The 47,841-nt window shown below is 59.4% G+C and carries 49 protein-coding genes and 2 pseudogenes; 15 read left to right on the top strand and 36 right to left on the bottom strand.

Annotated features, from left to right (window positions below; genetic code table 11):
* The 11 genes from VKR55_RS04055 to VKR55_RS04005 all read right to left on the bottom strand — a co-directional run.
* A partial coding sequence (locus tag VKR55_RS04055; protein ID WP_324399899.1) for a DUF3363 domain-containing protein occupies positions 1 to 785 on the bottom strand: 785 nt, incomplete at its 3' end.
* A 1,021-nt stretch (positions 786 to 1,806) separates the two neighbouring features.
* A complete protein-coding gene (locus VKR55_RS04050) occupies positions 1,807 to 2,391 on the bottom strand; it encodes a hypothetical protein (protein ID WP_324399897.1) in 585 nt (194 codons plus the stop codon).
* Complete coding sequence (locus VKR55_RS04045; RefSeq protein ID WP_324399895.1) at positions 2,346 to 2,552, bottom strand: hypothetical protein; 207 nt, start codon at positions 2,550 to 2,552, stop codon at positions 2,346 to 2,348. The genes VKR55_RS04050 and VKR55_RS04045 overlap by 46 nt, the downstream gene beginning before the upstream one ends.
* Positions 2,553 to 3,513: 961 nt before the next feature.
* On the bottom strand, positions 3,514 to 3,729 hold the full coding sequence (locus tag VKR55_RS04040) for a hypothetical protein (protein WP_324399893.1): 216 nt from the start codon (positions 3,727 to 3,729) through the stop codon (positions 3,514 to 3,516).
* Between the two features lie 12 nt (positions 3,730 to 3,741).
* The gene (locus VKR55_RS04035; RefSeq protein WP_324399891.1) at positions 3,742 to 4,779 is read right to left on the bottom strand and encodes a fatty acid desaturase; all 1,038 of its coding nucleotides are present in this window, start codon (positions 4,777 to 4,779) and stop codon (positions 3,742 to 3,744) included.
* Positions 4,780 to 5,043: a hypothetical protein gene (locus VKR55_RS04030; RefSeq protein ID WP_324399889.1), complete on the bottom strand. Its 264-nt coding sequence runs from the start codon at positions 5,041 to 5,043 to the stop codon at positions 4,780 to 4,782. It lies immediately after the preceding gene.
* Between the two features lie 651 nt (positions 5,044 to 5,694).
* Positions 5,695 to 5,949 (bottom strand): hypothetical protein, encoded by a 255-nt coding sequence (locus VKR55_RS04025; RefSeq protein ID WP_324399888.1) that lies wholly within the window; start codon positions 5,947 to 5,949, stop codon positions 5,695 to 5,697.
* 1,614 nt (positions 5,950 to 7,563) lie between these two features.
* Entirely contained in the window at positions 7,564 to 7,938 is a 375-nt protein-coding gene (locus VKR55_RS04020; protein WP_324399886.1) for a hypothetical protein, read from the bottom strand.
* 111 nt (positions 7,939 to 8,049) lie between these two features.
* Positions 8,050 to 8,313, bottom strand: a complete 264-nt coding sequence (locus tag VKR55_RS04015; protein WP_324399884.1) for a DUF1488 family protein — start codon at positions 8,311 to 8,313, stop codon at positions 8,050 to 8,052.
* Positions 8,314 to 8,387: 74 nt separating this feature from the next.
* Complete coding sequence (locus tag VKR55_RS04010) at positions 8,388 to 8,696, bottom strand: hypothetical protein (protein ID WP_324399882.1); 309 nt, start codon at positions 8,694 to 8,696, stop codon at positions 8,388 to 8,390.
* 242 nt (positions 8,697 to 8,938) lie between these two features.
* A complete protein-coding gene (locus VKR55_RS04005) occupies positions 8,939 to 9,178 on the bottom strand; it encodes a DUF6894 family protein (protein WP_324399880.1) in 240 nt (79 codons plus the stop codon).
* Positions 9,179 to 10,445: 1,267 nt separating this feature from the next.
* Between VKR55_RS04005 and VKR55_RS04000 the strand changes: the two genes are divergently transcribed.
* On the top strand, positions 10,446 to 10,655 hold the full coding sequence (locus tag VKR55_RS04000) for a cold-shock protein (protein ID WP_324399878.1): 210 nt from the start codon (positions 10,446 to 10,448) through the stop codon (positions 10,653 to 10,655).
* A gap of 932 nt (positions 10,656 to 11,587) precedes the next feature.
* Here VKR55_RS04000 and VKR55_RS03995 read toward each other — a convergent pair.
* The gene (locus VKR55_RS03995; RefSeq protein ID WP_324399876.1) at positions 11,588 to 11,962 is read right to left on the bottom strand and encodes a hypothetical protein; all 375 of its coding nucleotides are present in this window, start codon (positions 11,960 to 11,962) and stop codon (positions 11,588 to 11,590) included.
* Complete coding sequence (locus VKR55_RS03990) at positions 11,931 to 12,197, bottom strand: hypothetical protein (RefSeq protein ID WP_324399874.1); 267 nt, start codon at positions 12,195 to 12,197, stop codon at positions 11,931 to 11,933. Before VKR55_RS03990 ends, VKR55_RS03995 begins: the two co-directional genes overlap by 32 nt.
* Before the next feature lie 473 nt (positions 12,198 to 12,670).
* Here VKR55_RS03990 and VKR55_RS03985 point away from each other — a divergent pair, with 473 nt between their 5' ends.
* Positions 12,671 to 12,967, top strand: coding sequence for a hypothetical protein (locus tag VKR55_RS03985; protein ID WP_324399872.1), 297 nt, complete (start codon positions 12,671 to 12,673; stop codon positions 12,965 to 12,967).
* A 78-nt stretch (positions 12,968 to 13,045) separates the two neighbouring features.
* The gene (locus VKR55_RS03980) at positions 13,046 to 13,288 is read left to right on the top strand and encodes a hypothetical protein (protein ID WP_324399870.1); all 243 of its coding nucleotides are present in this window, start codon (positions 13,046 to 13,048) and stop codon (positions 13,286 to 13,288) included.
* Positions 13,289 to 13,435: 147 nt separating this feature from the next.
* Here the strand turns inward: VKR55_RS03980 and VKR55_RS03975 are convergent, their stop codons facing one another.
* The 5 genes from VKR55_RS03975 to VKR55_RS03960 form a co-directional block, all read right to left on the bottom strand.
* Positions 13,436 to 13,660, bottom strand: a complete 225-nt coding sequence (locus VKR55_RS03975) for a DUF3606 domain-containing protein (protein WP_324399868.1) — start codon at positions 13,658 to 13,660, stop codon at positions 13,436 to 13,438.
* 353 nt (positions 13,661 to 14,013) lie between these two features.
* Positions 14,014 to 14,310, bottom strand: a complete 297-nt coding sequence (gene rpsU, locus VKR55_RS03970) for a 30S ribosomal protein S21 (protein ID WP_324399866.1) — start codon at positions 14,308 to 14,310, stop codon at positions 14,014 to 14,016.
* A gap of 102 nt (positions 14,311 to 14,412) precedes the next feature.
* Positions 14,413 to 14,595, bottom strand: a complete 183-nt coding sequence (locus VKR55_RS33000; RefSeq protein ID WP_414642295.1) for a hypothetical protein — start codon at positions 14,593 to 14,595, stop codon at positions 14,413 to 14,415.
* Positions 14,596 to 14,660: 65 nt separating this feature from the next.
* Positions 14,661 to 14,969, bottom strand: a complete 309-nt coding sequence (locus VKR55_RS03965) for a hypothetical protein (RefSeq protein ID WP_324399864.1) — start codon at positions 14,967 to 14,969, stop codon at positions 14,661 to 14,663.
* Positions 14,962 to 15,231 (bottom strand): hypothetical protein, encoded by a 270-nt coding sequence (locus VKR55_RS03960; protein ID WP_324399941.1) that lies wholly within the window; start codon positions 15,229 to 15,231, stop codon positions 14,962 to 14,964. Before VKR55_RS03960 ends, VKR55_RS03965 begins: the two co-directional genes overlap by 8 nt.
* Positions 15,232 to 15,749: 518 nt before the next feature.
* Between VKR55_RS03960 and VKR55_RS03955 the strand changes: the two genes are divergently transcribed.
* From VKR55_RS03955 to VKR55_RS03945, 3 genes are all read left to right on the top strand, one after another.
* A complete protein-coding gene (locus tag VKR55_RS03955; RefSeq protein WP_324399862.1) occupies positions 15,750 to 16,097 on the top strand; it encodes a response regulator in 348 nt (115 codons plus the stop codon).
* Positions 16,098 to 16,184: 87 nt separating this feature from the next.
* Positions 16,185 to 16,973 (top strand): alpha/beta fold hydrolase, encoded by a 789-nt coding sequence (locus VKR55_RS03950; RefSeq protein ID WP_324399860.1) that lies wholly within the window; start codon positions 16,185 to 16,187, stop codon positions 16,971 to 16,973.
* Positions 16,974 to 17,013: 40 nt separating this feature from the next.
* Positions 17,014 to 18,084 (top strand): PAS domain-containing sensor histidine kinase, encoded by a 1,071-nt coding sequence (locus VKR55_RS03945; RefSeq protein ID WP_324399939.1) that lies wholly within the window; start codon positions 17,014 to 17,016, stop codon positions 18,082 to 18,084.
* 755 nt (positions 18,085 to 18,839) lie between these two features.
* Here the strand turns inward: VKR55_RS03945 and VKR55_RS03940 are convergent.
* Positions 18,840 to 20,030: an HWE histidine kinase domain-containing protein gene (locus tag VKR55_RS03940; protein WP_324399858.1), complete on the bottom strand. Its 1,191-nt coding sequence runs from the start codon at positions 20,028 to 20,030 to the stop codon at positions 18,840 to 18,842.
* A gap of 1,068 nt (positions 20,031 to 21,098) precedes the next feature.
* Between VKR55_RS03940 and VKR55_RS03930 the strand changes: the two genes are divergently transcribed.
* Positions 21,099 to 21,416, top strand: a complete 318-nt coding sequence (locus tag VKR55_RS03930) for a co-chaperone GroES (RefSeq protein WP_324399854.1) — start codon at positions 21,099 to 21,101, stop codon at positions 21,414 to 21,416.
* A gap of 141 nt (positions 21,417 to 21,557) precedes the next feature.
* Positions 21,558 to 23,204, top strand: a complete 1,647-nt coding sequence (gene groL, locus VKR55_RS03925) for a chaperonin GroEL (RefSeq protein ID WP_324399852.1) — start codon at positions 21,558 to 21,560, stop codon at positions 23,202 to 23,204.
* Positions 23,205 to 23,430: 226 nt separating this feature from the next.
* Here the strand turns inward: groL and VKR55_RS03920 are convergent, their stop codons facing one another.
* Genes VKR55_RS03920 through VKR55_RS03910 form a run of 3 tightly spaced genes read right to left on the bottom strand, consistent with a single transcriptional unit; the run spans position 23,431 to position 24,570 of the window.
* Complete coding sequence (locus tag VKR55_RS03920; protein WP_324399850.1) at positions 23,431 to 23,658, bottom strand: hypothetical protein; 228 nt, start codon at positions 23,656 to 23,658, stop codon at positions 23,431 to 23,433.
* A 20-nt stretch (positions 23,659 to 23,678) separates the two neighbouring features.
* Complete coding sequence (locus tag VKR55_RS03915; RefSeq protein WP_324399848.1) at positions 23,679 to 24,047, bottom strand: signal transduction histidine kinase; 369 nt, start codon at positions 24,045 to 24,047, stop codon at positions 23,679 to 23,681.
* Positions 24,048 to 24,075: 28 nt separating this feature from the next.
* Positions 24,076 to 24,570, bottom strand: coding sequence for a hypothetical protein (locus VKR55_RS03910; protein ID WP_324399846.1), 495 nt, complete (start codon positions 24,568 to 24,570; stop codon positions 24,076 to 24,078).
* Between the two features lie 651 nt (positions 24,571 to 25,221).
* On the opposite strand from VKR55_RS03910, the gene VKR55_RS03905 reads away from it, so the two are divergent.
* The gene (locus VKR55_RS03905) at positions 25,222 to 25,563 is read left to right on the top strand and encodes a DUF1488 family protein (RefSeq protein WP_324399844.1); all 342 of its coding nucleotides are present in this window, start codon (positions 25,222 to 25,224) and stop codon (positions 25,561 to 25,563) included.
* Here the strand turns inward: VKR55_RS03905 and VKR55_RS03900 are convergent.
* Positions 25,536 to 26,604 (bottom strand): annotated as a pseudogene (locus tag VKR55_RS03900) (fatty acid desaturase). The gene VKR55_RS03905 and the pseudogene VKR55_RS03900 sit on opposite strands and share 28 nt — an antisense overlap.
* Positions 26,605 to 27,796: 1,192 nt before the next feature.
* Here VKR55_RS03900 and VKR55_RS03895 point away from each other — a divergent pair.
* Together VKR55_RS03895 and VKR55_RS03890 are read left to right on the top strand one after the other, a co-directional pair.
* Positions 27,797 to 28,474 (top strand): Crp/Fnr family transcriptional regulator, encoded by a 678-nt coding sequence (locus VKR55_RS03895; RefSeq protein WP_324399842.1) that lies wholly within the window; start codon positions 27,797 to 27,799, stop codon positions 28,472 to 28,474.
* A 612-nt stretch (positions 28,475 to 29,086) separates the two neighbouring features.
* On the top strand, positions 29,087 to 29,326 hold the full coding sequence (locus VKR55_RS03890; RefSeq protein ID WP_324399840.1) for a DUF6894 family protein: 240 nt from the start codon (positions 29,087 to 29,089) through the stop codon (positions 29,324 to 29,326).
* A 1,075-nt stretch (positions 29,327 to 30,401) separates the two neighbouring features.
* Here VKR55_RS03890 and VKR55_RS03885 read toward each other — a convergent pair.
* The 6 genes and pseudogenes from VKR55_RS03885 to VKR55_RS03860 form a co-directional block, all read right to left on the bottom strand.
* Positions 30,402 to 30,675: pseudogene (locus VKR55_RS03885) on the bottom strand (fatty acid desaturase); the annotation flags it as partial.
* A 17-nt stretch (positions 30,676 to 30,692) separates the two neighbouring features.
* The gene (locus VKR55_RS03880) at positions 30,693 to 30,935 is read right to left on the bottom strand and encodes a hypothetical protein (protein ID WP_324399838.1); all 243 of its coding nucleotides are present in this window, start codon (positions 30,933 to 30,935) and stop codon (positions 30,693 to 30,695) included.
* 66 nt (positions 30,936 to 31,001) lie between these two features.
* Positions 31,002 to 32,297: a glycoside hydrolase family 130 protein gene (locus tag VKR55_RS03875; RefSeq protein ID WP_324399836.1), complete on the bottom strand. Its 1,296-nt coding sequence runs from the start codon at positions 32,295 to 32,297 to the stop codon at positions 31,002 to 31,004.
* 35 nt (positions 32,298 to 32,332) lie between these two features.
* Positions 32,333 to 34,618, bottom strand: coding sequence for a glycosyltransferase family 4 protein (locus VKR55_RS03870; RefSeq protein WP_324399834.1), 2,286 nt, complete (start codon positions 34,616 to 34,618; stop codon positions 32,333 to 32,335).
* A complete protein-coding gene (locus VKR55_RS03865) occupies positions 34,615 to 35,601 on the bottom strand; it encodes a class I mannose-6-phosphate isomerase (RefSeq protein WP_324399937.1) in 987 nt (328 codons plus the stop codon). The genes VKR55_RS03870 and VKR55_RS03865 overlap by 4 nt, the downstream gene beginning before the upstream one ends.
* Before the next feature lie 752 nt (positions 35,602 to 36,353).
* Complete coding sequence (locus VKR55_RS03860; RefSeq protein ID WP_324399832.1) at positions 36,354 to 37,709, bottom strand: DUF3363 domain-containing protein; 1,356 nt, start codon at positions 37,707 to 37,709, stop codon at positions 36,354 to 36,356.
* 27 nt (positions 37,710 to 37,736) lie between these two features.
* Here VKR55_RS03860 and VKR55_RS03855 point away from each other — a divergent pair, with 27 nt between their 5' ends.
* Positions 37,737 to 37,886, top strand: a complete 150-nt coding sequence (locus tag VKR55_RS03855; protein ID WP_324399830.1) for a hypothetical protein — start codon at positions 37,737 to 37,739, stop codon at positions 37,884 to 37,886.
* 341 nt (positions 37,887 to 38,227) lie between these two features.
* Here VKR55_RS03855 and VKR55_RS03850 read toward each other — a convergent pair whose 3' ends face one another.
* The 5 genes from VKR55_RS03850 to rpiB form a co-directional block, all read right to left on the bottom strand.
* Positions 38,228 to 38,536 carry a hypothetical protein gene (locus VKR55_RS03850; RefSeq protein ID WP_324399828.1) on the bottom strand — a complete coding sequence of 103 codons (309 nt, stop codon included), beginning with the start codon at positions 38,534 to 38,536 and terminating at the stop codon, positions 38,228 to 38,230.
* 389 nt (positions 38,537 to 38,925) lie between these two features.
* Positions 38,926 to 39,537, bottom strand: a complete 612-nt coding sequence (locus VKR55_RS03845; RefSeq protein WP_324399826.1) for a response regulator transcription factor — start codon at positions 39,535 to 39,537, stop codon at positions 38,926 to 38,928.
* A gap of 1,125 nt (positions 39,538 to 40,662) precedes the next feature.
* Positions 40,663 to 41,832, bottom strand: a complete 1,170-nt coding sequence (locus VKR55_RS03840) for an acyl-CoA dehydrogenase family protein (RefSeq protein ID WP_324399824.1) — start codon at positions 41,830 to 41,832, stop codon at positions 40,663 to 40,665.
* 710 nt (positions 41,833 to 42,542) lie between these two features.
* Entirely contained in the window at positions 42,543 to 43,463 is a 921-nt protein-coding gene (locus VKR55_RS03835) for a ribokinase (RefSeq protein ID WP_324399822.1), read from the bottom strand.
* Between the two features lie 21 nt (positions 43,464 to 43,484).
* Positions 43,485 to 43,931: a ribose 5-phosphate isomerase B gene (gene rpiB, locus VKR55_RS03830; RefSeq protein WP_324399820.1), complete on the bottom strand. Its 447-nt coding sequence runs from the start codon at positions 43,929 to 43,931 to the stop codon at positions 43,485 to 43,487.
* Between the two features lie 193 nt (positions 43,932 to 44,124).
* Here rpiB and VKR55_RS03825 point away from each other — a divergent pair, with 193 nt between their 5' ends.
* A complete protein-coding gene (locus tag VKR55_RS03825) occupies positions 44,125 to 45,000 on the top strand; it encodes an SDR family NAD(P)-dependent oxidoreductase (RefSeq protein ID WP_324399818.1) in 876 nt (291 codons plus the stop codon).
* Positions 44,991 to 45,476 (top strand): MarR family winged helix-turn-helix transcriptional regulator, encoded by a 486-nt coding sequence (locus VKR55_RS03820; protein ID WP_324399816.1) that lies wholly within the window; start codon positions 44,991 to 44,993, stop codon positions 45,474 to 45,476. The genes VKR55_RS03825 and VKR55_RS03820 overlap by 10 nt, the downstream gene beginning before the upstream one ends.
* 136 nt (positions 45,477 to 45,612) lie before the next feature.
* Here VKR55_RS03820 and VKR55_RS03815 read toward each other — a convergent pair whose 3' ends face one another.
* Together VKR55_RS03815 and VKR55_RS03810 are read right to left on the bottom strand one after the other, a co-directional pair.
* Positions 45,613 to 46,116, bottom strand: coding sequence for a YkgB family protein (locus VKR55_RS03815; protein WP_324399814.1), 504 nt, complete (start codon positions 46,114 to 46,116; stop codon positions 45,613 to 45,615).
* A gap of 40 nt (positions 46,117 to 46,156) precedes the next feature.
* Complete coding sequence (locus tag VKR55_RS03810) at positions 46,157 to 46,687, bottom strand: carboxymuconolactone decarboxylase family protein (protein ID WP_324399812.1); 531 nt, start codon at positions 46,685 to 46,687, stop codon at positions 46,157 to 46,159.
* Between the two features lie 132 nt (positions 46,688 to 46,819).
* On the opposite strand from VKR55_RS03810, the gene VKR55_RS03805 reads away from it, so the two are divergent.
* On the top strand, positions 46,820 to 47,791 hold the full coding sequence (locus tag VKR55_RS03805) for an AraC family transcriptional regulator (protein WP_324399810.1): 972 nt from the start codon (positions 46,820 to 46,822) through the stop codon (positions 47,789 to 47,791).
* Positions 47,792 to 47,841: the final 50 nt, after the last annotated feature.

Here is a 47,841-nt window from a genome sequence, read left to right as displayed (position 1 = left end):
AAGCCTTCGCCGTGAAGGGCGAACTGGCCGACGCCACGTTCCTCGGTGAGATCATTCCTGGTGAGCGCCCGATGGATCGAGTTGATGGCCTCATTGCGGTGGTCCAGATCCTTCAGGACTTGCTCCGCGCGGCCGGAAAGGGACCATCGTCCCGGCTCGAGCTCGGTTGCTATTCCATAGCGCTCCAGGTGCCGCACCCGGGCGATCATGAGGTTGCGGTTCTCCCGGACGAGGAAAGTCGCGCCCTCCCCAGTTCGCAGGTCGATCACGCCCTGATCCTGCTGCTCGCCCAACAGCATCTTGTCGAGCCTAGTCACGCGTTCGGCTTCGATCTCGTTCTGCAGTTTTGTCTGAAGCTCAATCTCGCTCTGGTGCCCCAATTCCCGGGTGACTAGTTCGCTGGCGCGGTGACGGACGCCATGGGCGATGTAGTCGCCGGCAATATTGAGGATGCGGCCGTCGTCAAGCACGCCGCGAACGATGATGTGTGTGTGGGGATGGCCAGTGTTGTGATGGTCGACCGCGATCCAGTCGAGCCGGGTCGCCAGATCTAGTTCCATCTGGCGCATGAGGTCGCGGGTGAAGCCGCGAAGGTCGCCCATCTCGGTGGCATCCTCCGGCGCCACGATGAAGCGAAACTGATGACGATCTTCTCGGCCGCGCTCCACAAACGCCTTGCCATCGGCCTCGTTCTCGAACGCCGAATAGGCCTTGCCCCGCTCGCCGTCACGCGTAACACCATCCCGTTCAAGGTAACGCAGATGTGCATCGACGGCCCTGCTCATCGTCCCGCGCATCTTCGGCCCCCGTGCGCCCCTCGCTTGCGGATTGAGCCGGACTACCCTCGCCTTGACCACCACTCGCCGCGCTCGGAAGCGGCCAGCGGAATCTCTCTGCCACCCGCCGTCCGCGCTCTGCCGAGCAAACGAGGCAACGACCTTCGCGCCCCGGCCACGCGCGTTAAACCGACCCGTCCTGCCTCCTTCCCGGCCACTGGCCGAACCTATACGCTGAGGATCGCCACCTGCCTTGCGGACTGCGATCTGGACCTGCCTGAGGAACGGTTGCCTCCGCGGATCGATGCGCGCTCCACCGTTGCGTGACCAACCAGGTCTGATTCGGAAATTGTCGCTCTCATCACGTGCCATGACGCGACGATTGGCCTCGGAAATAGCCGACACAAGAGCTTCCGAGCATCGATCGCATCAAATCGCACTAGCGCGCATGAGGGCGAAGAAACAGCGGGGTTCCTCCTCGACGCACATTGCGAGCGCCATCGCTCGGAAGATTGAAATTCATCGGGAAAATCTGTGGGGCGGCACTTGCACACCTCGCACCGCGCCGTTTTGACGTCGCAGAAACTTGCAAAATCCAATGTGCAGACAAGCCTTTGCGACCGAAGGGAGCCAGCGAACGCCAGTTCGCTTTATCTCGCCGTCAACTCCCAGCCCCTCCTAGCCGTCCCCAACCGTGCACATCTTTCGAACTTGTCGTCCTCATTTCTGGATTGCGCCGATGCGCCAGCCTATTCTGGCGAAGCACATTCTGACCTGGTCCCGAACCACTCTCGAAGCGGAGCAATCCCGTTTCTCGACAGCAGGTCTGATGCAATACGCGCGCAGAGAGCAATGCGCGATGCAGAAGATTTGCAGAATTCGCGTCACTGCGATCACGGCGAGATCGATGCGCCTGAATTTATGATTTCGAACTGTTCGGAGACTTCCAATCATGCAAAGCGCCGCAATCTCGGCAACATCTCGCGGTAGGGCGAGTGACAGTCTGTGTCGCGGATCCTCGGCAAATTGGTCAGCGAAACGTCGCAGACTTGCTGTGCGCGCCGGCGGCAAGCAGAAGCGCAACAGCCATCGGATCAAGGACGGCGACAAGCGCCAGGGTCAGCAGCCGAACGGATCGCTCCAAGTCCGTAGCCGGCATGCCGATCAACTCGGCGAGATATCGCACCGGACCTACGTCGGCTTCCGCGCGGCGACGGTCTACGTCCGTCTTAATTTTCTCGATTCGTAGAGCTGCGAGCGCCTGGGTCTCACGTTGGCGGTTCACGACGATATCAGCGCGATCGCGGCGCTTTTGATCAGCAATCGTCATCGCCCCAACGGGGCGGCCGAGCCGCGTCGATTCTTCGATGGCTGCGTCGATCTGGGCAATGCGTCGATCCAGGTCGGCGACGGTCTCGGTCTGTATTGCTAGACGCGCTTCAGTTTCGGCTGTCCTGTCCGCGAGCGCCAGATCAACGCTCGCTATATGATCGAGGTGAGCTTTTGTAAGAAAGCCGAACACGCCGACTGCGTTCAGGCCCATCAAAACACCAATCATTATGACGAGAATCAGACACAGAAGTGGGGCGCCGAGCGCCAGTTCTCTGTCAACCATGCCGCAGCGACAAGTTTCCCGGCTTCCAGCGCAGCGCCCATGATGATTACAGGCCAGAACGCGCCGGCAAAGATGGCAGTAAGACCGTCAATAGAGAAGGCTGCTGACACACAGGCGAGTACCAACTCGACGATGAACGCGGCAAGCTTGACCGGTGACATCGAGCGTCTTGTGACATTTGCTTCGTACGGCAGACCTGCCGCTTCTGTAACAGCCGGCGTAACGGACGTCGTTACAACGATCTCCCCGGCGTTACGCTGGATGTAACCGGCGTTTTGCCACGCCCTCAGCCGCCGCCCGGCTCTCATCCGGTTCCAGCCCCACTGGCGACTAAGTTCCGCCGCGCTGGCGGTTATGCGCCCATCGGGCCGGGAGCGTAGCCAAGTCAGCGCCTCGGCTTCGTCGAACGGACGGCTCGGATCGGTTTGGGTCAGGACGAGCGGCTGCTCCCCGACTATCGGCCGGGGCCTTGATGAATTTCGATTGGCGATGGCGGTGACTGTCTCGACTAGCCTAAAGCTAAACCTCGCTTGCGATTGGGACTGGGGCAGTAGCGGATCCTGCACCGAATGAGCATTCACAAGGCTGGCTTCGCTTTATGGACCGTGCGACCAGGTGCGCAGGCACACCGTCACCCATAATGGCCACGGAAGCGCCGCTGATAAAGTGGCACATGTTAAGTGTCCGCAGAACGGCCAAACTGCACGCCACTGCCCGCCACAGCCCTCCCAGAGTCAACGCTGCGACTATTGCGAGCTTGATCGAGCACAATTGCGCAACAAAGCCGCCTCGCACGAGGCGAGGCGCCTCAAATGGGGAGGTCAGCGATGCCAGACGGCGACGAGGTTGGCGTAGATCGGGGCCGGGAAGGAGGATCAAGCCGCCGCCGCTTCGAAGACCACCTCCTTGGCCACGTAGATGAAAGCGATGTTGCCTTCCTAGTTCCCGCGCAGGAAGATGCGGACTGAAACTGGAGCATTGGTATTCGGCAGCACTCAGGCCGCAGCTCGCTCAGTTGAGCGCAGCCGCATCGGCTTGCGCGGCTCCTCGGTCCCTCGGCGCGAATTGCGCCTGAGTACTCTCCCATGCTTTGTATTAGCGCGCACCATGCGCCCGCAATCGTCATTGCCGCCAGCAATGCGACAGTTGATCTTCGGTCACCACCCGTTCCACATTGTCCGATTTGCTCTTGATGCGATATCGAAGACGTCCGTCCGCCTCGATCGGCATAAGTTTGACAATGGTGTAAATCGTCGGCGGGGCTTCGATCTCGACACGACCTTGGGGCCTCTGAGGGGAGTGCTGAATATCTTCATTGAGCTTGTATGCATGCGACATGTAGCAACCTCTCTAACTTGCGGCGGCCCTTGCTACGTCCATGGCGGCTCGCCGGAACGAGACCAGTCGCCGCCTGTCCTCATCCCACAATGTCAGCCGCACACACCACAGGCTTTGAAACATGGTGATTCGTCCGACGGCGGCGAGTTGAGGATGATCCCGCAACACGTCTGATAACCTGTAGCAGGGAATTCGGCTCGACAGGTGGTGGATGTGGTGGACGCCGATGTTTGCCGTGAACCAGCGCAACACCACCGGCAAGTGATAGTAGGAACTGCCGTGTAGCGCCGCCTCGTGAAAACTCCAGGCCTCGTCATCGGACCAGGAAGTGTGCTCGAACTGGTGCTGAACATAGAACAGCCAGACGCCGATCGACGACGCCAGAATGGTGATCGGCAGGTGCACCAACAGGAATGGCCTGACGCCGACCAGGCTGATCATGCCGGCGACCAGTATCGCAACGGCGGCGTTCGTGCCCATCGTGCTGAGCCAGGGCCTCAAGCCGCCGCGCATCATCCCGACCGGCAACCGATGGCGCAGGAGGAACAGATAGCTCGGGCCGATGCCGAACATCACCATTGGATGCCGGTACAGACGATAGAGCATCCGGCGCCATCCGGGCCGCGCGAAGAATTCACGCACGGTCAACGTGTCGATGTCGCCGAAGCCTCTTTGATCGAGATTTCCCGAACTTGCATGATGGAGCGCATGGTTGTGCCGCCAGTAGCCGTACGGGGTCAGCGTTATGACGCCGATGACCCGGCCGATCCAATCGTTGGCAAGACGGTTGCTGAAAAACGAGCCATGGCCGCAATCGTGCTGGATCATGAAGAGACGGACGAGCAGGCCCGCGGCAGGCACCGCTCCCACGAGGCCGATCCAGCAGTCAAAGTAAAGGGACACCCACATCAGGGTCCAAATCGCAGCGAAGGGAATGGCAGTGATCGCAAGCTCGAAGCTGCCACGCACGTTGTCCGGCTCGCGAAAGCGGCCGAGCAGCTGAACCAGCGTGCGGGCTTCCGTCGAGCGAACCGCATTTTTCTGCACCATTCAGCAACCGCGACAGATGTTCTTCAGCTTACTGCGCGTTCGGGCGTCCTCGGCGAGGAAGGGGTCCTCGTAGGCCGTCCGGTCACCTTCAACGGCCGCCGGCTTTTCAATTTTCGGACGGGGATACGCCGCATCGTAACTGGCGAGTCTCCCGGACGTACTGTCGATTGCGCGGCAATCCGGTCCGGCGGCCAGCGAGCCTTGCGTGCACACGCAGAGCGCAAGCACGGCAAAAGCCATCTTCATCCGATCTTCCTTTTTCATGAGCGATGTGCCGCCGGACATCCGCGATCAATCAATCCTATCTACCCGTGGATCGCCGTGGGCAATCCGAACGCTTGTAGACCTGTACGGCGGTTAGTGCTCGACAACGTGGAAGGCGCTCCAAAAAGACTGCGCGACCTCAACGATTGAACACCAGGTTTGGCGCCATGGTCGCGGAGTTGTCTTCGGCGCGATTAAACAGCATAACACAGCCGAGCAGGATGACCGCCAACAGGCAGTATCGAAGCCAGGAAGACCGGCCGAACCCACGGGCGTTCATTTGTTTGTATCCTTTGCAGGCCAAGCGGTCGTTTCAGGTTTCGTGGCCGTCCTTGCGAGTTCGGCTTCCGCTATTGCGCTTTCCGATGGCACGCCAGCTGCCGCTACGACGACGAGCAGCGACTTCGGACTCGCCGCCGGCTTCAAGGCGACCGACCCGTCACCTGTCATTAGACCGTAGACTGTTGTCCTGACGCTGTATAGCAGTTCTTCTCGCGAATACCGCGGACCCTGGCCTCGCATCAGACACTCGTCGCGTTGTTCTACACGGAGGACCCACACGACCAACATACGATCGCGATGCGACTATATCCGGCGCAATAACGGATCGCTTTTCATTCGGAACTTTCCTGTGACAGCTCTGGTTCTGCTTCAGGCGGACCGCAGGCTCGCCAATGCTGCCAGTCCAAGTTCTGCGGGATCTCGCTCGCCGGTTGCAGCACATGCGAGCACGTTCTGTGCGATTCGCAAACGGTTGCCTGTCGTGAGCATCCGTGGCGATAGCGAGGCAATGGCCCCGTCGAATACTGTCTTAAAGCCTGCGAGCTCTTCTGGAGAGTACGCGACATCCTGATCGATCATCGCAATGACCTTTCTCTTAGCAATAGAAGGGGTAGCATATCCCATGCGCCTCCCCTGGAAGCAAACTGCGCCAATCAAACGGCACGCGATTAATTTGGCGGCAGGCCTGAACTCGCTCTGCCTGCATCGTGTTTGGCAAACGGCGCCAGGAGATTTTTGGAGAGCGGATATTTCGCGGCGGCAACGCTGACCTTCGGGCCGCCTAGCGGCTACAACGGCACCATGGGGCTACGGCATACGCAAAGCAAGCAATAAAGAACGACAGGATCGTTGTCAGTTCAGCTTGGCTCGCCTATTTGAGATATGCGCATCATTGCTTCTCGCTGGTGACGGTGCGTGGACCAGTTGCATCAGATCGATTGTTCCGCTGCGGTGAATTCTGAGTCCCTCCGTGCTGCCAACTGAGGCGGCATTAATCTTCCCAGATAAGCTTGTTGCACAGTCCGCACCGATAGACGTAGGCCATCATGCCCGTTTTCACATCCGGCAGCTTGAGGTACAAGCGAGGTACCCCATCGCATACTGGGCAGTGGCTTGGCGGCTCATGGAGCGGCCGAGGCCCTTGAGGCGTGTTCATGACGCGTCCCTGTCTAAAAAGGCGGGAGCGCGCGTCTCTCTCAGCCACCGATGCCCGAAATACCGTTGTCGGTGATGGAGCCCAACATATCATCCGGCTGTTGGTTGCCGAGGAATTAGATACTCTCCAATTCTTATTAAGGCACTCTTAACCTAAAATTAGGGCACTTCAGGCATAATGACCTGTCTGGCGGGGAGTAGTTTGTCCCGGACAAGGAAGGCCCCGGCATTGGCTAGTCCCGGGGCCTTCGCTTTTTTTGCGTGACGCACGCCAGATTAGTACACTGGCATTTTGGGCCGATGGGCAGTGACCTGCTGCCCCGAAACGCCCCTTGTTTTGAGTTGGATCTGTTCTCGTGAAGCGCTCCCCAAAAGCTAGGCCAGCCGGAGCTGGAATTTTCTGGGGTTTTGGCTCAAGCCGGCGGGGGCGCCGAAGAAGCTGCTCGGGGACTCGATGCTGCACACCTCGGCCCTAAGGAGATGTTTGAAGAAAATTCTGACGCCCGCCTGCGGAGACGAGCTGTGACCTGGGCGCTTGAAGGAATCGGCTTCGCAACGACGCCGCTTCGGCTACCGTCGCTTAGGACTGCTATTGGCTCGACAAGAGGTCCGGATTAATCGGAAGAGGCGTCGCATTTTTGGCCTCTCGGGCCAATCGTTCGGCTTTCAAGCGCTGCAAATTTCGACGCAACGCGACTTGCTCCTTCTCGTATTCGGTCAAGGGGCTATCTGACGGACGGGATATGTTGTTGGCATCGTTTTCACGCCTGCTCATGACGTTGTCCTTTCGGATCGCACGGGAACGTCAGGCGATCGCATTTGACGTTTAAGAAGACATCGCCACCAACATCGCCCTGACGATTCCCTACCTTGTTGTGCCGGCGATTGGCTCGCAATCTCCGAAATGAAGCACGGCCTTGCCCATGCTCTGGCGATGGTGTATTTCCGAAGCAGGCCTTGGGATCGTCTGCGGCTATGCCCCAAGCCGCTAAACGGCTCGGATCGATCACGTGATGCTTCGTTCGGAGTGCTGTCTGTGAGGCCTCCATGACGCTCAGCGCGCCTTGCAACCCCGCGGGCCGTTTAACTCTTCGTCGCCGTCTTTGCGAGGTCCAGATCGATGCTGCTCGCGCAAGCCTTGGCCAAAGCGTAGTCCATATTCGTGGACGCAACGTTTTTCACGACCTCGCTGACGAGATTTTCTCTGGAATAAACGCTGCTTGTCTTGAATCTGGCCATGGCGCCGTCCGTGGCTGTGAATTGCGCGACGCACAGGGGCACTAGGACAGACATCCGGCCATTGTTCTCAGCCGCGGCTCGCATAAGTCTGGCACTCTCCTCAGTCATCCAACCGCCCCAGATGAAGCCGATGGTCATGGTTGCGACAGCGCCGAAAGCGATGCCTTGAAACAAACGCGTGCGCGCCTCGCGCTGGAGGATGGCTGGAACTTTCATCATATTGCCTTTCGTGAGGGTCTGACGCGATGCAGACGAGTGCCCGTGTCGTTGACGTTAAAGCTGATTGTGCTCGTCGTGTTTTACTTTCGTCAGGATCTCGTGGGCGGAGTGTCAGAAGGCCGACGCGTCTAATTCATAGGATCCTCTCTGACCGCGTGAATAGACCCTTGTAGCGGCCCGGCAGATTAATTCTCGATTCCTGTCAAACGCGGCAAGGAGGGCGGGCTCTTCCGGCAATAGCCTCGGCACAAGGCGCTCGAGCGCACCTCGAGTCACAAAAAAGGAGCATTCAATCGCACTGTCATAGCCCCAGAAACGCACCGCATCTCGGGTTGCATCAAAACTCCGGCTTGGATTTGGAAAGGTCAGGGTCATAAAGGCAGCGTCATGATGAGTCTCACCATACAAAAAAGATGCTCACTTACGACAGCTTGGCGCTCGAGGGAGGATCACCGCGGTTTCGTCTTGGCTCGATCCACGCGAACGATTTGAAATTCATCTGGACCTTCCAGCAAACTGCGCTTCCGGCTCGCCTGGTCTTCCAAACTCGCGGATACATCGGAGACACCGTCTATTGCGTCGCCTGCCATTTCATGCGCCCGCTTCCTTCGTTCCTCGAGCCCATCCATGAGTTCCTCGTCGATAGCAGAGGGCGGCGCCGCAGGCCGCGAACGCTGGGCTTGCGTGCGGATGCGCTGAAACTCATTTGAAAGCCGCTCTTCAAGCGTCGAACCTTCTCGATAACCACGCCGGGTCATATGGTGCTCCTGTCGTCTGGCCGCCTCTCGATCGTGCCGCAGTTCGCTTGGCGTTCTGCGGACATCCTCGCACCTGGCGAAAGCCGACACACCCTTTCGATGAGAACCCAGAGACTTTCCGCCCTTTTCCAGTCGAACACATCGCGCGACCAGATCGGAGGCCATTGCGAGTCGGTCGGCAGGCTCCCGTCTGAGCTTCTCAATCGTTCAAAGGGCCAACAATTCTATGCCGGACGACATCGTCAATGTCTGGTCCGGTTCATTCGATGGATGAGAGCCGCACAAAAGAGCGACTCCGTCATGGAACGAACTTCAATCGCCACATCGAGCCGCCCACGCATCACTTCCGAATCTCGGGCCAGACCAGCCAACGTATTTGCCGCTTCAACCTCTGCGGCTTTCTCGTTCGCGAGCTCGAGCCCCTCTTCATCGGGGTACAGATTTCCTTCGCTGCGAATATCGAAGAAGTAGCGAGTTTTCATGGCAAACCTCCTTGCGGGCGGCAATCAGCGACTTGCCATGATACGATCGTTGCCCAAGTCAGCCACCTCGATTCGCTGGTTGTGTCTTGGGATGGCTATCGCATTTTCTGTTGCGCGAACTCCTGCTTCGGCGACAAGTCGCGATCGATTGCCTCGTGAGGCTACGGAAGGTCTGCCTTTTTTGCTTGGGCGGCTAAACACGCCGAGTTCTCTCCAAGCTATTGACCACCACGAGCTTGGAGCCAATGTATGCCGAAAGATTTCCGACTTCCTGCTCCAGGGCAGCCTTTGAAAGCCTGAGAGTCGACGCCGTCTCGATACACCGACCGTCAGTATCGAAACGTCTTGTTCGGCGCCGACGGCACTGTCAGCCTCCGACGCGTGGACGCAATTTTCGATCCAGCAATCTATGAAATCGCGAGCTGATTCCGGGATGAGACAGCACTCCTTCGCTAAAAAGCCGGGAGCACGAGCTGTCTCTCTGCTGCCAGGGGCCTCACATCCATCCCGGCAATGGACAAACACTGCACTATTCCGAGCCGCTCCGCCAGCTCTAATTAGATATAAATGCTAGCTCTGGCTGCAGAAGCTGAAGGTTGATTCACGCAGCTCGCATGGAATCCGGCCTTCACGATCTTGCGGTCAAGCAAGTTTACCTTAGTCCGTCCGTTGCGGTGGCGGATCTGGATGCAGCGCCAGCTTATCCGCCTCGTATTTCTCGATCAGGAGGGCGATGCCATTCAACGTCAGTTGGTCGGTGGTCGAGGCCGACAGTCACGACACTGATCGAGTCGATGATCCAATTCCAAGCATAGGGTGCACATCGCGTCACTCCGTCAAAGACAGGCGGGAGCACGCATGGTCTCTCAGCCACCGATGACCAGGTGATCGCTGCCGGGGGTATAAAAGCAAGCGCACTTGTCCTGAAAGGTTCCGCAATTCAAGCAAAGGCAACAGCCAGCGTCCAAGTGACGCGGCAGCGCCCTTCCCCCGTCCTCCGCTCCTGGTCTCCGGACCAGGCGTTCACCAAAACCTAAAGGCGAGCCAGCATTGGTGAATAAAGCGCGCTGGACCATGCGATTACACCGCCCTTGAGGTTAATTAGCCGCTTCACCTTGCTTTTCTGCTTTGCAACGTTTAAGTTGTGCTTATTCGATTAGCCGCTGTGCCTTTCCGAACGCGCCTGCGGGCCCCTTCCCAAAGACATCGACAAGTTGAATTGAAATCGCGTGGTGGTCACGCGACTTGTGTCTTGGAAGGACAAAAAATGTCGACAGGTACTGTCAAGTGGTTCAATGGCCAGAAGGGTTTTGGGTTCATCCAGCCCAATGACGGCGGGAACGATGTGTTCGTTCATGTGAGCGCGGTCGAGCGCGCCGGGTTGCCCGGCCTCGCCGAAGGTCAGAAGGTCAACTTCGAGCTCAAGACCGACAAGATGCGGGGCAAAACGAGCGCAGAAAATCTGTCGCTTGCTTGAGCCGCCGAAGCCATTTCACGGATGTACTGGAATGGCAGTGTGCCCGCTCGATCTCAGGATTGAGCGGGTCTGCTCACTTGTAAGCCTGGATTCGGAAAGATGGTAAGCAGGAAATCGGCTGAACCGTCTGCCGTAAGTGTCGCGCGCGCCAACCGGCGAAGGCTGGCCCAGGAAGAAGGCGCGCGAGCGATGATAGACGTCGAGCAGAGGGCCGCCGCGCTTCGCAAGAACATGGAGCGTCTTCGCGCGCTGAGAGAAGCCAAACAAGCGGAAGAAGCTCTGGCGCGACCTGCGCTCGGCGAAGTGCCAAAGAAGCAGCGCGGAAGGCTGCGCTCGAGATAAGTTCGGCGGTCGCGCAGCGCCGCTGGAAGCGCGGCGTGACTGCTATCCGCTGCTAGCTTCCATCCAATCAACTGCACCTATCCGAGCGGGCTCTAGGAACTCTACCCGACGGAGCTGTTGTCTCCCAATACCTGCCGCAAGCCGAGCATTCCCAACGATTGACGATCTCGTTGGGCGCATATGTGGATCTGCTTGGAGCGATGACAGTGTGGCCGCAGACGCAGGTATCGGTCCCCTCAGGCGGCGAGCGACGCACGTCGTCGCTCATAAATCTATCAGCAGAACGATGCTGGAAATTCCGGCGAAGATTAATTGAATAGATAGCCGCATTCATGTTGTTGGTGCTCCCGTTTTGCGGCGGGAGCGCGACCACGTCTCTCAGTCACTGACGCCGTCATCCACGGTCAATGATCGTACCAATATAGGCGGTACAAGCCCAAAAGGCCAGTTCGATCGCGCCCGATGCGAAAGAACGGAGAGATGACGTCGACAGCTCTATCCGCGGCTCTTGTGTGATCGAAAAGCGGTGTCCGACGCCGGCACGAATGGCGGCGCTGCTGCCTTTCGGCTCGGCGCAGCGGCGATCACCTTTATCTTTTCCTTTTTAGGTTTCTTGGCTTCCCGATTGCCTCTTTGCTGGCCTTTTGCCATATCGATTCCCTTGGGGTTCGAGGACTGCGCAGATAGAGCGCGTGATTGGAAAACGTCCAACCAGCAGGAATATCCGCCAGTTGAGGCGCGTCGAGATCGTATTCCGTCGCGAGCCTAGTCGTCAGATCGAGCACACAGGTGCGATAGAAATTGTCCGCTTCCGTGCTCGGTCGGCTGATGCTCGCGGTCCATCCATAAGCGTCGTCAAAAATAAACAACGTCATTCCTAGCGGCCACGGTCCATGCAGGGCCGTTGCTTGCACCAGGATCATCTCCCCGAGTTCATAGGCCGTCTTCAGGCGCTTTGCGGTCATCGTCTGCCTCACAGGCCACGGGATCTGGGCGTTTCGCTATCTTTTCAAGCTGCTCGAAGTCATCAGGCAGGAGGATCTGACCTCGCGGCGTGCAAATTTTCACGTCCACGTAGCCCCGGGCCAGCAGCTCCTTTGCGTTCTTCAACGCTTCCGCAGCCGCGTCATGACCAACATTGACGCGCGAGAACTGATTACTCCCGCTGACCAGGAACTTCAGTTGCTTGGCCTTAGCCACGCCAGACAACCACGACAAGGAGAAAGAGCAGGAGCAGTGCCGGCACGATCACCGGCGGTACAATCCAGTCGCTTAGACGAGACCGGGCCATTACGCGCTCCTCTCTTCGGCGCGAGGACTCGTTGATCCACGGTCACCGATGGATGCCGGAGGGAAGCGCGGTGATAGCCGACGGTACGCTCACTCCTCCCCAATAGCGAGCGTTAAGTGAAACACGAGCCGGCTATTTCGAAAGCAATGTCGTGATCGAGGCAAAATGAGGATGGCTTATGCGCTGTAATGAGAGCATGCTGTTTAATGTAACATCGTAAGGGTTGGAAAAGCGATCACGAGGTGAATGAGATGATCGCGGGACCTCTGGCACGTTGCGACGAAACCGACGTTCCAGCGGAGATCGGAAGGGCCGATCGAGTTGGTGTTGATCGGGTCAGTCGATATGCCGGATACGCAGCGAATCGATGCGAGTGCGCCTGATGACTGATGAACCGCTCGATCTCGACAAACACCGTGGCATGGCCGCTCAGAAAGCGACCGACCTTCGTCGCGTCCTGGCGGACGTCGAAAGCAATGCACGAGAACTGCGTGATCGGCAGGCGCACCTGGAAAATCAACTACTGTCGGTCCCGGCTGCTTCGTGGCCGGAGGCAGCCGCGAAGGCGCGCTATGTCCTGGGCCTGTATGTCGCAGACCTATCGGTTGAGGACACCCGTCATCGCGATCTTGTCGCAGCGATATTGGACGATTTTGCACGCCTGGCTTGTGACGTTTGATCGGCCGCCACGCATGCTGCATCTGTAACCGACGAGGGTCGAGCTCGCATTGCTGTTCGCCCGCTCAAGAAAGCTCAAATGGCCGTTGCGGACGAAATTATCGACTTATTGAGGCGGAAACGCCGATTGAAGCTTTCCGCAAGCGATATCGCGGAAATGCTGTACTGGGAGGACCAAACCTATAAGCAACGTGTCAAAGCAGATTGCCTGATGCTCTATGAACAGAACAGGCTTAGCCGCGAGGGTAAGGGAAGTGCTGACGACCCCTACGTCTACGGTATTTCTTCTATTGAGCGTCGTAATCAAGAGGCGAGTGATTGAAGCCGTATAAAGGTCGTTTCGGGAAAGCTAGCAAGCTTCGCCCGGCAGTTCGCCCCTTCCCAACAGTCGTCAGACCCGCAGCAAGCAGCTCATTCCAATGAACTTCGCCGGTCGGCGTCTCGTCCGGAAGCTCCGGCGTCAGCGCGCTCACGGCCTCAAAAGATCACTTTGGCGAATAGTATTCGCCGGCAAGGTAAGACGGCGTCGATCACCAGCTTCTTTGCTGACCGCGGCGATAGAATCGCCGGCTGTCCGAACCACTTTGGCAAGCTCCTGATGGGAAATTTTTAAGCGCTTTCGCAGGATCCGGACCTGTACGCGATCGTTCAGGTCGAACTTATTGCGCGCGCCAGTAAAATGGCGTCGGTGCATGGGGTGTCTCCTTTTGGGTGAATGGATGCGCCGGGCAGACAAGGTATCTGGCCTAAGGGGGACTACCCCAACTCCTGGCCTAAGTTTTTCTGCCTTCGGTGAGACAACCTGACATCGCGACTTGTGTTCCGGCTGCCGGCAAAGCTATTTCGTCCGATACTTATCAAGCTGTCATCGATGCTGGCTCAGCACTCTTTTCGTCGCTACGTGGACTCCTGCTCTGGCCAGCGCCTCTGCGATTGCTATTAGTCCTGAGGATCGACGCGGCCGAAGCCGGACAGAACAATATGGCGCGTGTCCTGCCAACGATCGCCGATGCTTGTCGCGCGTTGAGCCGGAAAACGTTCGGGCCGTCACGCAGATCGGCCGGCATTTGATCCGACAATATTGACGGACAATCTCGGCTTACTCTTGCCTTCAGGAGGTACCTTCCTTGCGGGTGCGGCGATCAGTCCATCCCGGATCGCTTGTTTGCGCGCCAGCTTGCGCGATCGCCTCACCGCTTCAGCCTTCTTTCTTGTTATCCTGTCGGAGGGCTTCTCGTAGAAGCGACGGCGGCGCATCTCCCGGAACACACCTTCACGCTGCATTCTCTTCTTCAGAACGCGAAGTGCCTGCTCGACATCATTGTCTCGGACAAATACTTGCACCGGGCTTGCTCCTCGGACGTGGAATTCGTTGTGGTCGATAGGAGGCCACCGAGATCAAGAAAGCCGGGAAGAAGGCGCCGGCACTGGCGAGCCGAGATTCGGCTAACGAGGACGGCCTTTTGCAGGCGGCGGATTGATTTCCGCGATCTTGTGAAGACAATCGGCCTCGGTATCGTGCGGCCCGGAGACGAACGTACCGCTCACTTTTGTGCTGTACCATCCGGCTTCGACGCCAAGTCGAAGCGACTCTTCGATAGTGACGCGGCGCGGCGTTAAATTCTGCATGGAAAATCGCTTTCTTGTAGGCGTTCAACCATCGAACGCTGTCAGGGGGTTGGCCGCTTGGAAGATCACGACTTTGGCTCAGCTGTTGTGGACAGCCGCGCGAAGTCGGCAAATATGGCGGCCACGAGGTCGCGATGATGCGTGTCGGCGGGCGAGAGACCTGCTGCGTATAAATTCAGCACATAACTTGCTTTTGCGACCGCTTCCGGCCACGACGTTGCTGGGATTAACATAAGTTCATTCTCGAGCGCGGCCTGCCGCTCGCGAAGGACTCGCGCGCTGCTTTCTGCGTCGGCCAGCGATCGTCTCAAGTCGGTCGCCTTCTGCGCGGCTCTGCCGCGGTGCCTGTCGAGATCGAGCGGCTCGTCAGTCATCGGGCGTGGACGCGTCGATGCGTTGCGCGTCGGACAAGTCGACCGAGCCGATGGAAATCATCTCCATCGTTGCATTGCGTGGTGGCGCCGCGGGAACCACGATCATCGTGGCGACACGGCGGTAAGCAGCAAACGACAATCCTTCGATCATCTCCTCGTCGGTGATGACCTCGTAATCTCCCGGCGGCAGCGACCGATCGATGCCATTAATCCGGAACGAGTGCTTGAACGTGATAGTTTCCCGTCGCGAGCGTGTGGTCATCGCCAGACGCAATCCGAAGACGGCTTCGGACCGGTTCGAGTATTATCCATCGAGGGACGGTGCGCTCTCTCACTCCAATTAGCCAGTGTTTTCTTGAGAATTTACGGCGCAGGCGAGATTAAATCCTCGCGTTACATTGTATTCGGCTTGTTTCGTTGCCATTTTAAGCATGCAAGTACCATTGCGGTCGAGTGTCGCGGGGCCTCGCGGCCGGAACTCGCACCAGCGCGCTTCGGGCATTCTGCCATTTCCCGAACAATGCAATCGGAACGGGCCCCACAGCATGAAGATCCGCGTCGATCGTGGCGACTGCTGAGGAGGAAGCTTTCGATCGAGCCGATTCACCTTGTTGATCCGGCATTGCCGTCGGCGCTTTTGTGCTGCTGCTGCTAGTCATGCGGCCCATTTGCTTCGCGGCCGATAGGCAGTGGTGCCGCATGCAAGAGAGCGCATCGCCTGTTTGAAGGCGCGGTAGGAACTTATCCGGCTGTGGCAGCTTGGACTTGGTTAGCGGGAGTGTGCAGTTGAAAATCCTTCTCGTCGAGGACGAGCCATTCATCCTGATGGACATCGAACTGCAGCTACAGCAGGACTCTCATTTCGTCGTTTCGGCTTCAGATGCTGACAAAGCCATCGTCGTTTTGCGGAATGAAGCAGTGGACCTCGTATTGAGCGATATCGATATGCCGGGCTCAATGGACGGGATCGGGTTGGCAGCCGCCGTGCGCGATCGATGGCCATCTGTAAGGATCGTTCTCATGTCAGGAAAGCAGCGTCCGACTTTGGACGAACTTCCGTCCAAAACCCGGTTTATGTCGAAGCCATTCAACAAATCGCAGCTCTTGCAGGCCGTTCGTGCGTGGTAAGTTGGGTATTTTGAACGATCCATCGACCGAGGACGCCGGGATGGTCTACGTCGCTAGGCTCGTAGGCCGGCGGTGGAAAGGCGGGTTGTGGGCGTAATCGAACGAAATAATGTTCATGTTCGGGGATCAGGCGAGATAGCCATGATGTTCGCCCATGGGTTCGGCTGCGACCAGAACATGTGGCGGTTCGTCGAACCTGCCTTTGCAAGCGATTTCAGAACGGTCCTCTTTGACCATGTCGGTGCTGGCGGGTCCGATCTGAAGGCTTACAGCAACTCGAAGTATTCGACACTGGGCGGATATGCCGACGATGTGGTCGAGATTGGCCACGAGATCGGTCTGAAGGATGCAGTCTTCGTCGGTCACTCGGTGAGCTGCATGATTGGCGTGCTGGCCCAGCAACGGGCTCCAGGCATGTTCGGGAGACTGGTGATGATCGGGCCGTCGGCTCGATACATTGACGATGGCGATTACGTCGGGGGATTTAGCGAAACCCAGATCGAGGAGCTCTTGCAGTTTCTCGAATCAAACCATATGGGTTGGTCGGCGCAAATGGCACCGGTAATCATGGGCAATCCAGACCGACCCGAACTCGGTGAGGAGCTGACCAACAGCTTCTGCAGGACCGATCCCGAAATCGCAAAAGCGTTTGCGCGCGTTACCTTCAAGTCCGACAATCGCGCGGACCTGGCCAAGGTCGATATCCCAACGCTCGTGCTTCAATGCAGCGAGGACATCGTTGCCTCAAAACCAGTGGGTGAATTTGTTCACCATAGCATACCCGACAGCGAAATGGTGATACTGGAGGCGACCGGTCATTGCCCCAACCTGAGCGCGCCCGACGAAGCTATTTCCGTCATGCGCGCGTTTGTCTGAGCTTGCCGTGCGTGATCCGCGGATCGATGATTACCAGGACATGATCGAGAATTCGCTGTGCGGCTACCTTACGCTGCAGACGAATGGTCGCATCGAACTTGTGAACCAGACGCTGCTCGGATGGGTTGGCCGCGGCCCGGATGAGATGATTGGCAAGCGATTCAGCGACTTTCTCAACATAGCGGGCCGCATCTATTATGAGACCCACTTGGCGCCGTTGCTGAGGATGCAAGGTTACTTCAACGAGTTCGCCATCGACATGCTTAAGGCTGATGGTGGGCTGATCCAATTGATATGCAATGCGCTGGAACGACGCGGCACCGAGGGCCAGCCCACCTTTATTCGACTTGCGATGTTTAAGGCTACAGATCGGCGTCGTTACGAACAGGAACTGTTGCAGGCTCGCGAAGTAGCAACCAGCAGTCTGGCAAGCGAGCGCGAGGCGTCGGAATTGCGCGAACAGTTCATCGCAGTGCTGGGTCACGACCTGCGTAATCCGCTGGCGTCGATAAGTGCCGGGGCAAGAATAATCGGGCGCGATGCGAAGACGGAAAAGGAGCATCAAGTCGTTGCGATGATGCAGACGACCATCATGCGCATGGCAGGCCTGATCGACAACGTGCTCGATTTTGCGCGTGGACGACTTGGTGGGGGAATCACTCTTGATCGCAACGACCGCGTCCTGCTCGAGCCCGTTCTGCACCAGGTCATCTACGAATTGCGGCTGTCTTCACCGGGCCGTCAAATCGATGCCGTCTACGCGATCAAAGCACCGGCGAATTGCGACAGATCTCGAGTCGGCCAGTTGGTTTCCAATCTGGTTGGGAATGCGCTCAGCCACGGGTCAGCAAACGAGGCTGTACGCGTGCATGCGGAAACAACCGATGGATTGTTCCGATTTTCCGTTGCGAACGGAGGTGAGCCCATTCCCGAAGCGGCTATGTTAAAGTTGTTCGAGCCATTTTTCCGGGGCGAAATGCGCGCCAGCCGACAGGGCTTGGGGCTCGGCTTGCACATTGCCTCACAAATCGCCAAGGCTCACGACGGCGTCCTGTCCGCAACGTCGACCCCTACGGAAACAAAATTCACCTTCGAGATGCCGCTTCGGTGATTGGCGGCGATGCGCGGTGCCCTGTTTCGAGTGCCACACCCATATTCACACTGTTCACGCTCATTCAGGGGGACGTTTCGGTCCTCAGTCGATCGAGGGTGCCAGAGCATGGAAACCAGGGGGCGTAAACATTCGACGCGGTGCGCTGGTGGGACGATTGGCGAAACAGGCCCTATCACGCGAGTGTCAGCTATTGGCCATCAGAGGGTGCTTCGCGCGTGCGCCAGCGAAGCAGAATGGAGGGATCCGACTCCGCCAACACCTTCCTTGCAAATTTGACGACTTCTCGCGCGCGCTCGATCTGCTCATGATCATAGTCGCCGGTATCGATCAATGGGCGCAGTCACCAGGCCTTCAGCAGCCTCCGACCTAGGAACATAGCTCCGGTTTCGGAGCTTTGGACGAAATGAATTGTCCGCAATGCAGGCAGCCGATGATTCTGTCAGGAAAGACTTTTTTCTGCGTCCCGTGTCGGGAATTCGTGTTGTTCTTCGCAGTCTCAAAGCGATTTGATCCTGATGCCGTTTCTCGTCCAGATTGGCTCAATGGTCGTGGTGATGCGCTCCGCAGCAGAAGCCCTGAGGCAGTTCGACATGTACGTTGTCATTCGGCCTGCAATATTTGGGAGCCGATTGACAGTCAAAGCCGGAAAAGCACGATCTGAGCAAACGACCTCCGGGGCTACCCGGCGAACGGACATTCTTAGGGTTCGTCGGCATGTCTCAAAGGTGCCAATAGCCGGAAAATAGCAGTACTCATGCGACCGCCGCGACTGAGCCAAGTGGCACATCCAACGAGTAGATGAATCCACCCGGTTCGTAAACGAGTTGGACCTGACCGGTCAATTGTTGGCCGAGAGAGCCCATCATTCTCGTGCCGAAGCTTCGCCTTTTTGGAGGCTCGACCGCCGGACCTCCCCTTTCCGTCCAAACAAGGCGGAGTCTCTGCTTCAACTCGTCTATCGTCCATGCGATTTCCACGCGGCCTGTCGGGACGGACAGAGCTCCAAATTTAGTAGTATTGGTGCACAGCTCGTTGAACGTCATCGCAAGTGCAATGACGGCTACAGAGGTAATCCTGATATCCGGTCCGTTGAAATGAAAGCGTCTGTCCCCCTGGCTGTCATAGGGCTCCGTCGCACTGCTTAACGTGTGCGTAAGGCTCGCGTTTGCCCAACTGACCTGCATCAGCAAATCGTGGGCCCGTCCTAACGCGATCAGCCTGCCTTCCATCGCCTTCTGTCCGTGCTCGATACTTGACGCTCCACGGAAACTCTGGGACGCGATCGCGCTGACCATGGCAAGGGTATTCTTGACGCGATGATGAAGTTCCCCGAGTATCAGCTTTTGCAATTTGTGGGCGGCATCGCGCTGCTCGGCTTCGATCCCAGCCTGAATTAGTAGGGCCTGCGCGTCTGTCCCGGCTTGTTCGAGCAGAAGGCGAAGGCTGTCGTTCTCCGCTGAGAGGACGGCCTCTTGTGCGGATCGGGACGAGGGATCAACCGTCTCCATGGCGTGCAGCGCCTGATCCGCCGGCCAATCGGTTGCGTTCGGAACGATCCTTAGTGCGCCCGCGCCCACCATCGCCTGCAACTCGGTAATCATTTGCTCGACGCCAAGCGGTTTGCCGAAGAACCGGCTGTCCGCGGGCCTTTCCGCGTCAGATGGCTTCACTTGACCGGAAACCAGTATGATCTTGATTGAGGGCCAGCGTTCGTGCACCGCGTGGGCGAGCTTCAGGCCGTCCATGCCGCCGGGCATTTGAATATCGGTGAACAGCAGGGAGACGTCCGAGCGAGACTCGAGAATCGACATTGCCTCGTCGGCATTGACGGCCTCGATGGGGCAGAACCCGGCATCCTCCACAAGATCGACCGCGCGCATGCGCAGAATCATCTCGTCTTCCACGACGAGTACGTTCGGCACCTGAGTTGAATCTGTCGACATGGATAACCTCACTCTCTCACAGGGAGCCGATTTGAGTTGCCCGAAGCGAACGTTGGTACAGCGATCGTCCGGCCGTTTAGCGCCTGCCGAGCGCCACGACATCGATCATTGCTGCGCCTTTCAAGCAAGGATAGCGAGCTAATTCGCAGCGCTCGACAGCGTGTCATCTCGAGCGATGACAGGCACCATGACTCGAGCGAATTAGGCGGGCAGACGTGATAGAGGCTCATCGCGCAATCGTTTCATGAGCATCAGCAAATGCGGCGGCATCCCAGGGGGCTTCGGCTTCATACAAATGGCCAGCTATTCACCGATTTCCTTGCAGATCGCCACGTTTGGAGGCGGCTGATCTCAACGTCGCCCTGCTGTGCGGAACAAGTCATGAAGTATCCGATACGTCGGCAAGAGAAATGGATGAGACGGGACCCGCTGCTATCGGCGGGCGGTCACAAGACGGGCTTCCAGGATTTTCGCTCCAGAGCCCGCGTTTCGCAAACAGGATGCGGCGAAATCTGGCCAGACCTGTGTTGAGCAATTCGAGGCAGAGGCTCGCACCTCAAGCCGGTCGCCCTTGGCCAGCACCGCAACATCATCCGTTTGCACTTTGGGAGCAAACCCGGGCAAGGCGATTACCGACGCTCCGAGGAGCGCGAGTACTGCAAGGGCTGACAGTGATTTGACCATTTGGGGCTGCTGACTTTTTCATCTTCGATCCCTCCACTTTTGGGGGTCGGCAATACAACAACCAAAACGAGAATAAGTTCCTTTATAGCAATCTGTACTTGTCCAATTCATTCGGCCTTTCTTGTTGCCGACTTCAGCTGCGGGTCGACGGGATCGAAAACGGCCTTGAGAATTGATGCGTCCACGAGGGGCGAACGCGAGGGCAACGCGTGACGTAACGGACCCGCAGGCCGGCGCTCGCTTTACCTGGGAAACTCAAGTTATCGTCAACATCGCGGGCGGAGGCCCTTGTGTCTCAGTGGCGCAGGCTTATGTGAGCAGCGGCTAGCACTCGTTCATTGCGACTGCCAATCCAGAAATAATCAAAAAGGCAAGGAGGATCGCATGCAATTCCGTCCGCTCCACGACCGCGTCGTGGTCAAGCGCATCGACGCCGAAGACAAAACCGCTGGCGGCATCATCATTCCTGACACAGCCAAGGAAAAGCCGTCCCAGGGCGAAGTCATCGCCGTTGGTCCGGGCGGCCGCGACGAAGCCGGCAAGCTGATCCCGATCGACCTCAAGGTCGGCGACCGCGTGCTGTTCGGCAAGTGGTCGGGCAACGAGGTCAAGCTCGATGGTCAGGAACTTCTGATCATGAAGGAGAGCGACGTCATGGGTGTTCTCACCGATCTGCCCGCCGCCAAGAAGAAGGCCGCGTAAGCGCGGCCAGTTCTCCTTATCCTGAGGAGCCGGCGCGGCCGGCATCTCGAAGGATGAGGCCGAAAGCTAAAATCTCGTCCCTCGAGAACTCGCGCGGTTGCGCGGCCTGTGGGATTGGGACCGTCGAAAACGGAGATCATTATGTCAGCCAAAGAAGTCAAATTCGGCGTCGAAGCCCGCGATCGCATGCTGCGCGGTGTCGACATCCTCAATAACGCGGTCAAGGTGACGCTTGGCCCGAAGGGCCGCAACGTGGTGCTCGACAAGTCGTTCGGCGCTCCTCGCATCACCAAGGACGGCGTCACCGTCGCCAAGGAGATCGAGCTCGACGACAAGTTCGAGAACATGGGCGCCCAGATGGTCCGCGAAGTGGCCTCTAAGGCGGCGGATGCGGCCGGCGACGGCACGACCACCGCGACCGTGCTCGCGGCTGCGATCGTCCGTGAAGGCGCCAAGTCGGTTGCCGCCGGCATGAACCCGATGGACCTCAAGCGCGGTATCGACCTCGCGGTCGAAGCCGTGGTTGCGGACCTCGTCAAGAACTCCAAGAAAGTCACCTCGAACGAGGAGATCGCCCAGGTCGGTACCATTTCCTCCAACGGCGACGTGGAAATCGGCAAGTTCCTCGCGGACGCCATGAAGAAGGTCGGCAATGAGGGCGTGATCACGGTCGAGGAAGCCAAGTCGCTCGAGACCGAACTCGAGGTCGTCGAAGGCATGCAGTTCGACCGCGGCTACATCTCTCCCTACTTCGTCACCAACGCCGACAAGATGCGCGTGGAAATGGAAGATGCCTACGTCTTGATTAACGAGAAGAAGCTATCTCAGTTGAACGAATTGCTTCCGTTGCTGGAAGCCGTAGTGCAAAGTGGCAAGCCTCTTGTGATAATCGCCGAAGACGTCGAAGGCGAGGCTTTGGCCACACTGGTCGTCAACCGTCTACGCGGTGGCCTCAAGGTCGCCGCCGTAAAGGCGCCGGGCTTCGGTGACCGCCGCAAGGCCATGCTGCAGGACCTCGCGGTTCTGACCGGCGGTCAGGCGATTTCGGAAGATCTCGGCATCAAGATGGAGAACGTTACGCTCGCCATGCTCGGTCGCGCCAAGAAGGTGATGATCGACAAGGAGAACACAACCATCATCAGCGGCGCCGGCAAGAAGGCCGACATCGAGGCACGGGTCAATCAGATCAAGGCGCAGATCGAGGGAACCACCTCGGACTACGACCGTGAGAAGCTGCAGGAGCGTCTGGCCAAGCTTGCGGGTGGCGTCGCGGTGATCCGCGTCGGCGGCGCGACCGAGGTCGAGGTGAAGGAGCGCAAGGATCGCGTTGATGACGCGATGCATGCGACCCGTGCGGCGGTTGAAGAAGGCATCGTGCCGGGCGGTGGCGTCGCCCTGCTCCGTGCTTCCCAGCACCTCAAAGGGCTTCGCACCAAGAACGACGACCAGAAGACCGGCGTCGAGATCGTCCGCAAGGCGCTGTCCTATCCGGCCCGCCAGATCGCGATCAATGCCGGTGAAGACGGCTCGGTGATCGTCGGCAAAATCCTGGAGAAGGACCAATACTCCTACGGCTTTGACTCCCAGACCGGCGAATACGTCAACCTGATCTCCAAGGGCATCATCGATCCGACCAAGGTTGTTCGCGTAGCCATCCAGAACGCGGCCTCCGTTGCCGCGCTGTTGATCACCACCGAAGCCATGGTGGCCGAAGTGCCGAAGAAAAACGCGAGTGCCGGCGCTGGCGGCATGCCTCCGGGTGGAGGCATGGGTGGTATGGATTTCTAACTCCAACCGTTCAGTGCTCAAAAGAAAAAGAAAGGTCCGGCAGCGATGCCTGGCCTTTCTGTCGTCGACGATGATAACGGCATGGAGTTGACGGGGTCTCAGGCAAGTAAGCCTGACATTTAAACACACCGATTTCAAGGATGGCGCGACAACCCGGACTGGACCATCGAGAAATATGCGCGTGGTATAAGCGAGTGCGATCCCTGGAACGAAATAGTCAAGATCGCTAGCCCAACAACGTGCGGACCTTATTGGCGGCGTCATAAATTTCGATCTGGAGTCTCGGATAAGCCGACTTCAGCTCCCGGCCCGATGTTTCAGCAGCCTCGGCAGTGTCGAACTCTGACTTGAAGTGGCCATCGACGATCGTCGCGAACCCTTCGGTGGGAGGCCAGTCGGCTCGCACCGCCTTCTTCGGCTCCGGCTCGTCAATTGAGAGAACAGGTTTTTTCATCGTTGCTTCTTCGCGGTTGCTCATTGCCTATGAAATGCCGGCGGCAAAGGTTCGCGCACGAGTTCGGTTAAATTCAGATCCTCGCCGCTTTCCGTGATGTCCGAGAACAATACCTCGACAAAGGGATGCTGTCGGTTGGACGCGGCGCCTCGCTGGTATTTTCCGCTTACGATTCGCTGAAGCGCGGCAAGGTTCAGCTTGCCAAGCGCGTTATATTGATCACGGAGCAGACTTTGTCGTCCTCCGCGATGCTCGACGGACTCCGCCCAGACGTCCAGTACCTTGCGGCCTACAAACGCCTCGACCCGTTCAGCTCCATCCAGGGCAAAAAGCCGCAGCCCGTCCATGTTATGGGGTCCGTCATCGATGCTGAATTGTGCAAGTGACATCGAAAATCCTCCTATGCTCAGCATTCATTCACATCGGCAGTCCGTCGCGAACTGCGCCTCCCTCGTTATCCCACCGCAACAAAGCCGCAGCGCCGGATCTCGCATCGCCAGCCGTGTCTTTCAAAGGCACGCCACCGGATTCATTCTTGTGCTTGTGCAGAAATCGGGCGATCTGCCCGCGGAGCGCCGCTGTCTCCCACAATTTTCCGACCGACCCGGCGGTATCGAAGATCTCCCGTTGCAGCGACGTCGGCAAGCTGTTCCATTGCATGATGATCGCCGCGCCGAGACAGCGCAAAACCTGCTCTTCTTCGGCAGCAAGGACCTCGCCGCGGGTCCGGTCCGATTCGTCAACGTGCACGGCATCATGATAAGCATCTGCGAGGCTACGCTCGTTATTCGCCAGAGCGACGAAGCGGTCCTCCAGGTCTTGGTATTTTTGGCTTTCCTCAACGTCAGCCGAGCTCTTGACGAGTTGACCGTACTCAGCTGCTTTCACGCGATACTGCCGGGATTTGAACATGCTGACCCCTTTCGTTTTGAAGTCGCGCCAATTCGAACGCCCGCATGGGTGGCACCATCTCGTCGGTGGACCCGGAGGGGCCACCGACCGGCCTTCATCTGGCCGGTGCATCGCCCTTGCCGAGGAAATGCTCGTGAATTTCTGCGGCGTTGCGAAGGATCATTGCCTTGTTCATCGCCCTCGTACGCCGAATTCCCGGCGGCATTTCGCGAGCTGCATTCAGGGCGGCCGTCGCCCTAACGTTCAGTTCGTCAGCTAGCGATGCCAAGGGTCGTTTGACCACAAACGAACTTTTTGCCTGAGCTGACAGCGGGACTCTGTCGAGGTGAATTACCACCGAATAAGCATCACAGCGGCGACCAACAGCACAAGAAAGATCGGCAGTAATATCGGGGGCACGAGCCACTCCCGAATACTGAATTTGTTGACATATGACATATTGACCGCCTTTGGTCGCGGCGGGAGCGCGAAGCTCTCAGTCACCGATAACGGCCGGGGGGCGCGCGGTGATATCAGACATATGGTGACCTTTCGCCGGATAACGAGGCTCTGCGCGACTTATTTATTCGGCCGGGATGGCCCGCATTGTAATCCGATTTCAGCGTAGCCACATAGATGAGAGCGCAGCCTTTCGGCGTTGCGGTGAGGACTGTGGCCATCGAAATATCTGGTGCAGATCGTGCGCAGGCCGGCACGGATCTCGTGCACTGGCAACTTGATCGGTTCCAGGCAATGATTGCGTTCCCAAATTATAGCCGCTCCTACGACCGAACCCGGCATGCCGTGCGGTTCTGGGGATATGATAGCGCAATGGAGGCATCCTTCTTCATAAACGAGGCCGCGCTCCGGCACATCCAGCCAGATACCCGCCCCGACGAGGCCGGTTTCCTGAACGCGTTCGATTCCAACCGTGACCGGATATGCGCTGCTGCCGCCAAGGTTTATGTTCGCGGAAGCAGGGGTTCTTACGACCTGGTCGCCCATAATTTCTGAAACGAAAATCCGGTGGCCGTTGCCTGAACGGGCGCTCGATGTACGGCCGCCTCTCCAAATGAAACCAGACGCCCCCCATTCTCGTCCCACAAGGCGAGCGGTGCACACTGCAAGCTCTGGAACAGGGTGATTCGTCCGACGGCAGCGAGCTGCGGGTGATCGCGCAATACATCCGGCAACCGATAACAAGGAATTCGACTGCACAGGTGATGGACGTGGTGAACGCCGATGTTCGCCGTGAACCAACGCAGGACACCCGGCAGGTGATAGTACGAACTGCCATGCAGCGCGGCTTCGTGAAAACGCCAGGCCTCACCGCGGGACCAGGACGTGTACTCGAACTGGTGCTGGACATAGAACAGCCAGACGCCGATCGATGCAGCCAGAATCATGATGGGCAGATGCACCAGCAGATAAGGTCCCACGCCGACCAGCCGGATCATCCCAGCGATCAGAATCGCGATGGCGGCGTTCGTACCCATCGTACTCAGCCAGGGCGCCCAGCCGTTTCGCATCATCCCGATCGGCAACCGATGCCGCAGGATGAACAAATAGGCAGGACCTATGCCGAACATCACGATCGGATGCCGATACAGGCGATAAAGTATCTGGCGCCATCGCGGTCGCGCGACAAACTCGCGGACCGTCAATACGTCGATGTCGCCGACGCCTCTCTGATCGAGATTGCCTGAGCTCGCATGATGGCGCGCATGGTTCCGTCGCCAGTAATCGTAAGGCGTGAGGGTCACAACGCCGATCGCGCGGCCGACCCAGTCGTTCGCAAGGCGACCGTGAAAGAACGCGCCGTGACCGCAATCATGCTGGATCATGAAGAGACGGACGACCAGGGCCGCCGCGGGCACCATCAGCAGCAGAGCACTCCAATGGCCGTGAACAAGAACGATCGATATCACGGCCCAGATGATAAAGAAGGGCCCCGCTGTGATCGTCAGCTCGAACACGCCACGCGCGTTGTTGGGCTTCGCGATAACGCGCGAGCTGTTGCGCCAGCACGCGCTCCTCTGGTCGGCTTTCAAACATCTCTGGACTGCTTTCGAACATGTGCATTCAAAGCACGTTTATTCGCCGCCCCTTCCGGGACCGCGTCACGCGGGCCCGCGCAGCGCTGACGGCATCGACGAGCCGATCATCTCGCGCAGCGACAAATGCCGTGATGAGATTCACTTTCGGCTCCTGGTCGAGAGACCGCTCCCCGAACCCGGACACTGATCCATTTCTCGATATTTTACTGAGCAATATTGCTCAGCCTGGAATCCAGGCGTCGCAGGGCAATTTTCGGCGAGAGTGAGCAAAATTGCACAGCGCAGACGTGCCGACATGATAATTTTGTGACGGGTGCTGCAAGCTGACCTTTGGCATCTAAGAATGGTCTTTGGTGCGCAACCCTCACGGAGTCCATTTTTTAGCCGCACAAAGGAAAGAGGCCGCGAACTGAGGGCAACCTGAAAGGTTCATCGTGACGCCGAAGGTCAAAGAGCATACCTGCACGGCCTGCAACGGAACGGGCTTCCCCACTGTGAAGCAGCCCATGCTGGCAACTCACAAGATCTATCCGGAAAAGTGCACGATTTGCGCGGGGAAAGGAAGAATTGCGGACAGCACCGACTGAGGCGGCGTTAACGCTTGTCCGACCCACAAAGCGACTCAATTCCGCAGGACCATTGGTCGCGGCGCTCACGCCCTTGGCGTTGGACAACCGGGAACCGCGATCTGCGAGCCGATAGGCGCGCCTTCCTGATCCGGTCACGTAGCCCGTCTAATTCCTGCATTTGAGTTCTTAGATTGGCTGTCGTGTTGGCAATCGCTGTAAGGCGCGGGTCAATGACGTTTCCAGCGCGCTTTTGAAGAGAACTCATTTGAACGCCCCACCAACTAAAATGAGATCGTCGATATTGGGACAGTATGCTTTCCCGAGTCCAAGGCTGCTGATCAATATTGCTCACATCGGAAAAGTTAATGAATCAAACAGACCGCTAAATCTGGTTTGCCGGACGGCCACGCGGGGTGTACTCGCGGGAACCAAGCCACCACGAATTGGTTGGCCCGGAGGTAGATTCGTTTCAGGATCAGGTAGAGCCGCAATTTCCCCTTCCATGAAGCGACCGCCGCGGGCGTCCATGCGCAAGGCTCGCCGGCGCAAAACAGCCAAGTTCCCTAATATGCTGGCCGCCGGATCTGCTAAACTAAGGTCAACACCGGGCGCAAGGGCCTCATGTCAAAAGCGGCGAAAAGCTTGTTTGATCCAAATCTCTTTCTCGCCAAGGTCAGCGAGGGCACAACCATATTGAATTTTGAAAAGAACGCGGTCGTTTTTTCGCAGGGGGACGCCGCAGATTCTGTTTTCTACATCCAAAAGGGAAAGATCAAGGTTCTCGTTGTCTCCGAGCAGGGCAAGGAAGCCGTGGTCGGAATCATGGAGCCCGGACAATTCTTCGGCGAAGGATGCCTGAATGGCCATCCCTTGCGAATTTCAACAACGACGGCAATGGAAGAATGCGTGGTCACTTCCATCACGAAAGCCGCGATGCTCGCGGCACTCAAAAGCGAGCCACAGTTTTCCGAATTGTTCATGGCATATCTTCTAAGTCGAAACAGCCGCATCGAAGAAGACCTAATAGACCAGTTATTCAATTCGAGCGAGAAACGGCTCGCGCGTCTTCTCCTGCTTCTGGCAAATTTCGGAAAGGATGGCGCCCCACAGCCCATCACCACGCAGGTTAGCCAGGAGACGCTTGCCGAGATGATCGGCACAACCCGCTCCCGTGTCAGTTTTTTCATGAACAAGTTTCGCAAGCTCGGCTTCATCACCTATAATGGAAAGATCGAAGTTCATAGTTCGCTCTTGAACGCGGTTTTGTATGACAAGCCCGAAATTAAGAGCGACGAGTGAGGCGGCTGGGCGGAAGGATCGACGGGGCACGTCAGGCCGCCGTTTTGGTTTGAAGCGGTGACGACCGTGGGCAGGAGGGCGCTCCAGCGGATCGAGAATGGCTTTGGCGATCCTCCCGACGGTGACGGACGATGCGCCGGCAACCGTAACTATTGCGGCGCCACGGTAGGCCTCGATGGCGCGATCTGCCCGGCGGGCCCGATTCCCGACGGCGTGGGCCCCGAAAAGTTCGCGGTCTATGCACATGCAAACTCGGCGGCAGTGTTTGAAAAGTTGAATGGAACGCCAGTTAGCCAGTTAGCCATTAAAGGCGCGCAGCTTAGAAGAGCGGGGCGCCTGGGGATTCCGGGCGAATACGGGACCCGAGCCGGAAATTGTTTTGCCCGTTTGCGGAAGTTCTTTTCCGTTCCCGTTTTGCGATCTGTTCTCAGCGGTCGGCTTGGGTGCTGTCCGTGTTCAACCCCATTTGTCTTAAGTGAAATTATGAGGTGCCCTAAATCGATTTTGGAACGCGGACTGACCTGTTAAATTGATCCCCATCACCGCCCGGACTTGGCCAACATCGGTGACTGAGAGACGCTCCGCGCTCCCGCCCAATGGGAACGTAACTAAATGCGTTATTATTTCGATCAGCGAGACTGGGACGGACTCTGCGTTGATGACGAAGGGACGGAGCTGCGCAGCCTGGAAGCCGTGCAGAAAGAAGCAACTGACTCCCTGGCAGACGCAATACGGGAGGTGTTACGCTGGCCCATTAGGGCGGGAGGAATTTCGATAGAGGTCCGGGACCACAAGGGGCAAGTCATGTCCGTCCGGTTCTCCATCGAGATTGAGGTCGGCCGCAAGAATTGAGGCCGCCTCAGTTAGTAGCCGCCAACGCGATCTACTTCTCAAGAAAGCGCGACAGGCCAACTAACTCGACCTGCAGCCATGGAAATAGCGATGGACCGGATCGCGCTGGCCGTCCTCTTCTTTCTCGCGGCTAGCTCAGTTGGATCGAGGACATGGAGTAAGGCTGCCCCGCGCGCAGGGACGAAATACGAATTAGATGGACTTCGGGGCAAATTAAGCGCGTAGTCCTTTACATCACCGCGCTGTCATATGGCCCATATCGGTGACTGAGAGTCCGGTAACGCTCCCGCCCAATATTGGAAGGAGTGTCTATGACTTGGCTCTTCAACAAATCCCCGACACTGTACGAACGCCTCACCCAAGAAAAGAAGCGACTCGAAGCCGAAGCGAGTCGGTCCGATCCCGGCCTAACCCGCAACAAGCTTCTGGAGAAGATTCGTCAGCTTGATGTCGCGTCGCATATTAATGGGTGGCTGGCATCGCCTGGGTTACGTGCTCCAAGCCGAACGGTACATTGAGTCCACGTCACCATGGACCCCTTGGATTTTAAGTTCGCCAACAATCTTCGGCCGCCCTGTTCCAGATGTGGTAGGCCATTGGTGTTGACGAGGATCGAGCCGGATAAAGCCGGGTTTGATCGGAGAATCTACTATTGTGCGCATTGCCAATCGGCGGAATCTATCATAGCGCGCGTCTGAATAGGGCCGTCTCAGTTAGCAGCCTAAATTCGGAGTGTCCCAGTTCGGTTACGCCTCGGGCGAGCGAACTATTCAGCAAACACGAACACCTGAGAGCGCTCCGCCATCGACGCGATTGTTGTAAAGAGGATTCCCGGCGACAAGGACTCGCCTGAGTTACGCAAGAAGATCGCCAGCGCGATCACCGAATGCGCAGGCGGTGGAACGCGCTCACTGATCGACTTTCAGGATGCTGGCATGAAGAGCTTGCCGAGTCCACCCAACCCTCTAGGCCGATATGGCAGGTCTGGCGGCGGACATGATTGACGCGCCTTCACACGGCTTTCAATGCCGCAACTCAGATTGTAGAGCGGAATACGTGGCGGTGCTTAAGAGCAAGGCGTAAGGGTCACAACGCCGATCGCGCGGCCGACCCAGTCGTTCGCACGGCGGCCGTGAAAGAACGCGCGGTGGCCGCAATCATGCTGGATCATGAAGAGACGGAGGACCAGCCGCAGGCACCATCAGCAGGAAGCCACTCCAATGGCCGTGGGCGAGAACAACCCACATCAAGGCCCAGATGATAAAGAAGGGCCCCGCTGTGATCGTTAGCTCGAACACGCCGCGCGCGTTGTTAGGCTCGCGATCGCGCGCGAGCTGTTGCGCCAGCACGCATCACCACCGGGATCTCAGTCAAAGGCGGAAGGAAACTTGCCCATGCGGAAGATGACCGTAGGCTCGTCATCATAGTCGCCCATTTCCGGATCCCCGGTGGATGAGAAGGCAACGACGCCGAGTTTGCTCGGCGCCAGTCGCTCCGCCGTTCGGACGGCCGCTGTCGCCGATTTACAGGGTATGGGAGCATCGGCCTTGAGATTGCTGCCTCGGCCGGCGTTGAATGACTGGACGAAATAAATCGTTTCGCGGGCCATCACCTCTCCTCGCATCATGGGTCGAACGCACTTGCATGCCGCGCCTTGCCTTCGCGGAGATCGCAACTAGGCCCGCATCGCCTGCATCAGCGCCGAGATATTGACGGTCGCAAAATTGGAGTAAGTATCCGATACCGCGTATGGCAGAATGATCTGGTCGTTGTGCTTTATGGCGCCGCACGTATAGACGACGTTGGGGACGTATCCTTCGCGTTCGGATGGTCCGGGCCGCAACAACGGCTCGCTTGAACGCGCTAGCACCTTGGAGGGATCGCGCTTGTCGAGCAGCGCCGCGCCGATCGAATATTTCCGGACCGGCCCCACACCGTGCGTGAGCAGCAGCCAGCCTTCGTCCAGTTCGATCGGTGAGCCGCAGTTGCCGATCTGCACGAACTCCCAGGGAAATTGCGGCTTGAGGATGGCCAGGCCGCCTTCCCAAGTGTACAGGTCGTCCGAATAGACGAGATAGAGATTCTCGTTGTCCTGTCGCGCGATCATGGCGTATTTGCCGTCGATCCTGCGCGGGAACAGCGCCATGCCCTTGTTGCGCGCGGCGGCGCCTTGGAGGGGCGACATCCGAAACGTCAGGAAGTCGCTGGTCTCGATCAATTCGGACCGGATCGCCGTGCCCTTGTAGGCAGTATAGGTCGCGTAATAGGTCTTCCGGCCGCCATCGGTGAACTGGACGAAGCGGGCATCTTCGATGCCGTGCGACTGGGAGTCCGTTACCGGAAAGATGACGCGTTCGCTGATATCCTGATCCGGCCTGAAGACGAGCTCCACCTCGTCGCCGATCGGTCCCGGCATCGAATGCCCGAGCCGGGGACTCGACGCGAGCCTGGCCGTGGAATCGATCGCGATGCTGCCGTCGGCCCCGACGGTGCCGGCGCGGAAGGTTAGTGACGACACGTGTCCTTCGCCGACGGCACGCAGACTGAGAACAAAGCGCAGGCTGCCGGTCGACGTCCCCGACTGGTCGGGGTGCGGTACGATGCTCGGATTGAACAGGGCCGACGCTTCGAACGAATACTCGTTCATGAAATAGGCGCCGACGAGTTGGCGCTGGGTTTCGGAGAAACCGCCATGCGCCGCGAAGGCCTCCTCCATCTCGTCGGCACGGAGCTCGAACGTCTCCAGCAGGTTGCGATGCCGGCCCTCGAAATTATTCAGCACATCCTCGAGCTGGCTGGCCGCAACCTCCGGCTCAAGCGCGAGAACGCGTTCGACGATGTGGTTGGCGCGTGCCTTGTCGGTCGGGTTGAGATCGCGCGGCTCCGTCGCCGGCTTGAACGGGCGTACAATGACGCGCGCGGGATCGGGCCGCAAATAAAGCGCCTGTCTATGCAGAAATGTGGCGTGCAACGGCGTGCCCTCGGTTGGTCGGAACGGGCATTAAATCAAGCGCCAACGGCGTGAATCGCCACGGCAGTTGTCAGGCTGACATTGATGCGAGCTTGCTGCCGAATCTCGGCAAGACCCAACAGATAGCACACAACCGACTCGCCCCCCCGATTTTCGTTGGCACGATCGGGATGCAGTCCGTCCCGGCAACTGCCGGTCGTGACATCGACGAGCGCGAGCGAAAGGTCGTTGCTGCCGAGAAACCAGGCGAAGACGTTGGCGGCGATGGACTTCCATTCGGCATCACCGCTCGCGCGCCACGCCGTCAGGCAGGCGGCAATCGTCGCCGTCGCTTCGACCGGCTGCTGATCGAAAGTACGAGGGGATTTCCGGAGTTCGCCGAAACTGGCCGTACCAACCGGCCGGAAATACCCCGCCGATGCCGTTTGTTGTGTCATCAGCCAACGCAGCGATCTCAGGCCGGCGTCGACATAGCCCGGTGTCTGCGTCGCCATGCCCGTCGCTATCAAGGCCTGCGGCAGTCGCGCGTTGTCGTAGGCGAGGCCTTCCTCGAACCACTTCCAGTCCGGCGTCTCGACCGAGGCGAGGCTCGACATCAATCTTTCGGCGAGCGCACGACGAATCTCGCAGGCTTGATGATCATCGGGAGCCGCAGCGCAATAAGCGTCGAGACCCAGCAGCGTGAACGCCGACGCGCGGGGCGAATGAAAGGTTTTCACGATCGGCAGTGCAGCAGCGAACAAGGCGGCCGCCCATCGGCGCCGTGACGGACTGGCATCCTTGCGCGCGCATTCACCCAACGCCCACAGCGTCCGTCCGTGGCTGTCTTCGGAGCCTTTGTCTTCAAGCCAGGTCCGATTGAAGCCCATGAAGTTGCGGAAGCGCCCGCTGTCCGGGTTCCAGGCATGCTGCACGAAGGCGGCAAAACGCGCGGTCAGCGCATCCGCAAGGGGCTGCTCGCCCGGTCCGTTGAGGGCACAGGCCAATAACAGCGCGCGAGCGTTGTCGTCCACGCAATAGCCATGCGAGCGATCCGGCACCGAATGTACGGCGTGCTGGAACAGGCCGGTATCATCGCACATCGACAGAAAATGACCGGTTTGCATGGCCGGCACCGCGGGGCCGTGCGGCGCGATCGTGTCCGGCTCGCCGCGCGCGATGACCTTCAGCCAATGTCCATGCCGCGCATTCTCAAAGACAGCCAAATAACGTTCGGCGGTGCGCTCCCATGTCATCGATCGGCTGGCCGCGTAGGCCCGCTCGCGCATCGCTTGCCGGCGAGGACCGTCGGTCAGCAATTGGGCAATTTCGCTGCCGATCGCTGCCACATCGCCAAAGGGAACCAGAACGCCGCGTCCGTCGGCCAGCAATTCGCGCGCATGCCAATAAGGCGTCGACACGACCGGTTTTCCCAGGCCAAAGCTGTAGGCCAGCGTGCCCGACGTCATCTGCGCTTCGTTGAGATAGGGCGTAACATACACGTCGCACATTGAAATGAATTCGAGCAACGTGGACTGGTCGACAAACTTGTCGAGGAACACGACCTGCTTCTCGATGCCGAGTTGCTGCACGCGCGTCAGCAGGCTCTGGCGATAGGCTTCACCCTGATCCCGAACCAGATTGGGATGGGTCGCGCCGAGCACCACATAGACCGCGTCGGGGCGTCGTTTCAGGATCGAGGGCATGGCGTCGATCATGACTTCGATGCCCTTGCTGGGGGACAGCAGACCGAATGTCAGAATGACGGAACGGCCGCCGAATCCGAGCTTGGCCCTTGCCACGTCCGGCTCGACAAACGGAAAGTCGGGAATGCCATGGGCGATGACTTCGATTTTTTCGTCTGGCACATGATAGACGCCGCGCAGCAGCTCGCGTCCCTTGTTGGCCATCACGATGATCCTCGAGGACCCTTCGACGATGCGTTCCATCACCGCACGTTGACCCACGGTCGGCTTGGCGAGCACCGTGTGCAGCGTCGTCACGACCGGCATGGTGAGGCGCGAAAGCAGCTCGAGGATGCTGGCGCCCGCCTCTCCGCCAAAAATTCCGAACTCGTGCTGCAGACAGGCGATATCGAAACGGCCGGCGTTCAGAAAGTCCGCCGCACGACAATAGTCCTCGATCGCGTCATCCTTGACCTGGAAGGCGACGGAAGCGGGATAATGATAGACCTGACCGTGGTCGGTCATCGCCACGATACAAGTCTCGAGATTCGGCCGGGACCCCGAGATCGCGCGTTGCAGGTCGGTCGTAAATGTCGCGATTCCACAGCGGCGTGGCAGCGAGTTGCCGATCACCGCGATCCTGCGGAGCGACGTCACGTTCGCACCTGGGCAAGGTCCATCAGCGCCGGAGCGGCAGTGGCAGCGGCGCGTCGTGAAACAGTATTGACCGATGACTCGCCGAGCCGCTGCAACAGCGAACCGATCGGCGCGGTTGCCGGATAGGCGACGAGCGCGGTCAACCCATTGACGCCGACTTCGATGCTGGTGGGGCCGCCGGCGACGAAGACCGCCTGTCCTATCGATGCCGCGACCAGTCCGATCGCGGCGTGGCCGTCGAGAACAAGAACCCAGGTCTCTGCTTCGGCGAGCAACGCCCAGCTTGAGCCCTCGGGCAGATCAAGCCGCTCGAGAATGAAATATCGGCTGGCGACGAGAACCGTCCGCTCAGCCGTCAGGCGGGTCGGCTTTTGCGCAGGTCGAAGCGGCCATGCGTTGGCCACCGCCACGCCATTGTCTTCGTGCAATTCGCGCTGACTGCCATAGTCGAACAGGCGGAATGTAGTGTCGCTGCGCTGTTGAACTTCGGCCAGCACGATGCCGGCACCGAGAGCGTGGATCGTGCCGGCCGGGATGAAGATGACATCGCCTTTCTCGACCGGACGCCATCGAACCAGTTCGACGATCGAGCCGTCGTGGATCGACGCGCGTAACTCCTGCGGCGTTACTCGGCGCTCCAATCCAACGCCGATCCGCGAGCCCGGTTCTGCCGAGATGATGTACCATGCCTCGGTCTTGCCGTTCAGCATTCCCATCGCGCGCGCGTAAGTATCATCCGGATGGACCTGGATGGACAATGGCTTGCTAGTGAACAGCAGCTTGAGCAGCAAGGCAGGAATCGGAGCGTCGTTGTCGGCCCGCTCGAACCACAGCTCTCCCACGGCATCAACCGTACCGTCGATGCCGCTCCAGGGCTGCAGATCGCTAACCCCCCACGGCTTGCGAACGGCTCGCACGGAGGCGTGTTCGACAGGCATATTTCTCCTGACCCAAGAAACGCACAAGGCGCGCCAGACGCCCACGTCCAAGCGACGTGCGGTCAGTCGATGTCGTTCATAGGATTGACGAGGCTAAGGCGTCGCGTTCCGGGACACGCCTTATTGCAAAGAACAGCTTGCGCTAATCATCCATATGGATACTGCGGCACCCAATATCAACCTCTCCGCGGTGCGCGCCGTCGATATACCGGAAAAGATCGCTTTCTCGCCGGACGGGTCATGGGAGCTGACCGACCAACTTTCAGAGAGTCGCCCCCTGCGTTCGCCAGTCACCGTTGGTGGCTGTTTGTTGTGCTGCGTGGGGTCACAGCGAGGCAGGGAAGGATGTCTGGGCGTTTTTTCAGCAGAAAGACCCGCCAAAAGTCGCGCGACCCGATCAGTTGTCCCGCCTTCAAGGTGGGGCGCCGGCCGGCGGCGGGGTTGCTGGCATTGCAGCCGTGCGCTGGCTCAAGGTCGAACGTGTGTCTCGACGCCAAGGCAAAACATCTAGCGAGGCCTCAAAAATAATCGCCGCTATCAAACTGAATTGCATCAACAGCCATTTTAGCTGTTCTTCTAAGCAAGCCGCGGAAAATGATGGCACCCTCAGCCCGCGATCTTAGAAGTGAAGCGCGATGCTTCCATCCCCGTCAATTGCACGGCGAGCCTAGGCCGGGCCGCCGATGACCTGTCAGGCCCGCCAGCTGCGAAGCGAGGGTGCGGCACGCGCCCGCCTTAACAGGGCGGCGGCGGTCCGGCCCAATTGAAGGGAGTGGGCGTCCTTCGCAGTGACTGCACTACAAGCTGAGCCCCCTGTTCCTTCCAAATGTCCACTCGATGCCACCGTCGTCGCGCATAAGGCCGCCGATATGCTGGCCAATGCGCTTCTCGAGGAGGGGTTGCCAGGGCACGAGCTGAAAGCCAAGCCCGTTGTCGATCATGGCGAAGCGTCCGCTGACAAGACTGGCGACGCCAGCGAGGCGGCCGCTGATATACTCACCGGCATTTGCTGGCATGTACGTTAGGCCGCGCTCTCTTGCCATCTGATGGCCGGCACGCTCAACCTCCTGTCGCCCAAGAGTCGACAAGGTGCCAACAGGGATGTGAACGTTGCCATCTTTTGCCGTCGCAAGAAGACCCATCTCGACAAGTTGCCGAGCCCGACGACTAATAGCTCTGTTGACCTCTCTGCCAAAACCGCTGTCCCTGATTTGCGAGCGGTCCTCGGCAATAATCTGTCGGTCGAGCCAGGTCGCACCATCGCTGGCAATCTGCCGGTCGAGGTCGATGGCCGAGAGCGTCCGTATTCTCAAGCCATCGCCGCCTTGGCTGAGGTCGTAAGCCTGTCCACGTGCGACGATGTCCTTCGGGACCTTCCAATTGTCGGCATCGATTCGCTCGACAAGGCCAGCCCGGCGCAATGCCTCCAAGCGTCGGACATGGGAACGCACGAACGCTTCGGGGTCCTTGCCCTGCCGCTCAAAGCTGTCGCGGATACGCTCCAGGTGCCGGCTCGGCCGGTAGATGCCGTTGTCCTCCCCGGCATTGCCGGCAATGTTGCGGTCGGCAGGTCTTGGACCGGAGACCGCGGGTGCTGCTTCAACGATCATGTCCCGCCCGACCTCCTCGATCCGACTCGGATCCTTGAACTCCATGTGATGGACCCGGCCATCGATGCCATCGACGATTAGGTAAACCCGCTCCCCCATCTCGTCTCCGGCCAGACCCTTGGTCAGGACCCGGCCGACGATCTTCTCGCCTAAGCCTTCGCTGTGAAGAGCGAATTGGCCAGAACCACGCTCCTCGGCGAGACCATTCCTGGTGAGCGCCCGATGGATCGAGTTGATGGCCTCATTGCGGTAGTCCAGATCCTTCAGGACTTGCTCGGCGCGGTCGGACAGGGACCATCGTCCCGGCTCAAGCTCGGTTGCTATTCCATAGCGCTCCAGGTGGCGCACCCGGCCGATCATGAGGTTGCGGTTTTCGCGGACGAGCCAGGTCGCCCCCTCTCTTGGCCGCAGGTCTATCACGCCCCGCTCCTGCTGCTCGGTGAGCAGCATCTTATCGAGCCGGGTCACACGCTCGGCCTCGACCTCATTCTGCAGTTTGGTCTGAAGCTCGATCTCGCTCTGATGACCCAATTCCCGGGTCACCAGCTCGCTCGCCCGGTGGCGGACGCCATGGGCGATGTAGTTGCCGGCAATGTTGAGAATGCGGCCGTCATCGAGGACGCCGCGAACGCGATGGCGCCGCGAACCTCACGCACCGCGTTGGCGGCCTTCAGCTTGTCACACGTATTTGGCCAGATCGCCGACCTCGTCCCGCATTGACTGCTCGGTGATGCACTTGCCCTTTAGCACCCTTGACCAATCGGCGGACTAATTCCGTCACATCCTGAGAACCGCCCGGAGATCGATACTCCTCCGTCGCATGAACGCTGTTCTCAACCCAAAAATCGATATACTCGCGCGCTTTGCTGACCATTCCGGCCCACTTCGAACGGATTTATAGCCTTCAAAAGCGGGATACCTCGCCATGACGGCAACGGGACCTTATTGCGCCCGTTCATTCATCGGGGGGCTCGGCGCACGGCAGTGCTGATGTAAACAACCTCTCTCAGCGCTTAACTCCATTCGTTGCTCGCCCAAATAGCCCTACACCGTACCCTGGTTTAGCCGGTGAATATCAAGGGCAAGCTTGTTTTTCTTTTCGGCGGAGGCCAGGAACGAAGGCTTCTACCGTCCATTGGCCCGGCATACTCATGAAAGGAAATCCGATGAGCAACGCGAACCAGAATAACCAGGACCAACAGAACCAGCAGGGCAACAAGCCAGGTCAGCAGGGCGGCGGCGATCAAAAGCCAGGCCAGCAGCATCAGCAGCCCGGCCAAGGTGGCCAGCAGAAGCCTGACCAGCGCTAATTTGGCTAAACGCGTCGGTTCACACCGGGGCGTTTTTTGAATGATCGGAAGGCCGCTCATGGGAGCGGCCTTTTTTGCTATAACGGCACGCCTCGACCGGCCACGGCAGAGCACGCCCAGACATCCGCCTGCCGCCGCAAATCGTCAGACAACCTTCGGAGTTCGACGCCTTCCACCGCGCATTCGTCAGCGGCTTCGCCGTCGTACAACTCGTTGCAACAGCTCCATCCAAATCAGCAAGCCCGCCCGCGGCACTCAAATCCCCATAGCACCTGCCGCACCGCCTTACGTTCCTTACGCGCGGTTTCCTCCCTTGGAGGCTTTCGGACGCCGCCCCCGCCGTGCGTGGCACGACCTTCATGGGGCCGCATCCGAAACCCTTCACAACGGGCGGATATGCAGGTGCAGACCTTGAAGCCATCAACGGGTGAACAGCCGGAGTGGCCTATCTACATAAGAACGCCAATCCGCTCGGCAACGGACACAAGTTCCGCTAAGCATTGGACCTGCATCTTCTCCATGAGCCTGTGGCGATGAGCCTTAATGGTGCGTTCGGTACAGCCTAATGCGCGAGCGGCGTGCTTGTTGGTTGCACCGCGAATGACAAAGTTGAAGACCTGCCGCTCGCGCGGCGTCAGTGCTGCGAGATGGGTGCGAACGATGTCCAGCATCGTCTTCTGGCGATACTTCGAGGTATGAAGTGCAATGGCCTGTTCAATCGCCCGAAGAAGCTCTTCCGACGATATGGGCTTGGTCAGAAAATTCACTGCACCCGCCTTAATGGTTCGCACAGTAGTCGGAATGTCGGGATAACCAGACAGGAATATGATAGGCAACGTCGAACCGAGTTCGCTCAAGCGCCGTTGGAGTTGTGGCCCACTCATTCCCGGTATCCGCACGTCGAGGAGGATGCAGCCGAGGACGCTATCGCTGGGCAAGCGGTCCAACAGATGCTCAGCCGAAGCGTAGGTCGCGACCCCGTAACCGGCTTTCGTCAAACGACGTTCCACCGCTCTCCGGAAGGACACATCGTCATCGACAATATGCACGAAACCCGGCATGGCTCCCTCCCTGCCGTTTCTAAAACGGGCGCGGTCAAGGCCAGTACTCGGCCTCAATCGACCCAAAAGAGTTCGCCACACTGACAATGGAATACACGAACCAACTTGCCTTTGCGGCTATCGAGTATGGGTTGAGCGAGGCAAAAGGCGGCGCAGACCGGACAGCGGCGCTGCGTATCTTGGATCCGTAGGCCCGGTGACTGTTCTTTATTATCCGTCACTTTGCCGCTCCTCATCCCCAAGACAACATACGGTGCGGCAGTCGGCTGTTCAAAATTGCTCACCTTTCAAACTAGCTCCAAAAGCTTTCCTGAATTGGCCAAGGTGCCCCAGAGGGCAGACATTCGCGGTGCTCGTTGGCATGTCTCAGCCGTGCCATGTGTGGACGACCGCATTGGCAAGGACTTTCTTGACGTCGCAGGCTGGTCGGTGTTGCCATGTGTTCGGGCCTTTAGGCCGCCTTCAGGTCGGGCGGCAAGACATCCTGCCATTCCCACACGATGTCCCGGAATGATGTCTCGATATAAGCGCGGTCGTCGTCGGGACCGGCCCTGCGCTTATAGTGCGCTTCGAAGCTCGCATGCCATCTCTCAAGAAGCTCTACCGACTCGATTGGATGTAGCCGAAGATCTCCCGCGGCCACTCGGCCGGAAGCTGACTGAATCAGGCGCGTGCAAGTCTGCCGTATTCTTCCTGACACCAAGCCGCGGCAATCCTTGTCGGCAAGAAGCGTTCGGCAAGGTCGGAAGCGGCTTCCGGAACCCGCGAGAGCGTCTGAAGCGCGATCCAGCGGAACATCCGGGGAGCGTAGGCGCCAAGGATTTCAAGGACGCGGCGGCTCACAGGGAATTGACGAGAATAGCTCCCAATCTCGCAAGCTCAGCCCGAAGCGGATTCGAACCGAAATTGTGAAACATTGGCTTGGTATTGCTGATGGTATTCTCGGTTTTCGCTAACAACAAAGTTGTGGTTTATCAGTTGCTTGGTGATATTCTTCGACGCCGGCCAGGACCACGCTTCGCCCTTCGGGCTACGCGTGGCGCAGCCACGCATGACCGAAAGGCGAAGCGTGTCCGGCGTAGCTTGAGCGAAGCGAAAGCGAAGACGGACTGGCGCAGCCACGCTTCACCTTCCCACCATGTCGTAGCCGAACAGATCATCCGGACCGTCGGCGGCCATGATGTGCTTGCCGATCAGGTCGCGCAGGGTTTCCGACGTGCCGCCGCCGAGCGTGCCGTAGCGCGCGCCGCGATAGAGGCGGTTGACGGCATATTCCTCGGTGAAGCCGAAGCCGCCATGCATCTGCAGCGCGTCATTGGTCACGCGCAGGGCCATCTCGTTGCAGAACACCTTGGCGACCGCGGCCATGAAGGGATCTGGAAACGGATCGGCGGTTGCGCAGGCACGATAAAGGATGCTGCGTCCGGTCTCGATGTCCTTGTACATGTCGGCGAGCTTCCAGCGGTTGCCCTGGAAATCGCCGATCGGCTTGCCAAACACCTCGCGATCCCGAGCGTATTTCACGGCCTCGGCGAATGCTCCCTCGGCGAGCCCCAGCGAGATGCTCGGATTGAGGCAGCGCTGGGTGTTGAAGGCGGTGAGCAGCTTGCGAAAGCCGTCCTCGCGGATGACGAGGTTCTCCAGCGGCAGCTCGCAATTGTTGAACTGGATTTCGTGCAGGTTCTCGCCGCCCATGGTGTGATAGGTGCCGGTCACCTCGAAGCCCGGCGTGTCGGGCTCGACCAGGACGCAACCGATGCCTTCGCGGCCGGGCTTGCGATCGATGCGGCTGAAGATGACGAACATCCCGGCTTCCTTCGCCCGGCTGATCAGCGTCTTCACGCCATTGAGCACGATGCGATCGCCCCTGACGTCGGCATTGGTGCGATAGTTCGCGACATCGGTGCCGGCGTGGGGCTCGGTCATGCCGATGGCGAGGATGCACTCGCCGCTCACGACCTTGGGCAGGATGCGCTCGCGGATCGATTTCGGCGCATAGGTCGCAATCACGCGCGTCTGCACGCCGGCTTCTCCCAGCGTCGCCATCGCCGTGACATAACAGCCCTTGGCGATCTCCTCGAGCAGGAGCGCCGTATCGAAGATCGAAAGACCGAGGCCGCCATACTCTTCCGGCACTGACATGCCGAGCACGCCGATCTCGGCGAGCTTCTTCATGTTGGCCCACGGAAAGCTGCCGTTCATGTATTTGGCCGCGTTCGGTTTGAACTCGTTCTCGACGAGCTCCCGCACGCTTGCGACCATGCTGCGCTGCTGTTCCGTCAGGCTGAAATCCACGTGCGTCGCCTTCCCTTGTTGTTCTTCTTGCGCGTTTGAGGGTAGCACCGTCATTGCGAGGAGCGAAGCGACGAAGCAATCCAGGCCACCTCTGCGGAGAAAGTCTGGATTGCTTCGCTTCGCTCGCAATGACGAGCTTCAGCATTCCAGATGACAAGCCTCGACGTTCCCGCGGCGCGATTCGTCCGGGTTTTGCGACATCATCGTCCCTCGGTCGATACGAGGGCGCAGGGAGCACCGGATGCACCAGTCGCACCCGCGGCTCGCATGCAAAAAAGAACGCCACAGGTACGCCGGAACACCGGCACTCCCTGCGCAATGGTTTACGGCTTATACGTGATCTCCCCGGTGTCCGGGCTTTTTAGCCACCGTCGCCTGTCAATCATCATGACAGGCTTGACCCCAGCGTCGGGAGGCCAGGACCACACGATTTCGCCGTCCGCTTCGGCATCATTCGTCTTCTGATGCCGCCGCGTCCATCGCATCCCGCCTCCCACGTCCGTGACGATCGCGAAGCGCCCCTCTGGTGGAAGCAGGACGGCGCGGAAGCTAGACCTGATTCCATCTTCCGATAAAGCGAAATATTTTTCGCTTCAGGGCTTGACACGATTTCGGAAAATCAGGGGCGTCGGGCAAATCAGGCGACGATCGCACCCGAACTCAAGCGCGGCATGGGCTTCGGCGCGAGCGCTGGCCGGATCGCGACGTGCTTACGCACGCAGCGCCCTGATCTCGCCCCTCGCCGGCATCCCGTCCTGCGCGCCCAGCTTCAGGCATTTCAGCGCCGCCGCCTCACAGCCGACTTCAAGTGCCTTCTTCAGCGACGCCTTTTCGCCGAGGATGCAGGCGAACGCGCCCACGAACGTGTCGCCGGCGCCGGTGGTATCGACGGGGGTAATCTTCAACGACGGCGCGTGAACACGCACGCCGTCGGCTGCGAAGGCGAAGGCGCCTTGTGCGCCGGCGGTAACGACGCAGGTGAGTTGGCCCGCCTTCGCCAGCTCTGCGGCGGCGGTTTCGAAATCGGCCGGCTTTGTGCCGAGCGCGGACGCTGCATCGAGTGCCTCGTGCTCGTTGGTGATGAGATAATCCGTTGCCTGCAGTAGATCGCGGACCATCGCCCCGCTCATCTTCTCCGGCACTGGCGCCAGATTCCAGACCACCTTGCCCGAGGCTGCCCTGGTCCGGCGCGCCATCGCCAGCGCCTCCGCGAACGGCACCTCCATCTGCAGCACCAGGATGGTATCCGGTGTGACGAACGCGTCGGGCACATCGGCCGCGCGCGCGGCCATGTTGGCGCCGCTTGCAACCGTGATCGCATTCTCGCCGCTCGCATCGACCGTGATGAAAGCGCAGCCGGTCGGCTCGTCGGCGCGGACGATCAGGCCGGTCGCGACGCCGCTCTCCGCAAGATTCCTGATCGCGGCATCGCCAAAACCTTCGCGGCCGACCCGTCCCGCCATCGCCACCTTCCCCGCACCGGAAATGCGCGCGGCGGCGACGGCCTGGTTGGCGCCCTTGCCCCCGAAATGGGTCTCATAGGATGGCGCGAGCACGGTTCGCCCGGGGCCGGGAATGACCGGCACGCGGGCGACCAGGTCGATGTTGAGGGAACCGAAGACGAGGATCATTGCCGGCAACAGTAGCAGACTTCAGCCGTCGCGATCCATGAGGTGGAGCTTTTCGACACGGCGGCGGAAATCCTCGTCGGTGGAGAATTCGGCCGCGAGGTACGAGGTGATCAGATCCCTGGCGAGCCAGGGACCGACGATCTGGGCGCCGATGCACATGACGTTCACGTCGTCATGCTCCACGCTCTGATGCGCCGAATGAACGTCGTGACAGACCGCGGCGCGGATGCCCTTCATCTTGTTGGCGGCGATCGAGGCGCCGACCCCGGTGCCGCACACCAAAAGGCCGCGGGCGGCCTCGCCGGAGGTCACCTTTCGGGCGACGGCACGCGCAATATCCGGAAAGTCCACCGGCTTGTCGTCATGGGAGCCGACGTCGATGACCTCGTGGCCGAGGCTGCGGACGTGGTCGATCACGGTCTGCTTGAGCGACCAGCCGGCGTGGTCGGATCCGATGACGAGACGCATTCGATCTCCTCTTCCTGCATTCGTGGCGTAGCCGCCATCTCCGGAACTCGAAGACGCCGCCATTCGGCGTGGCGTTCTTGATGTTCTCTCCGATCATCGCCCGTCAAGGCCGGTAAGGAAACAGCAGGGCGAAAGGTCGTTTTCTCGAATCGCACCCCTTGACTCATATCAATATGTTGATAACAATAAAACCATGAACAAAGTAGCATTGATCACAGGCGCGACGCGCAACCTCGGCTTCTCCCTGGCGCAGGGGCTCGCCCGTCGCCTCGATCCCACCGACACGGTGTACCTGACCGGGCGCGATGGCGAACGCGTCGCGCAGTCGCTGAAAAACATCGCCGGCGCGAAGGCCGAGATCCGCGGCGAAGTGCTGGATGTTTCCATGCGCGAGGCGATCGAGCGTTTCGCGGGCGATCTCGCCGATCGTCACGGCGGCATCGATATCGTGTTCTCCAACCACTACACGCGAGTGCAGCCGGAGGATAATCCGGCTGACGTCATCGACTATTATGTCGAGGCCAACAACCTCGGCACCACCAACATGCTGCGCAGCTTCGCGCCGCTCTTGCGCGACGGCGGCCGGCTCCTCGTGGTGGCGAGTCGCGCCGGCAGCCTGCGCGCGCTGGCCCCGGCGCTGCATCCGCGCTTTGCGAATCTCACATCGCTCGACGATGTCGACCACGCCGTCTGCCGCTGGCGCGATGCGGTGCGCTCAGGCCGCGCGCCGGGACAGGCCTGGCCGGCCTGGATCAACATCCCCTCCAAGATCGGACAGGTCGCGGCGGTGCGGGTGCTGGCGGCGCAGCGCCGCGCGCAGGATCTTTCGCGGGGCATCCTGATCGCGTCGATCTCGCCGGGACTGATCGACACCGGCGCCTCGCGGCCGTGGCTCGATCTTTCGGGCGCACCACAGCCCGACGAGGTCGCAGGCCCCCTCATCGACTTTGCCCTCGATCCTGATTTCGATGAGGCGCATTACGGCGAGCTTGTCCATGTCGGACGCGAGGAGCCGGGTGCGAGCTTCGGACACGTGATCCGCACCGGCTCGATCGTGCCATGGCAGTGAAGACAAGGCACAGGCCGCCACCCACGCGGCGCGACGCGCCACAGATGACGGCGGACGAGGAGTTGCGGCTCGGCATGCTGGTCAAGCGCGCCGAGCAGGCGATGGTGCGCGCCAAGAGCAACGCGCTTAAATTCGTAGGGCTAACGCCGGCGCAATATGTGGCGCTACACGAGCTCGACGTGCAGCCGGGGATCACCGCGGCGACGCTGGCGCGGGCCTGCCTCGTCTCGCCGCAAGCCATGATGATCCTGCTGAAATCGATGGAGCAGCAGGGCCTGATCACGCGCTCGTTTCATCCGCGCCACCCCAACGTGCTCGAGCTCCACATGAGCGACGCCGGCCGCGAGGCGCTCGTCACCGCGCGCGAGCGCATCGTGCCGATGGAAGCGCGGGTGTTCGATGCGTTCTCAGCAAAAGAGCTTTCCGTCTTCCGCGAATATCTGATGCGTTTTGCCGAGGCGTTCGAGAAGGGGTAGCGCGGACGAGATTCGGTGAACTGGAGCGGCATCTGAAAGTCACCTCTCCCCGCCAAGGAGAGGTGAACCAAAAGCCACCGGCAAGCGGTTGGCTCGCCGGCGGCGGTGGTCCGCTTTCCTGGAGCGGTGGCAAGGATCATCGCTGCAGAACGCGAACCACATCCTGCTTGAGCAGATAGAGCGAGACCGCGAGCAGCACGACATCCTTCATCAGGAACGGCACGTTGCCGGTCATGGCCGGAAAGCCGGCCACGGGGTCCCAGCCATCAGGCATGAAGGGGATGATCGTGACCGTTGCGATGAAGGTTGCGGTCGAGCCGGCGGCGCCGAGGATGCCGAGCCGCTTGTCCGAGAAGCCCGCGAGCAAGAGCGCGCCGAAAGTCCACTCCGAGACGCCGAGGAACCAGCTTGCGCCCTGGTGGCCGAAGACGGGATAGAGCCAGAAGATCAGCGGGCCGTTGCTGATATAGGGCACCAGCCGCTCCGCCTCGTAGGACCACCACTTCTGGTAACCGAAGAAGAAAAACAGGATCACCATCGCTGCGCGGACGAGGTGGTAATCGAGATCGCTCGTGAGCAGGCCGGATTTCTCCAGGAAGCCGATGAGCGGATTGCGTGCTGTGTTGATGAGCGTGTTCATTGTGCTTGCTCCTTGCCTGAACCTCGACGAAGGCGGCCGGTTACGCGACCGCAGGGAAGTCGAGCGTGGTGTCGTTGATGCGGTTGAAGACGTTGGTGAAGGTGATGGTCGCGAACGCGAGGCTGATGTCGACCAGCTGCGCATCGCTGTAGCCGGCGGCCTTGATCGCTGCGAACTCGCCGTCGGTGACAGTGCCGCTGGTTTGAGCGAGCGTGCGGACAAAATGGATCAAGGCGTCGCGCCTGGCATCACCTGTTGGCTTGCCCTCGCGGATGTTCTTGAGCTCCTCGGGCTTCAGACCCGAAAGCTTGCCGAGCAGACTGTGCGCGGCCACGCAGTAGTCACAGCCGACGACGTCACTGACCACGAGCTTGATGGTTTCCTGATCGCGCTTGGACAGCGAGCCCTTGGCGAGCGCATTGTCGGCGAGCAGCATCGCCTTGAGCGCTTCAGGACCATGGGCGCCGATCCCTGCAAAGGTGTTCGGCACATTGCCGATCGCTTTCTTGATCTGGGCATAGACCTCGGCGGTGGCGCCGGTCGCGAAATGGGGGACGGGAAGACGGGACATGGTGACACTCCTCGTGTTGGGGTGAGCAACGATTGCGGAGTGAACCTAGGCGCCCGAAATGAGATGTTGAATGTCAAGGTGTCTCGATTATATGCTCAATCGTCTCAACAATTCATCCGACGTGCGCTTCCCATGGATTGGCTCAGCCGCCTCTTCGAGATGATGCCGGTGCGCGGCCGGCTCGACCTGCGCTGTCTCTATGGCGCGCCGTGGCGCATCGATCAGGGGCCGAGCGAAGCCAATGAAATTCCCTACCACGCGGTGATCGGCGGCTCGGCGATGCTAGAGGATCCCGCCGGTAGCCGGCCGTCCGAGTTGAAGGTCGGCGACATCCTGCTGCTTCCCGGCAATCCCAGGCATGTGATGCATGACGGCGGTGGCCGGCGGCCGCGCGCGGCGCAGAATCGCGCGATGCAGAATCTCGTGATCAGCGAGAACGCCGGCGGCGGCGAGCGCCTCGACCTGCTATGCGGTCATTTCGTCGTCGCGCCGCCGCACGACCGGTTCTTGCGCAACTATCTGCCGCCGCGGCTTATTGTGCATGCCGGCGCGCAGGATGGCGGCAACGAACGGAGCGGTACGGCTGCAGAACTTTCCGCGCTCGTTGCACTGATGCGCAGCGAAACGGAGGCCGATCGTCTCGGCGGCCGCGCCATGCTGAACGCGTTGTCGAGCGCGATGTTCGCGCTGGTGCTGCGACTCGCAAGCCGGGACAAGGAGGCGCCGAAAGGATTGCTTGCGCTCGCGGGCCATCCACGGCTGGCGCCGGCGCTCGCGGCGTTGTTCAACGAACCGGCGCGGGCGTGGTCGCTACCGGAGCTGGCAAAGCTCTGCAACATGTCGCGCGCGACGCTGGCGCGCCAGTTTCAGGACAAGCTTGGCCGATCACCCGGTGATCTCCTGACCGACATCCGCATGGCGCTCGCCGCCAACGAATTGAAGAAGCCGTCGATATCGACCGGTGCCGTCGCCGAAACCGTGGGCTATCAATCCGAGGCCGCGTTCCAGCGTGCCTTCAAGAGCCACATGGGCGTGACGCCGGCGCGGTGGCGAAAGATGCAGGCAGCGGGAGGCGCTGATCGCGTTGCGGCGCGTGGGTCGTAAGGTCGCGATCGAGCCGCCCCCCATAAACATGGGGATAGCAAATTGCCGCA

It is taken from the genome of Bradyrhizobium sp., from assembly GCF_035309285.1.
Classification (GTDB): Bacteria; Pseudomonadota; Alphaproteobacteria; order Rhizobiales; family Xanthobacteraceae; genus Bradyrhizobium.
This window is presented reverse-complemented; position numbering and strand designations above follow the sequence as displayed.

Coding starts and splice junctions, on each gene's coding strand:
- VKR55_RS03815 (WP_324399814.1), bottom strand. CDS start 46,116: ATGAACACGCTCATCAACACAGCACGCAATCCGCTCATCGGCTTCCTG.
- VKR55_RS04035 (WP_324399891.1), bottom strand. CDS start 4,779: ATGGTGCAGAAAAATGCGGTTCGCTCGACGGAAGCCCGCACGCTGGTT.
- VKR55_RS03845 (WP_324399826.1), bottom strand. CDS start 39,537: ATGCCGGGTTTCGTGCATATTGTCGATGACGATGTGTCCTTCCGGAGA.
- VKR55_RS04015 (WP_324399884.1), bottom strand. CDS start 8,313: ATGACCCTGACCTTTCCAAATCCAAGCCGGAGTTTTGATGCAACCCGA.
- VKR55_RS03835 (WP_324399822.1), bottom strand. CDS start 43,463: ATGATCCTCGTCTTCGGTTCCCTCAACATCGACCTGGTCGCCCGCGTG.
- rpiB (WP_324399820.1), bottom strand. CDS start 43,931: ATGCGTCTCGTCATCGGATCCGACCACGCCGGCTGGTCGCTCAAGCAG.
- VKR55_RS03995 (WP_324399876.1), bottom strand. CDS start 11,962: ATGACCGCAAAGCGCCTGAAGACGGCCTATGAACTCGGGGAGATGATC.
- VKR55_RS03960 (WP_324399941.1), bottom strand. CDS start 15,231: ATGACCACACGCTCGCGACGGGAAACTATCACGTTCAAGCACTCGTTC.
- VKR55_RS03825 (WP_324399818.1), top strand. CDS start 44,125: ATGAACAAAGTAGCATTGATCACAGGCGCGACGCGCAACCTCGGCTTC.
- VKR55_RS03895 (WP_324399842.1), top strand. CDS start 27,797: ATGTCAAAAGCGGCGAAAAGCTTGTTTGATCCAAATCTCTTTCTCGCC.
- VKR55_RS03850 (WP_324399828.1), bottom strand. CDS start 38,536: ATGAGCGGCCTTCCGATCATTCAAAAAACGCCCCGGTGTGAACCGACG.
- VKR55_RS03945 (WP_324399939.1), top strand. CDS start 17,014: ATGATCGAGAATTCGCTGTGCGGCTACCTTACGCTGCAGACGAATGGT.
- VKR55_RS03910 (WP_324399846.1), bottom strand. CDS start 24,570: ATGTTCAAATCCCGGCAGTATCGCGTGAAAGCAGCTGAGTACGGTCAA.
- VKR55_RS03915 (WP_324399848.1), bottom strand. CDS start 24,047: ATGTCACTTGCACAATTCAGCATCGATGACGGACCCCATAACATGGAC.
- VKR55_RS03820 (WP_324399816.1), top strand. CDS start 44,991: ATGGCAGTGAAGACAAGGCACAGGCCGCCACCCACGCGGCGCGACGCG.
- VKR55_RS04050 (WP_324399897.1), bottom strand. CDS start 2,391: ATGGTTGACAGAGAACTGGCGCTCGGCGCCCCACTTCTGTGTCTGATT.
- groL (WP_324399852.1), top strand. CDS start 21,558: ATGTCAGCCAAAGAAGTCAAATTCGGCGTCGAAGCCCGCGATCGCATG.
- VKR55_RS04030 (WP_324399889.1), bottom strand. CDS start 5,043: ATGAAAAAGGAAGATCGGATGAAGATGGCTTTTGCCGTGCTTGCGCTC.
- VKR55_RS04025 (WP_324399888.1), bottom strand. CDS start 5,949: ATGGGATATGCTACCCCTTCTATTGCTAAGAGAAAGGTCATTGCGATG.
- VKR55_RS03930 (WP_324399854.1), top strand. CDS start 21,099: ATGCAATTCCGTCCGCTCCACGACCGCGTCGTGGTCAAGCGCATCGAC.
- VKR55_RS03805 (WP_324399810.1), top strand. CDS start 46,820: ATGGATTGGCTCAGCCGCCTCTTCGAGATGATGCCGGTGCGCGGCCGG.
- VKR55_RS04045 (WP_324399895.1), bottom strand. CDS start 2,552: ATGTCACCGGTCAAGCTTGCCGCGTTCATCGTCGAGTTGGTACTCGCC.
- VKR55_RS03985 (WP_324399872.1), top strand. CDS start 12,671: ATGACTGATGAACCGCTCGATCTCGACAAACACCGTGGCATGGCCGCT.
- VKR55_RS03965 (WP_324399864.1), bottom strand. CDS start 14,969: ATGACTGACGAGCCGCTCGATCTCGACAGGCACCGCGGCAGAGCCGCG.
- VKR55_RS03880 (WP_324399838.1), bottom strand. CDS start 30,935: ATGGCCCGCGAAACGATTTATTTCGTCCAGTCATTCAACGCCGGCCGA.
- VKR55_RS03920 (WP_324399850.1), bottom strand. CDS start 23,658: ATGAAAAAACCTGTTCTCTCAATTGACGAGCCGGAGCCGAAGAAGGCG.
- VKR55_RS04010 (WP_324399882.1), bottom strand. CDS start 8,696: ATGACCCGGCGTGGTTATCGAGAAGGTTCGACGCTTGAAGAGCGGCTT.
- VKR55_RS33000 (WP_414642295.1), bottom strand. CDS start 14,595: ATGCAGAATTTAACGCCGCGCCGCGTCACTATCGAAGAGTCGCTTCGA.
- VKR55_RS04020 (WP_324399886.1), bottom strand. CDS start 7,938: ATGATGAAAGTTCCAGCCATCCTCCAGCGCGAGGCGCGCACGCGTTTG.
- VKR55_RS04040 (WP_324399893.1), bottom strand. CDS start 3,729: ATGTCGCATGCATACAAGCTCAATGAAGATATTCAGCACTCCCCTCAG.
- VKR55_RS03980 (WP_324399870.1), top strand. CDS start 13,046: ATGGCCGTTGCGGACGAAATTATCGACTTATTGAGGCGGAAACGCCGA.
- VKR55_RS03940 (WP_324399858.1), bottom strand. CDS start 20,030: ATGTCGACAGATTCAACTCAGGTGCCGAACGTACTCGTCGTGGAAGAC.
- VKR55_RS03855 (WP_324399830.1), top strand. CDS start 37,737: ATGGGCGATGTAGTTGCCGGCAATGTTGAGAATGCGGCCGTCATCGAG.
- VKR55_RS04000 (WP_324399878.1), top strand. CDS start 10,446: ATGTCGACAGGTACTGTCAAGTGGTTCAATGGCCAGAAGGGTTTTGGG.
- VKR55_RS03890 (WP_324399840.1), top strand. CDS start 29,087: ATGCGTTATTATTTCGATCAGCGAGACTGGGACGGACTCTGCGTTGAT.
- VKR55_RS03975 (WP_324399868.1), bottom strand. CDS start 13,660: ATGCACCGACGCCATTTTACTGGCGCGCGCAATAAGTTCGACCTGAAC.
- VKR55_RS04005 (WP_324399880.1), bottom strand. CDS start 9,178: ATGAAAACTCGCTACTTCTTCGATATTCGCAGCGAAGGAAATCTGTAC.
- VKR55_RS03810 (WP_324399812.1), bottom strand. CDS start 46,687: ATGTCCCGTCTTCCCGTCCCCCATTTCGCGACCGGCGCCACCGCCGAG.